Source organism: Streptomyces sp. NPDC048650 (assembly GCF_043199095.1).
Lineage (GTDB): Bacteria > Actinomycetota > Actinomycetes > Streptomycetales > Streptomycetaceae > Streptomyces.
This window is the reverse complement of the sequence record NZ_JBICVM010000016.1, coordinates 55,706-112,102: the sequence shown is the minus strand read 5'-3', so window position 1 is coordinate 112,102 and position 56,397 is coordinate 55,706. Positions and strand designations below refer to the sequence as shown.

The window sequence follows — 56,397 nt, the reverse complement described above, 5'->3', positions numbered from 1 at the left end:
CCGGGGCGTTGGCGCATCTGCGCTTCCAGGACGTAGGAGAACAGGTACGTCGCCATGTCCTCCGCGAACCGGCTCTGCCAGCCGGACGTCATCCCCATCCGGCTGCGCCCGCACAGCTCCGCGAAGGCATGCACCAGCGGTGGCGCGGACAACGGCAGCGCACCCGCATCCCCGTATCCAAACCGGACCATCGGATCGATGACCCCCCGGACCAGCGCGGGATCCTCGCCCACGGGCCCGTCGAACCAGTCATCGAACGGGAAGAACCAGAACATCCAGTCCGACACCAACTGCGCGCCCGGTCCTTGGGCGTCGGGATGCGCGTACCCCGCGAGCCGGTCGAACCGTGGTCCGTCCAGCCGGCGCACCTCCTCCTCACCGCAGACGATCCCGGCGTCCTGCGCCCACCGCAGACTGCGGCGCCGCATCTGCTCGACATGGGGGTTGAGGCGGGCCGGCCAGGGGATGGTGAAGGTCGGGTGTGCGGCGTCGGCGTCGGTCACGGACGTCTGGGACGCGGGCACGCTCGGGACCACGAGAGAGCCGGGGCTACACGCCGCTTTGGTCCCCAGGCCACTGGGCCCCGGCAGGACGGCACGACCGGTTGGGGACTCCACAGGGTGCTCCTTCACGCTCCGTACTGCACTCTTCCGCAACCGGCTGTTCCGGCCGGTGGGTGCTCCTCAGCGCGAACGACCGCCCGGGAGGGAAGGTCACTGCCGGTCTGATGACCGGTGGCGGGCTGTCCGGCCAAGGCGGTGGTGCCCTGACGCGGGGAGTCGACGGTGGGCGGCGCCGGTCCGCGGTGCCGTCGCGCGGTAGGACGACCGGCATGGTCAGTTGTGGCACGGAGGTGTCGGGTATCGGACTCTCCTGTTGGTTGGCCTCAACCGGCTGTCTCCGGTGGACGGTCGGTGTGTAGGAGGGCTTCGATGGATCGATCGACCGATCGATCAGCTGGCCGCCGACTGCGCGGTCCCGCCCGTACGCCCCTGCGACGGCAGCGACACGGACATCGTCTGGCGGGGACAGCCACCACGTGTCGGGGCTGAACCGGACCGGTTCGGGGCGATCCTGCGCGAGGCGCTCACGCAGCGGAGGAGTCTCGGCGGCTTCCATCCGGCGTCGGTCGGCTGTCGTGGTGACCGAGTGGCCGGCTGTCGGGACCGCCGCGAACGACCGCCCCGACCGATGAGGGTTGCTCGGACAGGTACTGCTCCCGATGATCGAAGGCATGAGTACCGAAACCGTGGTCGAGAAGGCCTGGCGCCTGTTGCTGGAGCGCCACCCTGACGCACGTCGCGGCGCTCCTGAGGTGATCGAAGCAGCGTCTGCCGAGCCACGCCTGCGCCGGCTGTTCCCCTTCCTCAGTCACGGCTGCCTCACCGTTCACCGCAACACCGACTTCCCGTGGAGCAATGACCTGCCGTTCATTGCTTGCACTACGCCCTACAAGGTGTACGCCACGGGCTATGCCGAACTCCTTGGCGAGACGGGAACTCCGCAGGAAGCCGCAGCGCTCGTCGTCGCCCATCTGCCGAACGACTGTGGTCCTGCGATCGAAGGGCCGTGGCCAGAGCCGAGCAGCGACCTGGAGTAGGCCGCTCAACAGACATCCCCTGGCGGCACGTGAGCCGATCGTTACGCGCCGAGTGATGAGCCGGGCCCGGTTCGTGGCCGGAGGCCGGAGGCCGAGGAAGAGGAAGGGGCTGAGGAAGAGCCGGAGCCGGAGTCCCGTCCATCCTTCCTGCGTGGCGCGTGCCAGGTCTGCGGCGTCATGAGGGGGAGCGGCGGGGCGCTCCTGGGCTACCCGCAGAGTTCGCGGACCACAGCCATGTCGCTGAAGGGGAGCAGTCGGTCACCGATGATCTGGTACGCCTCGCTGCCCTTTCCGGCGACCAGCACGATGTCGTCCGGTTCCGCGGCGGACAGCGCGTAGCCGATCGCCGTACGGCGATCGGCCTCCCGGTGGAAGGGGGTCCCGGTGGCCACGAGGCCGGGGGTGATCTGGTCCAGGATGGTTTCCGGGGACTCGTTGCGCGGGTTGTCCGAGGTGAGGACGCACAGGTCGGAGTGCTCCCCGGCGATCCTTCCCATGGCGGCACGTTTGGTGATGTCCCGGTCGCCGCCGCAGCCGAAGACGGTGATCACCCGGCCGGTCGCGAAACTGCGGATCGTGGCAAGGACCTTCTCCAGTGAATCCGGGGAGTGCGCGTAGTCCACGATGACGCAGGCGCCCTGCGGAGTGCGGTAGCGCTCGAACCGGCCGGGGGTGGGCGGCATCCGGTCCAGGGCGCTGACGAGTGCCTGGAGGTCGTGGCCGAGCAGGTGGCATGCCGCCAGGGTGGCCAGCGCGTTCGCGACCGAGAAGCGGCCCGGTACAGGGATCGCCACGGGGTACTTGCGCCCGTCGTGGTGGAGCGTGAATCGGCTGCCCGCGGCATCCACGACGAGGTCGGTGGCCCGGTAGTCGGCCGGCGTGTCCACGGCGTACGTGGTCACCGCGCCGGGCATCAAGGCCAGGATCTGCGCACTGACGGGATCGTCGGCGTTGACCACCGCGCGGTCGCACAGCCCCTCGAAGAGGGTCAGTTTGGCGTTCTTGTAGTTCTCCATGCTTCCGTGGTCGTCGAGGTGGTCCTGGGTCAGGTTGGTGAAGACGCCGACGTTGATGAACACGTGGTCCAGTCGGCGCTGGAGCAGCCCCATGGAAGTGGCCTCCAGCACCACGCTGCCGGTATCCCGGTCGCGCATGTGGCCCAGCAGGTATTGGAGGTCCGGCGCTTCCGGAGTCGTCAGGACCGACCGCGGCATCGGAATCCGCCGGCTGCCGATCCGGCTGCCCGAAGTGCCGATGACGCCTACCTTCGCGCCTTCGGCGATCCGCAGGGCCGACTCGACCATGTACGAGACGGAGGTCTTGCCGTTCGTACCCGTGATCGCCACCACGTCCATCGCCCGGCCGGGATGCCCGTAATAACGGGAGGCGGCGACCGCGGCGGTTGCCCGGACATCGGCCACCCCCACCACACACACGCGCCCGGACAGGGGCCCGGGCGGCGCGTCGCCGTCTTCGGCCAGCACGGCCACAGCTCCCCGCTCCAGTGCCTCCCCGATGCCCCCGGGACCGCCCTCCTCGTGGCCCGGGACCGCGATGTACAGCGAGCCGGCCGTCACCTGGCGGACGTCAAAGGTCATCCCCGCGCTGATCGGAGTTCCCAGGTCACCCTGGCGAACGTGGTGGTCGTGCCCGTCGAGCAGTGCACTCAGCTTCACAACTATCCCCTCGAAGGCGGCCGGCGGCGCACTGCGCGTGCCCGGCCTGAAGGCAGGGGTGACGGCGAACCGGAGACCGCGTTGATGACCATGACCCGGCGGAGCCGGGGTTGTGCTGACCGGCCGGTGCTGACCGCTTCGGCGCTGTGCGTGCACATGCGGCGCGGGAGCCGGAGCACCGGCGGTGTAACGCGGGAATACGAGCGGGCCCCGCAGGGGGAGATCTGCGTGCGAGTCGGAGGGCCGGATCGGCCGAGGACCGCTACCTGTCACTGCGCAACCGGCTGCGGCATACGACCGGGGCCGGCTCGGAACCGTGTCACGGCCGGCCGGGGTCCGGGGGCACAACCTTCTGGCCCGGCCACGGAGGGTTGAATACAGGTGATCGGACGGAGCAGGGACCTGCCCGACACCACTGCAGTGTATGTCCCATCGCACGACGCGGGATCCGTGGTGTGGTCCTCGTCGCCAGGATGTCCGGCCCTCGTCCAGGGCCTGCATGCTGAGCCGACCTTGAGGTCTTGAGGTGTGCGGCAGTGATCGCCGCATCGCCGCATCGCCGCCTGGCCGCATCGCCGTTTTGTCCCACGCGGTGACGGTCTGGTGGTCGGCCCTCCCGGGACGCTCTTCCTGGGCGCAGAGCCCACGGCACGGGCGCGGTGCCGGCCAGCCATGAGGCCGGCGGGAAGCCTGTACCGGCTGCACCGGGGATTCCCGCAGCCGGCGCAGCCCTCGGCCTTCTCGTAGCGTGAGTGCCGCACCCGCCCCGCCATCGCCACTTCGTGCGGCGTCAGCCCTCACACCTGTCGCGGCACTTCAGCTGACACACATTCAAGAACGGTTGGTCGCCCCGTCGCTGGCCCAGGGCTACGCGGTGGTGGCGATGCGGTCGAGGAGTTCGGTGAGCAGGCCGAGCTCGCCCGGGGTCAGTGCGGTGGTCTGCGGGAGGAGGGCGCGCAGGGCGACTGCCGCACCGGCGGGGCCCGGCGTTGCCGGGGTGGGTGCGTCGGTGCTGATCGCGGCGATGACCGCCTCCCTCGCCAGACGGGACACGCTGGGGTCCCGGCGGTCCTGGGGGGTGGAGATGAGGGCGAGGGTGGTGCCGCTGCCGGCGGCGTGGACCAGTTGCGCGGCGCGCGTCTCGTCGATCCGCAGGCGGCCGGCTTCGGCGATCCGGTGGATGGAGGCGCCGAGGACGTCCCGCGCGGCCAGGGCGGCCGGAGGTTCGGCGCCGGGGCGGGGATCGGCGTACATGAGGGCATAGAGGGCCGGATGGGCGAGGCCGAATTCCATGTTCAGGTCCCAGCCGGCGCGCAGGTCGTCCACCGGGTCACCGGTGGGCACGAGATCGGCTTTCCCGCTGAGGTGGGTCGCGAAGCCGTGGGCGGCGACCGCGTCCAGCAGGCCCTGCTTGTCACCGAAGAGCCGGTAGATGGTCGGGGCCTGGACGCCCGCCGCGGCGCTCACCGCGCGGGTCGACACCGACTCGCGGCCGCCTTCTGCGAGAAGCCGGGCTGCGGCGGCGATGATCCGTACACGGTTGCTCTCCGCGGTGGCGGAGCGATCGCTCTCCATGGTTTCCAACGATAACAGTGCAGTGTTATCGATTCGCCGTATCGGCGATAGCATGATTTCGTTAATGGTGGAAACGGTGACGCGGGGATGCCTCCGGCAGCCCGTAGCCCGTGACTCGGTAACCCGTAACCCGTAACCCGTAACCCGTAACCCGGCAGACCGGGCCACCTCGTCCTACCTGTCCCTTGGAGGATTCCGTGATCGCCATCACCGCTCCCACCGGCCAGATCGGCCACCAGGTCCTGAACATGCTCCTCGACAGCGGTCAGCCGGTCCGGGTGATCGCTCGCGATCCCTCCCGGCTCGCCGAGCAGACCCGTGACCGCCTCGAGGTCGTGCAGGGGTCGCACAGCGACCCCGCAGTCCTCGCCGAGGCATTCGACGGTGCCGACAGTCTCCTGTGGCTGGTCCCCCCGAACCCCGGCGCCGCCGACATCCTGGACAGCTACCTCGACTTCACCCGCCCGGCCGCCGACGCCATCACCGCCCAGGGCATCAAGCACGTCGTGGGCGTCACCAGCCTGGGCCGCGCCTACGGCAAGCACGCGGGACTGCTGTCGCCCGCCTTCGCCATGGACGACATGATCGAGAGCACCGGGGTGAACTACCGGGCCCTGGCCATGCCGTTCTTCATGGAGAACCTCCTCAATCAGGTCGAGGCGATCAAGACGCAGGGAATGTTCTTCATGGCGAACACCGCGGAGCGCCCGCTGGCCACCGTCGCCACCCGCGACATCGCCGCAGCCGCAGCCAACCTGCTGCTCGACCCTTCCTGGACCGGACAGGGCACCGTCCCGGTGATCGGCGACACGCTGTCGCCCAACGCCATGGCGCAGGACCTCTCCGAGGTCCTGGAGCGCCCGGTTGCCTTCCAGCAGGTCGACGAGCAGGCGTACAAGGCGACGATGATGCAGTACGGGATGAGTGACGCCTGGGCACAGGGCCTTGTCGACATGGCCACCGCCCAGAACGACGGCATCTACGACGCCGAGCAGCAGGCCCTGACCACGCCCGCCCCCACCGACTTCCGCCAGTGGTGCCAGGAGGTGCTCAAGCCCGCCGTCCTGGCCTGACAGGCCCCACCACGAGAGGGATCGGTCCGCCGGATGCTGAGACAGCCCCTGGGCACGGGCGACTTGCACGTCACCCGGCGAGAGGTCCGATACCCCGGTCACCGTGAAGCCCGTCCTACGAGGCCCGTGCTACGAGGCCCGTCCTGCGAGGCCCGTCCTGCGAGGCCCGTCCTGCGAGGCCCGTCCTGCGAGGCCCGGGCGGGGCGACAGCCACCTGCCCGCCGAGGGAGCACGGCGGCTTGGCGTCGCTGCTGAGCAGTTGCCGCCCGGCTTGACGCAGATCTCCCGCTAGCAGAACGAGCGCGAGCAATCAGCCACTGACCAGGCAGAAGGGATGCCCGGCCGGATCGGTGAGGACCCGCCACCCGGGAGTCGGCTGGTGATCCGGTTTGCTCGCGCCCAGCTCCAGTAGCCGGGCCTCGGCCTCGTCCAGGTCATCGACCGCGAAGTCGAGGTGAAACTGCTGGGGAACGGTCTGGTCGGGCCAGCGCGGCGCTCGGTAGTAGTCGACCCAGAGGTCTTGCAGAGGTCTTGCAGAGATAGGGCTGTCGCCGACGCCGGCACCGCTATGGCCGGAGCCCGTCACACCGCCCTTAGCGGAAGTCTCCTGAGAGCCAAGCCAGGAGGCGCGACCTGGCGTCACAGCCCCGGAGCGTGTCGGCCGCCAGGTAGTTGCTGTACCGCACGGGTGCCGTCAGCACTTCGCACCGGGAGGGCAGGACGGGCTGCCCCAGGTACCAGCCGCCCGCGAAGACGGCAGCCAGGACGGTGGCAGTCAGCAGGCGGCGCGGGGTGAGCCATGCAGGTCTCGGTATATGCATGACGAGCGAGCCTACTGCCCTGCTGACGAGGGCGGCTCGCGGGGTGTTTGCACCCACCCTGCCGAAGGCCACAACACCCCTTCTCCCAAGGTGGATTGAGAGTGCTCAAGCTCCGGCGGGACAGGAAAAAACTACGCTGAGGACCCCTGATGGAGGCAGCATGTGCCACCGATCCTGGGGCTTGCGGATGTTCAGGAGCGCCGCTCCCATGTCGAGGTAGCGTTCGACTGCTGCTCGACGGAGATGGAGAGCGACTTGCCGTTGCATGCGAAGTGCATCGTCCCCGGGCCGCAGTCTTCGTCGTCCGGGTTGTCCTTCTCGAAACGGTAGTGGGAGATGGTGACTTTGCCGCCGGTAAGGGCCGCGGCCTCGTTCACGATCCATGCGCAGTCCTCGGCGGCGCAGTCGACGTCATCGCTGTGGAGGGACACCGTCACGCCAATGGATTCGAGGGCGTCGGCTATGTGATGTCGCGGTTTCCGTTCTTCGTGCGCGAGGTCGCCGAAGTGCTCCACGACGCCTTGAGCTTTCTCCTGGGTGATCATTCCGAGCTGGATGAGCACGTCAGCTGCCCGTACGTAGTCGATCGATTGAGAGGTGGGCACGGTTGTAGCCGGCCAGCCGGAGATCTTCCCCGGGGCGGGCTCAACCGAAGTAGCCATGGTGCGTCGTGGGTCTCACCCGGGCCGCCTCCCTCCATGCTGCGGACCGGGGCCGTGTCGCTGCGGACCGGGGCCGCGTCGGTTCGTCGGCGCCCCGCTCGTCGGCCATCTCCTCCCGGCCGTACAGGCGTTACTGCACCTACAGCTTGCGGCGGCGTCCGGCGGTGTATCCGGCTGCGCCGGCCAGCAGAGCGGTTCCCGCGGCCGAGGCCGCCAGGGCGGGGGTGCTCGGGCCGTCGTCGTCACCGGAGCGGGAGGTGTCGGCAGCTTGCGTCTGGCGCTTGTGCTTGGGGTGGGCGCAGGCGGTCTCGTCGCCGGGGTAGACCTTCACTGTTGTGCGTCCTTCGCCGTCGAGGTCCTGGGCGGTGATGTGGGGGCCGGTGAGTTCGACGGCGTAGGTGCCGGGCTTGATGTCGCAGCGCAGGGTGGCTGTCCCGCTGAAGCCCGCCTTCAGTTCCTTCAGCTTGACCGGCTTGATGAAGGCATTGGAGCCGACGGTCGGGGTGCCGTAGGCGTTGCCTTCCACGCCGGCTTCGATGGTGACCTTGCTGCCGGGGTGGACAGCGGAGGCGTCTTTCGGGCCGCTGTGGGGGCCAACGGCGATCACGCTGTGTGCCGTGGCGCAGCTCAAGTGGTGTCGGGAGGAGCCGACGGTGATGCTCGTGTGGCCGGCGCCTTTGGCTGTCTCGCCGATCAGGCGCACGTCGTAGGTGCCGGGTTTGATGTCGCATCGGGTGACCGTGGTGGTGCTGTCGCCCGGTTTGACGTTGACGAAGTCGCTGAACGCCTTCGAGCTGATTGTGATGTCACCGTGGCTGTCGGCGAACCGCTTCAGGGAGGCGTCCGCGGAGATCTCGACGCCGTCGCCCCGCCCCAGTCCGCCGCTGATGGCCGAAACGGCGAACCCGGGGCCACCGCCGTCGGCGGCGGCGAGGGGAGCGGCGGTGAGGGTGAGGACGGCGGCGGCCAGGCCGGTTGCTGCTGCGCGCAGAGAGGTCATGTGCGGCTCACCTTTCGTGGGTCAGTTGAGCTTGGGTCACGAGCCTGCGTTGCGTCCGAGGCGCGAGCCCAGCGGTCCGTGCCCGGCGGGGGAGCAGCAGGGAACGGCAGAGGGGCACGGGACTTCCAGACATCGCGGGGCACTTGCGTACGGGCACGATGATCTTTCCTGCTGCGCATTGCGGTCATCCGACGGTTTCGTCACGACGGCCCATAGATGGGAGCACGGTGGATCGACTCGCCGTCCGTCGAGGCAGACGCCGTCGTCGGCAACCGACAGTCATGGCTTCGACGGCGGCAAGTCGGTCCGGGCGCAAGGGACTTGTCGTGGTCGAAGCATTCGGCCTGCTGCGGGGAGTAATGGCCGCAGCCGCAGCCGCAGCCGCAGCCGCAGCCGCAGCCGCAGCCGCAGCCGCAGCCGCAGCCACTGCCACGGCCACCGTCCCGGCCGCCGACACCGGTGCAGACGCGGATGGGCAGCCGTGAGCCCGAACCCGAGAATTGACGTCAGGTGGGGAACGGGAGTGTTTGACTTGCCCGTATGTCATCGATTCTTGGTGTGCCCCGGCCCGATCAGGCTTCCTACATGTTGCGGGCCGCCGCCGGGGATGCCGGCCGTGCGTACAAGCAGGAGTTGCTCGACCTGTTGGACATCCAGGCGGGTCAGACCGCGCTGGACGTGGGGTGCGGCCCGGGTACCGATCTGCCGGCGCTGGCGGAACGTGTCGGGGACAGTGGCACGGTGATCGGCGTCGACCGTGATCCGGCCATGCTTGCACGGGCTCGGGAACGCACGAACGGCCTGGATCAGGTGGAGCTACGGGAAGGGGACGTGCATGCCCTCCCCGTCGAGCCGGGCACGGTGGATCGGGCCAAGATCGACCGGGTCCTCATGCATGTTGCCGAACCCGCGGATGCCCTTGCGCAGCTCCATCACGCGACCCGGCCAGGCGCGCGGGTCGGCCTTGCCGAACCCGATTGGGACACTCTGAGCGTCGACGCCGAGGATCTTGAGACGAGCCGGGCCTTCACCCGCTATACCACTGCGGAAGTGGTCCGCCATGCGACCATCGGGCGCAGTCTTGCGCGTTTGGCCGAGCAGGCAGGCTTCCGCGTCGAGACCGTGCTTGCCACGACACCGGTCTTCCGTGACTTCCAGGAGGCGGACCACAGTCTGGGCCTCGGCCGCAACATGCAGAAGGCCATCAACGAGGGCCACATCGACCAGGACCGCGGCCATCGCTGGTTCGACAGCCTGTCCCAGGGGCCGTTCTACGCATCGTTCACTCTCGTCAGCGTGATCTGCTCCCGTTGACTCAGCCATCCCTGGCGGGCTCTTCCGCTCGAGTCCGCTCGAGTCCGCTCGCGGAGGTGGCCGGTGTCGTCGCTGCTTGGTGCTTGGTTCCCGGAGCTCGGGACCGGCAGACCTGTCACACGGGAGCCGTGGCAGGATCCGGTGGCATGAGGATGGAAGCAGCGGATCGGCCCGTCGCCCTGGTCAGCGGGTCCACGTCGGGCATCGGGGAGGCCGTCGCACGGAGGCTGGCGGCGGACGGGATGCGCGTCGTCGTGCACTCGAGGCGCAGTGCGGAGGCCGGGGAGGCGCTGGCGGCGGAGCTCGGCGGGGCGTACGTGCGGGCGGATCTGGCGGTGGAGGAGGAGGCCCGAGGTCTGGTCGAGGCGGCGCTCGACCGGTACGGGCGGCTGGACGTGCTGGTGAACAACGCGGGCATCAGCTGGCCGATCCCGCACGACGATCTGGCCGCGGCGACACCGGAGGACTGGCGGCAGCTGCTGGAGGTCAACCTGATCGCGCCATGGGTGCTGTGCACGACGGCGCTTCCGGCGCTGCGCCAATCCCCCGTGGGCGGCAGCATCGTGAACATCACCAGCCACGCCGGGGTGCGCCCCAAGGGCTCGTCGGTGCCGTACGCGGCGAGCAAGGCCGCCCTGAATCACGTGACCCGGCTGCTGGCGGCCGCGCTCGGGCCCGAGGTTCGGGTCAACGCGGTGGCGCCGGGGCTGGTGGACACACCGATGACGAAGGACTGGGCTCAGGCGCACGAGCTGTGGCGGGACCGTGCACCCATGCACCGCCCTGCCCAGCCCGTCGACGTGGCCGACCTGGTGGCGTCGTTGATCGCCAGCACTTATCTCACCGGCGAGGTCATCGTGCTCGACGGTGGGCTGAATCTGACCTGAGTAGCCCCCGCCTACCACGGGCTTGTCCGGTCGATCAGGGGTCCTACGGGTGGTCGCGGTGCGGTCGGCGGATGAAGGCGCAGTGCGGAGTGCCCCTGCACATAGCTGCTGACGGCAGGTTCGGGATCATGCTCTGAGATCCAATAGAGCGGGCGGGGTCTACGGCCAGCGACAACCGCGGCCAGCCGTGCAGCGGCTGTGGCCCCGGTTGCCGTATCTGGGTGACGTCGCTCGGCCCGAACCCCGAACCCCGAACCCCGAACCCCGAACCGGACACGGGCATCTGTCGGAGTCCGCTACGCGTCACATACCTAACGACCAGTCAGGCCCGGTCGGTTCCAAGGGCGTTGCGCAGGAACGACGTTGCCTGGTCGATGGCTCCGCGGGCGGCTTTGGAGTGACTCAGCGAGTTGAGCATCATGAAGTCGTGGACCGTGCCGTCGTAGCGCACCGTGGTCACCGGAACGTCGGCTGCTCGGAGCTTGGCGGCATACGCCTCACCCTCGTCGCGCAGCACATCGGCCTCGTCGACGATCAGCAGGGCGGGCGGCAGGCCGGAGAGCTGCTCGACGGTGGCGTGGTTGGGAGACGCGGTGATCTCCGCGCGTTGGTTCGGGTCGGTCGTGTAGGCGTCCCAGAACCATTCCATCAACTTGCGGCTCAGGTAGTAGCCGGTGGCGAATTGGTCGTAGGAGCCGGTGTTCATGGCCGCATCCGTGACCGGGTAGTACATCGACTGCTGGACGAACGTGACGTCACCGCGCTCCTTGGCCATGAGGGCGAGTGCGGCGGTCATGTTCCCGCCGACCGATTCCCCGGCCACTGCCATGCGCTGTGCATCCAGCCCCTTGAACGCCCCCTCGCGGACGATCCACTGCGCGGCGGCGTAGCCCTGCTCGATGGCCACCGGATAGTGCGCCTCGGGCGACGGCGTGTACTCCACGAAGGCCACTGCCGCACGGGCGCCGACCGCCAACTCGCGCACCAGGCGGTCGTGGGTATCGGCATTCCCCAGCACCCAGCCACCGCCGTGCATGTACAACACCACGGGCAGCGTTCCGGTGGCGCCCTGCGGCTTGACGAGGCGTACCCGTACATCGCCCACTGCTGCCGGAACCGAAACCCACTCCTCGTCGACCGGCAGCTTGTCGACCGGCGCGGCCTGGAGGTCGTCGAGCACCTTGCGCGCTGCGGTCGGGTCCAGCTCGTACAGGAACGGATGGTGCGAGGTCGCGTCGGCGAGCTCCTGTGCCTCGGGCTCGAGGATGATTGAGGCGGTTTGACCAGCCATGGGAATGCTCCCTGGGAAATCCGAGAAGCGCATCAGTGGGCGCGGGGCGCTGGAGAGAGCGCGGGGCGCTGGAGGGCGCCGCGCTGCCCGGGCCGCGGGGCGGTCGGCAGAGCCCCCGCCCTTGTTCACGCCCTTGATGCGGACATTTGTCTATTGGCCATTGTAATTGCCCGACCTCCGCAGATGCATTCCCAGGAGCCGTCTCATCCGCTCGCCGGGTGCTCGGCTCGGTGACGACACGGCCTCCTCGGCGACGGGCTCACCGATAGGTCCCGACTGTCAGTGGCGGGTCACGTGCCGGGGTGGGGAGCTCGTAGGTGCCGGCGCCGGGCCAGCTCCTCGTCGTCGACCAGAGTGAGCATGGGCTGACCCGGCGCGCACATCATGGTGACGAGGAAGCGGCTCCGGGAGTCCGTCCGGTTGTTTCCGTCCTGGTAGTGGATGACATCGCCGCCAGGCTCCCAGAACGTCTCCCCGGCTTTGATCACCCGCTCCGGCTCGCCTTCCAGCTCGAAGAGCATCTCCCCCTCGAGCACGTAGCCGAAGGCAGGTCCCGAGTGCCGGTGCGGAGGGGTGCCGGGATCGCCGGGAGGGAACTCGACGAGAACCGTCATCGCCTCCGCCCCTTCCGGAACGAACGGCGGTTTCGCCGACTGCAGCACGGTGAGTGCCGTCTTCCATGCCTCCGAGCGCGGTTGACTCTCGGCGCTGCCTGCCGGCTGTTCGTCGTTCGACATGGCGAGGTCTCCAGTGGTGGGCCGGCCGGGTCAGGCGAGCCAGTCGGTGTAGCGGGTGGGGGCGATGCGTGCGTCGCCCTTGGTGGTGAGCACATCGCCCTCGACGGCGGCGAACATGCCGGCGGTGTCGTCGGTGACGACCGTGCGGCCGTCGGGTCGGGCGTTCAGGGTGATCCGGCCGAGTTCGTCGAGGGGATGAACGTCGGGCCCGCCGACGTCGAGGGTTCCGTTCAGAGGGGTACCGGCGGCGACTTCGGCGACGGTGTCGGAGACGTCCCGGGCGGCGATCGGCTGGAGTGGGGTGGTGGGCAGGCGGACGGTGTCGCCCTCGGTGGTCCAGGACATGAAGGCATCGATGAACTCCATGAACTGGGTGGCGTGGACGATCGAATAGGGGATCGGCCCGGCCTTGAGGATGTCTTCCTGCAGGACCTTGGCGCGGTAGTAGGCGAGGTCGGGCACTTGGTCCGCGCCGACGATCGAGAGGATGACGAAGTGCCCCACCCCGCCCTTGTGGCCGGCGGCCAGGAGGTTGTCCATCGAGGTCCGGAAGAAGGCGGGAGAGGCGTCGTCGAAGGTCGGGGAATTCGTCAGATTGACGATGCCGTCCGCGCCGGCCACCGCCTCCTCCACGCCCTGGCCGGTGATCACGTCGACACCTGTGGTCGGCGAGTGGGGCACGGCCTCGTGCCCGGCGGCGTTCAGCTTCTTCACGACCTGCGACCCGATCAGACCGGTACCGCCGATGACTGCGAACTTCATGGGCCACCTTTCGTCGCGCACCGATAGGTCATGCGTCCAGATTGCGGCGATGCCGTGCACGGCGCACGCTGGGCCGTGCACTGCCGGCTTGCTGGTGGCGCTGCTTGCTTACGGCCTCGTCGTTGACGGCACGTGACGCAAGGGCCATCCCTGGGAGTGCTGGTGGTCGCTGCGACGGTGGTTGCTGCGACGCCCTTTCGGTGGGGTCTGCCCGCGCCGGGCGGCGCTGTGAGCGTTGGCGGCGCCTTGCCGCGCCGCGGTCGCAGCGCGGCAAGGCCGCGCCGGCGGGGCCACTTCTCCCGCCTTTCGCCCTTCGCCCTTCGCCCTTCGCCCTTCGCCTTTGGCCCTTCGCCCTCCGCCTTCTACCTTTCGCCTTTGTCCGGGCCGTCTTCGAAGACGAAGAGTGGCTTGGCGTCGTGTGCGGGTGTTTCGGCAAGCGCGATGGCTTCGGTGAAGCGTTCGAGCGGGAACGGTCGGCCCTGGGGGATGTTCAGCACGTCATCAGCGACGAGACTGCGGACCTGGGACAGCGCGTGCAGCGCATCCTCAGACGAGGCAGTGCCGAACCAGCGGTTCAGCCAGAAGCCACGGACCACTTTGGTCTCGTAGATCACCGAGCGAGCCTGCAGCGGGATCGTCAGCGCTGCCGGATCGGTCTGCCGATGGGTGGAGAGCGCGCCGTAGACCACGACCTCTCCCCCCGGAGCCAATGCCTGGGACACCTGGGCACCTACGGGTCCCGCGACACAGTCGATGGCCTTGCGCACGCCGGCCGGCCCCGCTGTCTCAGCCACACGCTGCAACAGGTCCTCGTCCTCGGTGCAGATGACCTCGTCACCACCCAACGCTTTGATCTCCTCAACGGCACCACGTCGCCGCACGACATTGATCGTGCGCATACCCAGATGCCTGGACAGCTGGATGACGAGCCGGCCGACAGTGGAGCCCGCCGCCGTCTGCAACAGCCATTCACCCGGCTGTAGTTCGAGTTCACGCGTCACGAGGAGCAGCGCGGTCAAGGGGTTGACGGCGAGTTGACAGGCGCTGGAGTCGCTCAGACGGTCGGGGACCGGCAGGAGCCTTCGGGTATCGGCAACAAGGTATTCCTGCCAGGTTCCGGCCACATGGGGCCCGGGTACCGCCGGTACGGCAGCGACCACCACACGCTCGCCGACCTTGAGTCCCTCGGTGTGCGGACCCAGGGCCTCAATACGGCCCACGCATTCCATGTGCCCCCCGACAGCGGGAAACTCGGGGGAGAAGCCGTAGCGGCCACGCAGCACGTGCAGATCACTGGCATGGATCGGAGTCGCCTTCACACGGATCAACGCCTGACCGGCTTCCGGCGTGGGAACAGGCCGGGATTCCAGCCGCAGGACATCGGTGGGCTCGCCGCCCTTTCCGGCGACGAGCGCGCGCATGGAATGAGGCATGAGTGACCCTTCGTCCCTCAGCAGTGACCTTTCGTCCCTCAACGCCCGACACACTCGGCGGTGGTGTGGACAAAGACGACGCTCAATGCTGGTGCCGGCAACCTCGTCGGCATCCAGGCTCCGGACCTCTGGTTCAGATGGTGAACCCGCCATTTCACGCTACGCCCGGCCCCGGAAAGATTCCTGGCGGCGGACGATGACGCATGCCCCGGCCGGCCACCGCGCAGTCGCCGCGTTGCCCAGCGACCGCAGACCCGTCGGCTGCGGCGACCGACGCGCCGGTAGGCGGATCCATGACCGTCGCACGGCCGGCATGATCACGTTCGATCCGCGCGGCGCAGAGCATCCGGGTCACGTCCGTCCGGACGCCGGGGAGGCCGGGCTCGGCTACCTGTTCCTGCCGGAGGCGTGGGGATGCGGGTACGCCGCCGAGGCGTGCGCAGCGGCACTCGACTGGTTCGCCGACACACTCCCCAGCGAGCCGGTGGTGCTCTGTACCCAGACCGCCAACGACCGCGCGATGCGCCTCGCGGCGAAGCTGGGGTTCACCGAGGTGGAGCGCTTCGAGGAGTACGGCGCCGAGCAGTGGTTCGGCGTGTGGTCCTCGGTCACACCGCCCGGTTGAGCTGGACGCGCGTGCTGGTCCAGGCGGAAACCGGATGATCGTGAGCCGGTGAAGGAATCCAGAGCAGGTGCGACGGGCGTCGCCTCCCACGATCAAGCTTGAGGAGCCGGCGCAGTGCGGATCCACATCAGCGCGGACATGGAGGGTGTCACCGGGCTGGTGGATGCCGACGATGTCCAGCCCGACGGTCGGGACTACGAACGTGGACGGCTGCTGATGGCCGAGGACGTCAACGCTGCCATCCGCGGCACTGTCGCGGCCGGTGCCACCGACATCACCGTCAACGACGCGCACGGCCCGATGCGCAACCTCCTGCCCGAGTCGCTGCATCCGGCGGCGCGCCTCATCCGCGGCAAACCGAAACAGATGCTCATGCTCGAAGGACTCAGTTCCGAGCACGACACCGCGGTCTTCGTCGGCTACCACTCGCGGGCCGGCGAGCTCGGCGTCCTGAGCCACAGCTTTATGGGTCACGAGATCGAAGACATGTGGCTGGACGACCGGCCTGTGGGCGAGATCGGCCTGGCCCACGCCACCGCAGCCGCCATCGGGGTTCCGGTGGCGGTCCTCACCGGTGACGACCGTGCCTGCACAGAGATGGCGGAATGGGACTCCTCGGTGACGACCGTGGCCGTGAAGTATGCACGGGACCGATTCTCGGCCGATCTGCGGCCGCCGGAAGAAGCGCATGCAGCCATCGAGAAAGCGGTCGCTGCGCGTCTCTCCGCGCCACCGATGGCTCCAGCCGCCGCGGTGGCCCCCGCCACCCTCACGGTCCGCTGGCAGTCGGCTTCCGTTGCCTCGACTCTCCTGGGGATCCCGGGCGTCACCTTGGCAGATGCCCGGACCGTACAGGCACAAGGCACCCCTTCGCCCTGCGGTGGCCGCGGCGCCGGCATCCGCTGCCTCAGTGCCGACGTGCGGGCGAAGCCGGCCAACGTGCTGGAGGCCGTCGCCGCCCGCCGTCGCCGCCCGCCGGCGCGGCACGCGGCGGCGCCCGTCGGCCCGCGGGCCGAAGCAGGTCGGGGGTGCGGAGTTCGGGAGTGGGCTGTCGGCTCGGCGAAGCCGGCGTTCGGCAACGGGAGTTGCACGTCGTCGACGTATTCGAGGGACGCCGTCGGCCTGGACCCCGCGCTGGAGTTCCACCCGAGTATCCCGGTCCTTTCTGCTCCATGCGTAGCCGGACCCGCGCGCAGGGATTGAGCGGCTACGGGCAACACACCGCCACGACCCCGGATCCCCGATGCCCACACGTCAGCGCACCTCCGACGCTTCCTTGCTGCAACGCCTCGAAACCGCCGACGCACGCATCCGGCGGCTCACCGAGGAGCACCAGCAACTTCGATGGGAACTCGCCCCCGCTCGGCGCTGTCGACGGTCACGCAGTTCTGCTCTGGAGCTGATCTTGTGATCGGGCGAGTGGTGTCAGTGGCATCGGCTGACGGCTCGTCCGCTTCGGCTCACGCCTTTGCCGCGGGTCTGTCACCGTTGTCTCATCCAGGGGTACCTCCGGTCCCCCTATGGTGCTGCAATGGCTGAACTGGACTGCTGAGTACGGGGGTTGCACGGTGTTGTATGTGCGCGATCTGGTGCGCGAAGTGGTGGCGGAGCACGCGGCGCACGAGTTGCCGCTCGTCGACAGCCTGCGGGCGTTGGACGACGACCGGGTCGTGCGCACCCTCGCCGGGGGTGGGCAAAAGCGGGAGCCGCTCGGATTCGGCTATGCCGAAGTGTCCGCGCTGGTCACTCCGGTCATCTGGCTCGTCCTCGACCAGGCGGCCCGCCGCACGGTCGACCAAGCCACGGAGGGTGTGCTGGCGCGCGGCCGGGCCGGCGTGCGCAGGCTGCTGCGCCGGCCACCGGGCACTGCGAACCGCACGCTGATCGAGCTGGATCCCGGCGAATTGGCGCTGGTCAGAGCACACATCGTGGAACAGGCCACCGAGCGAGGCGCCGACCGCCGGGAGGCCGAGGCGCTGGCCGACAGCGTCGTGGCGCGGATCGCGACGGCGGCTGCGGCCGACGAGGACCACCCCGAACCCCCTGGCACCGCCTCGTGAAGGCCCTCGCCGCGCTCCGGAGCGCGACCGGGACCGGCCCCCGCTTCGCGCTGCTGATGGTCCTCGTTGTGGCGTCGAGCATCCCCACGCTCGACACCCTGCTCCAGGACGTCCCGGTGCTCGTCGGCCTGCGCGACGGACGGGAGGGCCTGAACGGCCCGAGCGGGTGCATGTACGCCGCCGGATTCGACCCCGGCAGCAGCGATGTGGAGAACCTCCTGACGGCCATGAGCCGGCCGGGCACCCTGCAGAAGTGCATCAACGACGACACGCTCGTCCCGTACCGCGGCGCCCTCGCCACCCTGGTGCTGCTGGCCCTCGCGGCCGGGCTGTACTGGTGGCTGCCGGTGGCTCGCGAGCGGTGGCGCCGGATGGTGCCGCTCGAAACCGTCGACGCCGACGGCACGCTGCGGGCCGAACTCGCCGCGCTGTGCGCCCGCACCGGCGTCCGCGCGCGGTTGCGCTTTTGCGTCGACCCGGCGCGGATGACGTCCAGCGCCAGCGTCTACGGCCGCTCCGGGAGCTACACCGTTTCCCTGCACTCCGGTCTGCTCCCCCGGCTCGGCACCGACCCCGAGGGCTTCCGCGCCGTCGTCCTGCACGAACTCGCGCATGTGCGCCACCGCGACGTGGACTACGCCTACGCCAGTACGGCCCTTTGGCGGGCCTACGTCCTGCTCGCCCTGATCCCGACCTTCGCCGTGACCGGCTGGATCCTCATCCTGGCGCTGTCCGGCCTCAAGTCCCCGTGGTGGCCCGCCGCTGCGCCCATGCTGCTGGCCCCCGTGCTGGTCGGACTCCTGCTGGCCGGGCTGGTGCACCTCGCCCGGGCCGACCTGCTGCGGCGGCGCGAACTGTTCGCCGATCGCCGGGCAGTCGCCTGGGGTGCGGACGCCGCCAGTTGGCAGCGCCCCGACCCCGCCGCCCCCGTGGCACCGTGGCTGCGCCGGCTGACCGCGCTGCTCGGGACCCACCCGCGGTGGGAAGAGCGTCGGCGAGCGCTCGCCGACGCCGACCGCCTGGCCCGGGTCAGCCCCCTGGCGATGTTCGTCACCGGGATCTCGGCGGCGCTCCTCTACCAGTGCCTGGCGACGCTTCCGGTCCTGTCCGACGGCCCGGGCTCCTTATGGATCACGACCGGCGCGGTGACCCCGGTGCTCTGCTTCGCCCTGGGACTGCCGCTCGTTCGGGCCTCGGGCACGGCCGACGGAGACGGGCGGTCCGCCGCGGTGGCGGGCCTCTGGCTCGGCTTCGGCCTGCTGCTGGGCGAGTTCGTGTCCAGCGGCCAGTACCGGCTCGACTGGATGCTGCCGCGGCCCCAGTACCTGCTCGCCCTCCCGCTCATCGCGGCCGTGCCCGCGGTGTGGTGGTCCCAGTCCCTGCGCCTGGCACTCGCCCTGCCCCGGCAGGGGCAGCGCTGGGCAGCCGCGGTGGGCTGCGCGCTGGTGACCGCGACGGTGCTGTGGGCCGGGCTGCGGTGGTGGCAGACGGGGGGCAAGGCGCTCGCGCTGGGCGCCTTCGACAACCAGGTCGCGGAACTGACCGCGTACTACGCCCGGACCATCCCGGGCGACTGGCACGGCTACGGCCCCGACCTCTCGGCCTTCACCACCGGCCTCGCCCTCCTCACTCCGCTGAGCGGCAAGATCCTGGTCGGGGCCGCCACGCTTCTGATGTGGCTGGTACCGCTGACCCTCGCCCTGCTCCAGCGCACGGGCCCGACGGGCACAGGGCTGCGGCTGCGTCGGACGCTCGGCGCCGGCCTCGTCGGAGCCCTGGTGTGCGGGGCCGGTCTGGTCCTGGCCCAGCTCATGATGAACCAGTCGCGGCCGGCGACGGCGGAGGGGCGGGCCGGCCCCTCCGCCGTCGTCCATGTGTGGTGGGTGACCGTGACGGTCCTGGCGGCCTGCCTGCTGACGGCTGCCGTGGTAGCCGCCCGCGTGCGCCGGCACTGGCTGCTGCGGGGGCTGCTCGCCGCGCAGGTGGTCCAACTGCTCGCCTACGCCGAGGTGTTCCTGCTCTTCTCCGCCGACGGCTGCCTGGGGCCGCTGAACACCGCCTTCGACGTGTGCCGGTGGCGCCCCACCAACGGCCTGACCATCGACGGCCAGGTCACCTCCCTCACGCTCGTCAACGCCGTCCTCGGATCGGCCTGCGCGGCGTTGGTGGGGGCGGCTCTGGCGTGGGCGGTGCGCCGGTTCCGCGGCCGGCCGACCGCGGACAACGCCGCAGAACCGGCCTCGAACGCGGCCGTCCGCCCGCCGTCGATGCTCCTGAAGACGGGCACGCTTCTCACGCTTGCCGCACCGGCGGTGGCGCTGGCCGCCGTGACCTTCACCCAGGCATCCGCCCCCGACGACTCCCGCCTGTGGCAGGACGCGGCCGATGCGGCCGGCAAGCAACGCGGGCCCACCCCGCCGGCGCAGGCACCGCAGACCCGTTCCTGGCAGGCGGCGTCCTGGCTGAACAACGGCGGGACCCGGCATGCACAGCGGATCAACGCCGCCTCGCTGACCCTGAACTCCGAACTCCTCGAGGCCGCCTCGGGGAAGCGCAACGCGGACGGGAAGGTCACGCTCGACGAGAAGGCATTCCACCGCCTCTGCGGCGCCCTGGGCCGGCGGGTCGAGGAGGCCCGGGACTACTTCCCCGTCCCGGGCCGGGACCTCCAGAAGAACTGGTCCCGCGCGCTGAACCAGGTGTACCACGGGGCCCAGGACTGCCAGGACGCGACCGTCCCGCGCAAGGGCACCCCGCACCGGACCGACGCGGAGCGCGAGCGCCTCTTCACCAAATCCCTCAACGAGGTCGTCAGCGGAATGCGAACCTTCGGCACCACGGTCCAGGACATCAGAACTGCCGCCACTTCGCAGACCAAGTAGCTCCCACGGCACGCCCGATGAGGGGGCGAGGAGTGCAGGGGTGCGCACGAGAGTGTCCGGCCCGCCGGCACACGACGATGCGCACCGAAGGGCCCGGACGATCTTCCGGGCCCTGGCAGCGTGTCGGAGACGGTCTCCCAGGGTGGTCATCGGCGGGGAGTTCCGCCGAACGTTGAGTTCTGGGACGGCAAGCAGAGCGACGGGTCGCGAACCCCAGATGCTCCCCAGCGGCCTGAGCGGCGCCCGCGACAGCACAAGCGCCGGGGCGCCGGCTCCAGGGCGGCTGGGGGCCGCGTCGTCACCCGAGGGTGACCGAGCCTCCCTTGACGTTCACCTTGGCGGACGGCAGGCCCTTGGTGGCCGGGCCCTCCTTCACGCTGCCGTCCGCGATGTCGAACTTGCTGCCATGGCACATGCAGTTGATGGTGCCGCCGGAAACCTCGCCGACGACGCAGCCCGCGTGGGTGCAGATCGCGGAGAACGCCTTGAACTCGCCGTCCTCCGGCTGCGTCACCACCACCTTCTCGGCCTTGAAGATCTTGCCGCCGCCCTGCGGGATCTCGGACGTCTTCGAAAGGGCCGCTCCGGAGCCGGCAGCCGCAGCGCCACCGGACCCGCTCGTCCCGGGGTCGGCCGCCACCTTGTCCCCGCCGGCATCGGAGCCACCGCCGCACGCCGCCAGGGCGGCGGTCAGCCCCACCGCCCCCGCCGCCGCGACGACGGTCCGCCGCGCGGCTCCCGCCGTCCGCTCCGCTGCCGCCCGCTCCGCCGATTCCTGTCGAGCCATGGTGTGCCTCCGGTTCCTGGTGCGTTCGGTCGGGCCTGCCGCGTTCCCTCCGGAGGGAACGCGGTCGGTGGGGAGTACGGCGCGGCGGGCGGCGCTGTTCAGTTCCTCAGGGCGTCGCGCAGGAAATCGCGTTGGAAGCGGAGCATGTTCTCGTTGACGGTGTCGTCGGTGGGACTGTGGGTGGCGCCGGGCAGCGGCAGCACGGTGTGCGGTCTGCCCGCTGCCAGCAGCTCCGCCGAGAAGCGCAGGGTGTGCGCGGCCGCCACGTTGTCGTCGGCGAGCCCGTGGATGAGCAGCAACGGGCGGCGCAGTCGGTGGCCGTGGCCGACCAGGGAGGAGCGCGCGTAGTGCTCCGGGTACTCGTCGGGGTGCCCCAGGAACCGCTCCTTCCAGTGGGTGTCGTACAGCCGCATATCGGTGGGCGGGGCGCCGGCCACCGCCGCGTGGAAGACATCGGGCCGGTGCACCACGGCGGCGGCCGCCAGGAAGCCGCCGAACGACCAGCCGCGGATCCCCACCCGTGTCAGGTCCAGGTCGGGGAACCGGTCCCCGGCGGCCCGCAGCGCATCCACCTGGTCCTCCAGGGCGGGCGTGAGCTGGTCGCCGTGCACGGCCTTCTCCCAGGCGGGCCCCCGTCCCGGCGTCCCGCGCCCGTCGACCACCAGGACCGCGAAGCCCTGCTCCGCGAACCACTGCGACACGTACGGGGGCCAGTCCAGGCCCCGCCCCACGATCTGCAGGCCCGGCCCGCCGTACGGGTCCAGCAGCACCGGTAGTCTCCCGCCGCCTTCCCGGTGCCATGACGGAAGGTGCAGTGCCCCGCGCAACTCCCTTGCGCCGAGCGTGAGAAGGAGCGGGCGCGGCGTCAGCACCGGTTCCTCGGCGAGCGAGGCGATGGCTCCGTGGGGCGCGTCGTCCCCGGGACCGGTGCGCACCACCCGCACGTCGGCGCCCCGCTCCGTCGTCCCCGCCAGGACGGCCGTGCCGCCCCGCGCGGCACCGGTGAACCGCCCGGGCTCCCGGCTCAGCCGCCGGATCCCGCGGTCCGGCTCGTGGCACCACACATGGGTCTCGGTCGGGTCCTCGCTCGCGGTGAACAGCACCCGCTCGCCCTCGACGCCGAGGACCTCCCGCAACTGCAGCCCGTCGGGCGTGACCCGGTGGTCGCCGACGGTCAGGTAGCGGGTGGCGGGGGTGTCCTCGGGCAGCACCAGGGCCCCCGAGGCCGTGCGGGCCGGGGTGCCGGGCACCAGCTCCACCCAGGCGGGATCGGTCCGTTCGTGGAGCACTTCGGTGGCACCTGTCGCCGGGTCGACCGTGAGGGTGCGCACTGTGCGCTGGTCACGGCTCTGTACGACGAGGACGGGCCCGTGGGCGTCCCAGCGCGCGTCGACGAGATATTCGTACGCCGCCCGGTCCCACGTCACCGCCACCCGCTCCCCGTCCAGGGCGAGCACGTGCACGGTGACCTCGGCGTTGGCGGTGCCCGCCGCCGGATAGCGGATCGCGCGCGGCGGCTTCGTGGGGTCGGCCGGGTCACTGAGGTAGCGCCGCTGCATGGGGGAGGTGTCGACTCGGGCCACCAGGAGGCGGCGGCTGTCCGGCGCCCACCAGTAGCCGCGCGACCGGCCGATCGACTCGGCGGCCGTGTATTCGGCGAGCCCGTAGGAGATCTCCGGCCCCTCACTCTGCGCGAGGGGCCGGTCGGCGCCGTCCAGCTCGATGACGTGGCAGGACCGGCCGGTGACATACGCGATGTGCCGTCCGTCGGGGGAGGGCCGGGGGTCGACCACCGGGCCGGCCGCCGGTACCGGGAAGGGCGCGCCGCCGTCCGTACGCACCGCCCACAGCGCCCCCGACAGCGCGAAGGCCACCAGGTGGGCGGCGTCGTCCGCGGCGTACGCGACCACGCCCACCGAGCGCTCGCGGGCCCGCTCGCGCCGTAGCCGCTCCGCCTCGGGCACCTTCTCGGCACCGGCGCCCACCAAGCGTGCCGGATCCGCCAGCAACCGCTCCGTGCCGTCCTCGTACTGCCACAGCCGGCCCACCGGGTCGACGCCCGAGCCCGTGCGGACGAAGAGCACCCGCCGTCCGTCGGGGGAGACGGTGAACTGCCGCGGCACACCGAGTGAGAAGCGGCGGGTGCGCGCGAACTGCCGGGGAAAACCGTCCGCTTCCCGGTTTCCGGTCTCCGACGTGGCGTCCGACGTAGCGTCCGACGTGGCGTCCGACGTGGCATCCAAAGTGCTGTCCTCCATGGCGCTGGTGTGCAGGGCTGTCCGGTGGGGCGGCCCTGGGGGAAGTGATCCTCCATTGGGTGTATAGGCACAAAAGAGCGCGGAGCGGAAGGGCGGAGGCACAACGGAACATCTGCGACTCCGAGGACCGCGAGCATGCGCTGAGTGCTGTCGCGGACACCGCTACGACACCACGCGCCCAACGTCGACACCGTCGTGAAGCCCTTGCACAGTCCATGGAGTGGGTGGATGGTGCCGCTGCTCGTTCTGGCTCTTGGATATTCTCCGGCTCCGGCTCCGGCTCTGGCTCCGGCACATGGCACCGGCTCCGGCACCGGCACATGGCCTTGAACCTCTCCGTCACTGATCGGTGGTTCCGGTGGCGAGCACGGCGCGAGCACGGCGTCGGCGAGGGCCAGGACGTCGGGCCGTCGACGGCCTCGTGGGGGCGACTCCACCAAGACCCTGACGCATGATCAGGAGCGGCGCGGCCCGGCGATTTTCGGCTGGCTCGACGACGACCGTGGCCACTGACGTTCGCGGTACTCGCCGCCTCCGCAGCCTGGCTGCCTCCTGCGTCTGGTGATCGGCAACGGGGCTGCCTTCGTGGCCTCCGTTGCCGTCCTGGCCTTCCTGGCGCCGGTCACACACGGTCCGCTCGTCGGCGCTTTCTCGCCCCGGAGGCGGAACAGCCGCACGCTGCCCACGCGCCCCCCAGCAAGGGCTTCTATTCAGCCATAATGAATACTATAGCCATTACTCTTCGTGTTTCTTTGGGAAATCCGACGGGCAGTTACTTCCACGACGCCATTCGGAAGTTGCGCCGCGCAGAATTTTTGGGGATGTGCGGCCCGGGGGAGCTCGGCTCCAAGAAAGGAACCTGCATGACCACGGGAATCAGGGGTTGCGACAATCAGTCGAACGCCTACGTTTCTTTTGTTAATGAAGAACATGCCGGAGACAGTGAGTCCGTGAGTCCGAGGTCGCACAGTTCCGCCTATGCGTGGATCTCGCAGCACAAGGACAAGCCGCTGAGCGTGCAGACCGGACGGGGTCGGTGCATCCTCTGGGACGACGACTGGAAGGTGAAGGGGGAGTGGGACGACGGCAAGGGCGAGTTCGTCCTCGCCAACGTCCAGCGCAGCCCGCAGGATTACCAGATGACGGTCAGCAGCACGGGTGACATCACACTGTCCGAGGTCTGATCCGCGGACCGAGCCGGACCGAACCGAACCGGACCGGAATGGACTGGACCGGACCGGACCGAACCGAAAGAGGGGGATCGTCGTGCCCATGCAGGACTGGCGTATCGCAAATGCCATGGAGAATTTGACGGGGAACTGGGTGTACTACGTGTCCACCGCCGTCGCGGCATTTACGAACGTCCATTTCAGTCGCCACGTCGACAATCCGAGCGATGACCATATGGCGACGAATGACGGCGCCTATTACTATTACGGCGTGACCGGCACGTTCAATCAGGCCGCCCAACACGCCGATCAATCCGTCCGTCAGACGCTCGTCGCCGCCTGGAACGACTATTTCAGGGTGTAGGGCGACCGTCTGACGCGTCGGCCGGTCCGTGGCTCCGCTTCGCACGCAGGGGCCCGGACCGGCTGCCACGTATCAGCGGGCCAGGGCCGCGGCAGCGGGGGTGGGAGGCCGCCGACGTCGAGCGGTCCGGTCCGATATGCGCGCAGAAACGACGTCGAGCGAACCAGGGAAACGCTGCCAGCCCTTGAGGCGTGGCGCCTACATGGGACAGCCCAGGCGCTCTCACCGAAAACGAGATACTCCCAGACCGGGCCACCGATCCCCCTGACAAGCCCGCCCACACACGATCTCAATCAACCGGGAACACCCCAGCGCACACCACACATCGCACACCACACATCGCACCCCACACACCGCACCCCAACTACACCCCACGAAGCGACAGCAGACTTTCGGCCAGGTCAGCAACGCGTTCATCCGCGTGGTGAACCAGGACGACGGCCAGGAGCTCGCCCGCTACGACCTCAGTGAAGTCGCGTCCACGGAGACGGCGTTGACCTTCGGCGAGGTCTACCGGCACGGCGGCGAGTGGAAGATTCGCGTTGGCCGGGGTTATGTGTCAGGGCTGCGAGGCAGCGCTTTAGACTTCGGGGTCAATGTTTCGTAAAGCCAGGTGCGGCGCGGGGGAGCCGTGCTCGGTCTGGTCGCGGCGGTGTTCTACGGGGGGTGGACCGGCTTCGGGATCGTGGCGATCCTGTCCATCCTCGAGATCTCGGTGTCCTTCGACAACGCCGTGGTCAACGCCGGGATCCTGAAGAAGATGAATGCCTTCTGGCAGAAGATCTTCCTCACCATCGGCGTCCTGATCGCGGTCTTCGGCATGCGCCTGGTCTTCCCGGTCGTGATCGTCGCCATCAGCGCCAAGATCGGTCCGATCGAAGCGGTACGGCTCGCGCTCGACGACAAGGACAAGTACCAGCAGCTGGTGACCGACGCCCACCCGTCGATCGCCGCCTTCGGTGGCATGTTCCTGTTGATGATCTTCCTCGACTTCATCTTCGAGGACCGCGAGATCAAGTGGCTCGGCTGGCTGGAGCGTCCGCTGGCCAAGCTCGGCAAGGTCGACATGCTCTCCGTCTGCATCGCGCTCATTGTGCTGCTCGTCTCCGCGATGACCTTCGCCACCAACGCCCACCAGCACGGCGGCATGCATGCGGACAAGGCGGAGACCGCCCTGATCGCCGGCGTCGCGGGCTTGATCACCTACCTGATCGTCGGCGGCCTCTCCGGCTACTTCGAGAACAAGCTCGAGGAAGAGGAGGAGCGTGAGCACGAGGCCGAGGAAGAGGCCAAGAGAAGCGGCAAGAAGGTCCCGGCGGTCGTGATGGCCGGCAAGGCCGCGTTCTTCATGTTCCTCTACCTGGAGGTCCTGGACGCGTCCTTCTCCTTCGACGGCGTCATCGGCGCCTTCGCGATCACCAACGACATCGTCCTGATGGCGCTCGGTCTCGGCATCGGCGCGATGTACGTCCGCTCGCTCACGGTCTACCTGGTCCGCCAGGGCACCCTCGACGACTACGTCTATCTGGAGCACGGCGCGCACTACGCGATCGGCGCCCTCGCCGCGATCCTGCTCGTCACCATCCAGTACGAGATCCACGAGGTCATCACGGGCCTCGTCGGCGTCGTCCTGATCGCCTGGTCCTTCTTCTCCTCGGTCCAGCGCAACCGCAGGTCAGGGGCAGCCGAGGGAAAGGACACGGGGCCCAACGAGAAGGTTGAGGTCTCCTCCGGCGTCTGAGCCGGGCCGCCGGCGCGGGCCGCAGGGCCGCCCGGTGGCTCCGGTTCGGGCAATGCGCCGGTCGGCTGTAGCGCAGTGCTGCGGCTGACCGGCACCCCGAGGACGCCGGCCATCCGGGCGCCGGCCCTGCCCGCGAGCGCGAGACCGACCGACGCCGGCGTCGAACCCAGACGCTCGGTCGACCGTTGTATTTCCGGGTCAGCCCCGGCATCTGCTCGACGAACGTGCCCGCAGATGGCACCGCCATATCCACAACCGACGGGAACAACAGCTGCTCCTTCAGCCGGAGCGTCATCTCCTCCACGGCCGTGAACTGCCCGCCCCACCACGGCGGCGGCTGAGCATTTTCAGGCAACTCTCCAGAGGCCCGAACCAGTGCCAGCCGTCACTCACCGCGTGTGCTTAACGGAAATTGAGCCATAGAGGCTCTCTCACCTCCGAAGCCGCTGAGCCGATGTCCACGGTCAGCGAAGTGAGTCGACCATACGGCTCTGAACTGCGGCGACCGGATCGGATGCGACAGCGGCTGCCGGCCCGCGCGCGTCCCGCCCGTGCCGATCGGCCACTGTCCCGCCTCATGTGAATCGGCCCTGGCCTCAGGTGATCTGGTCCGATTCGCTCGTCGTCTCAGGTGATCTGCTCCGTTGGCGCTACTCATGTCACGCGAGACCTCCACCCGCACGGCGATGAAATCCGGGATCTCCGTGAACGGACGGCACGCCCCAATAGGGTGGACCGATGACGTCGATCAAGAAGTTCCAAGTCACCTTCGACTGCGCAGAACCTGAGCGCCTCGCTCGTTTCTGGTGCGAGGTGTTGGGATATGTCGTGCCGCCGCCACCGGAGGGGTTTGCCACGTGGGACGAATTCAAGCGCTCGCAGCCGCCTGAGCAGCGGGATGCGTGGTTCGCTTGCATAGATCCCTCAGGTGTGGGCCCGCGACTGTACTTCCAGCGCGTTCCCGAGGGGAAGGTGGTCAAGAACCGGGTGCATCTTGATGTGCGGGTCGGCACCGGACTCGTGGGTGAAGAGCGTCTCGCCGCACTTGAGGCCGAATGCGCGCGACTGGTGCCGCTCGGCGCGGTACATGTGCAAACGCTGTACGACGGCAATGATGCGTGCATCCCGATGCTGGACATCGAGGGCAACGACTTCTGTATCGACTGAGGGGCCGCGGACCTGTCCTCGTTCTCGCACACACGTCTGTCGCTCCGGCCCCTGCCAGGGGCAGCCGGGCAGGGTCGGGGCCTGAGGAGCATCCGTGCAGGATCGTGCGACTGTGCACAGATCGCCGCTGGTGGCCACCTGACGGATTGTCGGTGCCGGGACGGCGGTGCCCTGTCGGGGAGGTGGTCGGCAAGGCCCTCGGGCTCACTGAGCAGGATGCCCGGTCGCGCCTGACCCGCTACACCCTCCGGCACTGACGACGGAGTCCGCGGTGGCGGTGCGGGCGTGGCTGAGGCACGGGTGCCGCAGCCAGCCCGCGATCCGCTGCCGGTCCCGCGCTCACCTTTTGATGGTTTCCACGTGGACGCCAAGGCTCGTCAGGGACGCCTGGATGAGCAGGGCGGTCTCGGCACTGTGAGCGAGCCGGGTCCAACTGACGACGCGCACTGTGTCACCTGCCTGCGCCGTGTCCACCAACTCCCGCCATCCAGAGCCCGGCGCATCCCCACAGGTCCGAAGGTCGGAGAAGACATGGGTGCAGCCTGATGCGAGAAGCTCGTCGGCCTGCTCGTCCATCTGCGTGGAGTCGGTTCGTGCGTAGCCGTAGACGGTCATGCCGTGGAGCCTACGGACCCCTTGGGCCCCGTCTCGCTACATTGCATGCCGGCGCAGCGGCACCCGGCACCGGACTCCATGGTGGTGCCGGACGCTGTAGGCGCGTGCTTCTTCCTGATGATCCGTTCGTTTCCTGATGTTCTCGGGCCAGTCGCAGACCTCAAGGTCGGAGTGGAACGCGGCGGAGGCCGTGGCAGGGCCGGCGAAGCCCGCCAGGGCAATGGTCGGAGCGGTCTGAGTGAGGGCGTGACGACGTAACGACGTAACGGCGTGACGGCGGAGCATCAGGGCCCTCTTGCAGCGGTCATACCAGTGCCCGAACCAGTGACCCAGGGGAGTGGTCCGGGCGCTGCGCGCGAGCAGTCTCACGGGACCCACCAGTCACCTGCACAACACATCCACAGAGGCCAACCCCGTTACGTGGCTATGACGTAGCCCGCTTGACGGTCGCTGTCATCGCACAAGTAAGTTCACCGTGAACCGAGTTTCTACTACGCACCGGCGTGCCTGCGCCGGGAGGAGCGACGCCCCATGGGTTCCCACGCCCGCCCCAACCGAATACACCGCACCGGAGTCCGGATCGCGATGGTCGCACTTGTCGGTGCCGCCCTGCCGATCACCGCCGGCGGCCTCGCCGAGGCGGCGACCCCCGGCGCCACGCACTCCGCAGACGACAGCGGCCAGCAGGGTGGCGAGGCCACCACAACGGCTGCCCAGAACCCGGGCGCGCAACAGCAGTTCCAGTCTGCGCAGGCGGCGCAGCACGCTGTCAAGGACCAGGCCGGTCCCCAGATCAACGCCGACCACGCCTTCCTGCTGGATGCTCGCGACGGCAGCCAGGAGCGGGAGCTGTGGGGCGGGGCCAAGGCGGACGAGAGCGTGCCGATGGCCAGCACCACCAAGATCATGACCGCTCTGGTGGTGCTCAAGCATCCGGAGTGGCTGAACCGGCAGATCGCGGTGAAGCAGGAGTACCGGGACTACGTCCAGAAGGTCGGCGGCAGCACCGCCGACCTCCAGACCGGCGACACGCTGACCGTGCAGCAGCTGCTGCACGCCATGCTGATCCCGTCCGGCGACGACGCCGCGATGGCCCTGGCCGACAACTTCGGCTCCGGGGACACCGAGGACGCGCGGATCGCTGACTTCGTGGACCAGATGAACGCCGAGGCGCAACAACTGGGCCTGACCGGCACGCACTTCGACACCTTCGACGGCATCTCGCACGGCAACAACCACAGCACCGCCCGCGACCTGGCCAAGCTCGGCCAGCGCGCAATGCTGCAGCCGGTGTTCGCCGACGTCGTAAAGAACAAGCAGTTCAAGGCCGAGGCCCCGGCGGCCAACGGACACACCCGGTACTACACCTGGGACAACACCAACAAGCTGCTGAGCACCTACGACGGTGCTCTGGGCATCAAGACGGGCAGCGGCCCGGAGGACGGCTACTGCGTCGTCTTCGCCGCCAAGCGGGACAACCGCACCCTGGTCGGCGCGATCCTCAAGGACGACCAGGGCCGCTTCGACGACGCCACCAAGATGCTCGACTGGGGCTTCGCCCACTGAGCGGGCATCGCCTCCGGCGCTGACCCGCACCATGCGTACCACGCGTACCGCGCGCGGCACCGCCGGCCCATGACCCAGCCCCAGGGCACGCCCACTACGCAGGCCCCGCTGCCGGGGAGACGGGCGTGGATGGTTCGCCCACCCTGGGGCCGGTTCCGGCGCCCGGCGTGATGGCCGCCGGCCGCCAAACAAGACACGACCCCTTGCGGTCTCACCGTGTCGCGAAGAGGAGGCCGGAACCGAGGAGGACTGCCGCTGCGCTCCTGTCCAGGCCGACTAGAAGACGATGGCGATCGGGTTGGACAGCGTCATCGACAACCCGAGCGCCCCATCCGTCCAGAACCATCCGTCCAGAACCACCTGTCCAGAACCATCCGTCCAGAACCGCGGAGGTGTCGTTGGTGAGGTCGCATCGAGGGTGTGTCCAGCGGCCCGCCACTTCCGCACGCCCAGCCACACGAGATAGGCCGCACCGGCGTACGTGATCACCGCTGAGAGCGATCGTTCGGATCCCGCACGCACTCAGCACGCACTCAGCACGCGCTCCGGCACGCGCTCCCGTCGGCTCGACGTTGGCCACGCGCACGGTGCCCGCTCGCGGGACAGCGGACGACGGTGGCCTGCGGTGGCCGTGGGGGACGGACAGCCAAGATCTGTGGATCGGCGCGCCACGCACTCCTTCTCGCCCGCCGTGTCGCGCGATGAGTTTCGCCTGGGTCTGCAGTCTGTATCCAGACACGCGACCAACCGCACTCGAGGAGGGCATCATGTCCGCTGCCTACACGTTCGACGTCTTTTCCAGCCTCGACGGCTTCGGCGGCGCCAGCGGCCACTGGACCGGCTACTGGGGCAAGCAAGGACCCGAGCTCCTCGACCACCGCCTCGCCCTGTACGGCGAGGAGCAGCGGATGGTCTTCGGGGCCACCACCTATCGGGCGTTCGCGCAGATGCTGGCCTCGAGCACCGAGGAGTCCGAGGTGCGTGACCCATGGGTCACACGGATGAGGAACCTGCCGGCAACGGTGGTGTCGACCACACTGGAAGGACCCCTCGACTGGCCGGATGCGAACGTCGTGAGCGGCGACGCCGTCGATGTCGTCGCCCGGCTCAAGGAGGAGTCCGAGGTACCGCTGCGCTCACACGGCAGCCTGTCGATGAACCGGGCGCTGATGGCCGCCGGTCTGGTCGACCGTGTCCAGGTCACGCTCTTCCCCGTGATCACCGGTCAGACCGGGCTGGACCCGATTTTCCAGGGCGCGGCCGACTTCGACCTCGAGCTGATCGAGCGCCGGACCCTCGACGGCCACATCCAGGAGCTCATCTACCGGCCCACCCTGCATGTCTGATCACGATCCCGACCCGCGCTCCCACCGTTGATGGTGATGCCGAAGACACGTGGGGTCCAGGAGGCGATCACGGCCTCCCACGTTCGGCCGGAGCCGACAATCGGTCAACCGGCCCCGGTCCGCGGTCGGATATCGGCATGCCGCAGTCAGGCGGTGGCGCGCCCGGCCCGACGGCGACGTCGGTTCCGCCGGCGCCTCGTTCGGTTCGCGCTGCCTACTCCACCGCATACAGCAGGTTGTACTCAGCACCATCCGCTCTGAAGCGCAGACTGCGCTCACCAGGCGTATCAGTGATCCACTGCTCCCCGAGCTCGCCGTCCCCGACTGTTCCGCCGACCTCCCCGAGAGAGACGGCAATCGTTCCCGTGAAGTCGCAGTCGTACTTGACGGTGTACATCCGGTCTCCCAGCACCGTCCCATTCCACACAGTGCCACGATGCTGGACAACAAGGCGCTGCTCGTCGAAGCCGCTCCAGCCCTCAGTCGTGACGCACTTGAGCTTCTCCAGATAGAGCTTGGCCATACCGTCCCCTGTGAAGGATCCTTCTCGACACTTCACATCCTGCCGAGCCTCAATAAACGATCACTAAACGAATGGACGCGGTATACGCGCCAAGGTGGTGTGGGGGAGGTGGTGGATGTCGGTGAGTGGGCCGATGTCCTGCCGGGCGGTTGGGGTGTGCGTGCTGGGGTCTTTGGGGGCGATCCAGTGGGTGCTTACGGGGACGGTGTGAGCGAGGAGGTCGCGGACGGTGTTGCGGTCACGATGCCGCGCGATCCGGTACCGCGGCATCGCTTCTGTGCTGCGCGGCAGGTCTGGGCCGCTTCGTTATGATCATCGAACGGGGCGGGCGTTAGTCGCGCGTAAGCGAAACAACAACGGTTCGGCAGGGGCGCGCCCGAGGATAGAGGCATCTGGTGAGGAGGCAGCGGGCCTTCGACCTGGCCCTGAACGAAACGAGGAACCACCGTGAACCGCACCTACACCGCCCGTATCCGACGCGTTGCGCTCACCGCGGCCGCCGGTGCGGCGCTCGCGGCGACCGTCACCGCCTGCGGCCCGGCCGGCGATGGAGGGTCGGGCTCCGACAGCGACGCCAAGGCCACCGCGAAGTCGTCGAGCGCCGCGTCCCAGAGCGACTCCGGCAGTGGCAAGTCGGCCGGTTCGCCCTCGAACGGTGGCACGTCGACGAAGGGCAGTTCGTCCTCGTCGGGCGCGGAGTCGACCCAGGCCGGCGACAAGAAGGGCTACGGGCAGGCTTGTGGGGCCGACGACCTGAAGTTCTCGGCGCGTTCCGAGACCCAGGCGGGTGGCTACATCCTGTTGTCCGCCCGAGCCAAGCCCGGCATCACCTGCACGATTCCCAGCGCCCTGCCCTCGATCTCCTTCGGTTCCAAGGGCATTGAGGCGCACCCCGCCGAGCAGTCGGTCGGCCCGGCGATCACCCTCACCGGCTCCAAGACCGTCTACGCCGGGATCAACCCCAAGACCAGCAACGACAACAACGGCATCGAATTCACCTTCCTCATCGCGGCCATCGGCGCCTCCGACCCGAACCCGGCGAGCGTCTCCACCGGTCCCGTCACCGTCGACAAGCCCATCGTCACCAACTGGCACACCGCCCCCGCCGACGCTGTCCCCGGCGACGGCACGGACGGCTGAGACCGCCAACGGCGAACAGGCGCCTGACACCGTGCGGGCGCGTGCCGGTCGCCCGGCGGCGGGGCAGGGCGGTGTGCCGATGCTCCTCACCTGTGGGCTGTCGGTCATCTCGGCCGGCCGGTTGCTCCTGCGCACACCACCGCCGCCACCGTCGCCGTCGTCGCCACGACCGTCGCCTGTCCTGCCCGCCGGTCGGACCGCCGGCACCGGTCCACGGCGCGACCCCGCGTGATCTTTGTGGCGGGACCTGCTGACACCGGGGGAGGGCTGTTATGGCATAGCCGCCGGGCGACATTCGTCCGGATGCAAGCCCGATGCCCCAGCAATTGCGCCACGATGAGGAGTTTCGCTGATGCCTCGTCAGCTGAAAATCGCCCTGTTAGCAGCCATACTCCCCCTGCTCCTCGGCCTGGCCTGGGCCGTACAGGATCAGGCGGGCAATCCGCGGCCGGGAGCAGGAGCAGGAGCAGGAGCAGGAGCGGGGGTGAGGGCGGGGCAGGGGCAGACGTCGGCGGTCAAGGCCGCGGGGACGTTCCGGAATCCGCTGAACACGGGGCCGGACCCCTTCGTGACGTATGCGAAAGGGACCTACCACCTCACCACCACCCAGGGCGACAGCATCAAGATGTGGAGTTCGCCGTCGCTCGGCACGCTGCTCGACGCGGACCCGGTGACCGTGTGGCGGGACACGGACCCCGCACGCAACCAGCACATCTGGGCTGCCGAGTTCCACCGTTTCGGGGACCGCTGGTACATGTACTACACGGCCGACGACGGTGTGGACGACCATCACCGGCTGTACGTACTGGAATCGGACGCCGCCGGCGACCCCGCGGGGCCGTACCACTTCAAGGCGAAGCTGACTCCGCCCCACCACGCGAACGATTTCGCCATCGACCCCAGCGTCTTCCAGCACAACGGCAAGCTCTACCTGGCGTATTCGGGGCTCAACCCCTACCAGCACAACGGTCTGAACATCGTCCCGATGGCGAACCCGTACACCGTCTCCGGAGACGCGGTGGCCCTCAAGGCCGACGGGGGCTGCCCGGAGGTCCGCGAGGCCCCCGAGTTCCTCCACCGCAACGGCCGTACCTGGCTGACGTACTCGACCTGCGACACCGGCACGCCCGACTACCAGCTGCGGATGCTGTCCCTGCCGGACAACGCCGACCCCCTGACGCCCGGCAACTGGCAGCAGCATCCCGGCCCGGTCTTCGGCCGCGACGATGCCAAGGGGGTCTACGGCCCCGGCCACCACGCCTTCTTCCGATCACCCGACGGCACCCAGGACTGGATCGTCTACCACGCCAAGACGACCGAGGGTCACACTTACAGCAACCGCACGACCCGGGCCCAGCGGATCGGCTGGCACACGGACGGCAGCCCGGACCTGGGCCGGCCGGTCGCCCTGGGCGCGACGCAGGACCTCCCTGCCGGTGACCCGGGCAACGGCAATTACTGGATCAACGACAACGGCCGATCCAGTGGAGCCGGCCAGCTCTCCTACCAGGGTGCCTGGAAGTCGGGGACGGGGTGCGCGACCCAGTGCTTCTGGAGCGACGACCACTGGAGCGACCGGGCGGGCGACACTGCGGCCTTCACCTTCACCGGCACCCGTATCGCGCTGTTGTCCGTACAGGACACCGGCAACGGCATCGCGGCCATCAGCGTTGACGGAGGCCCCGAACAGCGCGTCGACTTCTACGGGTCGCCCCGGACGGGCGAGACGCTCCAGTACCTCAGCCCGCGAATGCCCTCCGGCAGGCACACTCTGCGCGTTCGGGTCACCGGGAAACACAGCGCACCGTCCACCGCATCCTTCGTGAGCGTGGACCGGGCCGAGGTCTACACCGACTGAGACCGCCCCGACGGCCTGACTGCTGCGGGCTGTCCGGTGGTTGGGCGCCAGATGCCGCTGCGGGCCGGCGCCGAGTCGACCGATAGCCCGCAGCAGCGGCGCCGACGGGGGAGGGGACGACCACGGGCAACGGTGGCCTCCTCGTCGCGAGACCGCATCAGCGGTCAGAATCAGAAGGGGGACGGGCGAGCCCCGAGTCACCCCCGCACCAGGGCAGCAGGGCCACGATCTCGGCTGCCGGACGGCCGCGCCCGGACCGACGACGCGTCACAGGGAGACGCCCCGCGTCCGGCACGCCGAGGGCAAGGAGCGCCGGCCGTCGCGATACCGGAACAAGTCCTAGAGTCCTGGCCGTGACAACTCTCTTGATCGATGCAGGCCCAGTTGCGCCGACTGCTCAGGTGACCCGGACCGGTGGAGTGCCTCTGGCGCCGGCCGGCACTCCGTGGCCTTGCTGTACTTCGTGCGATGGACCGATGCAGTTCCTCGCCCAGGTGGTCCTGGATGACCTCGGGAAGGGGATGGAGGACCGGGGAGTCCTCGTCTTGTTCGCGTGCCAGAACGACCTGGGTATGTGCGCGGATTGGGAGCCGGACTCCGGCGGGAATCAGGCATTGCTCTTCCCGACGGATGGCCTTGAGCCACTGCCCCTACCCGAAGGCGGTGCCGATGAGGCACTGCTTCTGCTCGGTTCCGTTCGGGCGGTCGGCTTGGTGCATGTGGACGAGCCCGACTACGACCAGGCCGGCGGGGAGTGGGCAGCGGGAAACGACCGCCCCGCATCATCCGTGCTCGGCCAGCTCGGGGGCAGCCCCGCCTGGATTCAGGGCGATGAGACCCCGTCCTGCGCCTCGTGCACCACTCCTATGCCGCTGATCGTCCAGCTTGAGGAAGGGCCGGACCACAGCACCGCCATGAACTTCGGCGGCTGCGGCGGCGCCTATGCGTTCGCCTGCGAACCGTGTGGCCGCGCGAAGTTCCTGTGGCAGTGCTGACCGAGTCCGCCCCCGACTACGCGGGCACATGGAGGGTGCCCTCGCCGCCGCGGCGCGGGCCGCGCACACGGTCCTGTCGACCTCCCCCGACAGCACTGTGCCCGCCCAGTGATTCCTGCCCTACCGCATCCGAGGAAGGTGACCGCATGCACCGGATCGACGCCCTGCTGCGCGAGTACGACCGCGCTCGCGCCTACACCGACGACCTGTGGAAGGACCTCACCCCCGACGAGGTGACCTGGCGCCCGCACGAGAACTCCAGTGCCATCGGCTGGCACCTGGGTCACCAGGCCCACGTCGCCCACTTCATGGTCCGCAATCTGACCGCGGCCGAGCCCAGCCCGGACCCGGAGCTCGATGCGCTGATGGACTCGGCGAACCCGGAGAAGTTCCGCGGGGCCCTGCCCACCATCGACCGGCTCTCCGCGTTCCGTGACACTGTCGCCGAGCGCGTCCACGCCCGCCTGCGCACCATCGCATCCGGGCAGGTCACGGCCCCGGAGCAACTCACCATCGTCGCCACCCACTTGCTCACCACGCTCATCAACCACGAGTACCAGCACGACCAGTGGATCGGCGAAGTCCGCGCGGACAACCTCGGCCATGCACTCCCGCCGGACCCGGACAGCGGCCACGTCCGACGCCTCGACGGCTACCTCGTCGTCAACGACCTGTGACCACGCGCCCGCTGCACCGCCCCGCTCACCCCGTAGGGCCTCGTTGCGGACTTCGTGTCTGCTTCACGCGCATGCCGCGTTAGCACGTGCTGGTGCTGGTGCTGGTGCTGGTGCTGGTGCTGGTGCTGGTGCTGGTGCTGCGCCGAGGTATCGGCGCAGCACCAGCATGCGACCGGCACGGGTGCGTGCTCACACGCCACCGATCCGTGCCAGGCCGCGTCATCTCGCGCGAACGGCACCTCGCGTCACCTGCGTGCCCGGGATATCGCCGAGGTGGGACCACAACGGGCCATGGGGTGATCTTGAGCCGCTGAGCAGCAGCAGGAATAGCGCATTCGCCCCGGCCGACGCGGGCGGGTCGCCGCGAGTTCGGTGAGCATAGGTGGCAGGTGGCAGGTGGCAGGTGGCAGGTGGCGGGTGGCGGGTGGCAGGTGGCAGGTGGCAGAGGCCGGGGAGGCCGACGTGGAGGTGGCGATGAGAGTCGTGTTCGTGCACGGGGCGTGCGTGCGGAACGGGTCGTGGTGGTGGCACCGCACCGCCGAGCTGCTGCAGGAGCGGGGGGTGCCGAGCGTGGCCCCGGCGCTACCGAGCTGCGGCGAGGCGGGCCTGCCCGGCGGTGTCGGCGGTCCGGGGTTGCCCGAGGATGTCACCGTGGTGCGGCAGGTGCTGCAGGCCGGCGACGAGCCGACCGTCGTGGTCGCCCACAGCTACGGCGGTGTTGTCACCGCGGAAGCCGCTGCGGGAATCGGGTCGGTGCGCCATCTGCTGCTGGTCTCCAGCTACCTGCCTGAGGTCGGGCAGAGCCTGTCGGAGTTCGGGGACGGCAGCCCCGCCCCGTTCCTCGACGTCGACCCTGACGCCGGCACGTTCGGGGTCCGCCCCGAGCTGCTCGTGGATACCTTCCTGCAGGACTGCGACCCCGAGGTCCAGGCGCAGGCGGCGGACCACCTCGCCCGGCAGAGCGTGCAGGTGACCGGGCAGCCGGTTGGGGCGGCCGCATGGCAGCAGTTGCCCTCGACGTACCTCGTCTGCGCTCAGGACCGGGGCACACCGCCCCGGCTCCAGCGTGAGTTCGCCCGCCGGGCCGGCAGCGTCGTCGAGCTCGACGCAGGCCACCACCCGTTCCTGTCCCAGCCTGCAGCGGTCCGGGACCTGCTGCTGAGCCTGTGACGGCAGCGGCCGACGAGTCGGGCCGGGCGTTCTGGGGCCATCTCGACGCACAACTCCCCGGAAGTACAGGGTCGGTATGCCCTTCGCCGGGTGCCGATGCGGAGTCTGTTCTGCCCGTTCCTGCTCTCCGCTCTGTTCGGGCGACTGCCTGCCTCCTCTTCGCTACGGGGTCAGCCCATGCGTGGACAGCGCACGCGCACCTACGTCAGGAGTGAACGTTGGTGTCGTGGCCGAAGTGCGGGAGCGAAGTGGGTCCTGGCGCGAGCGGAGCACAGCCGACGATCGGCGGTCCAGGTCCCCACTCGGCGCCAACTTCCCCATCCGCTGCGATGGTGGGGCTCTCTTGTGGCGGTAGCAGCACGACCTGCAGAGAGGGTGACGGGCGATGGCGTCTGTGACGAGCAATGGGATCGGTTGGCGCGCTGCCGGCGGGCGCGCAGGGCGGCCGCTACTGGCAGTGCACCGGCCCGTACACCGAGCGAGGAGTACACGGTGAGTCCGGCCGTGGTCTTGAAGAAGATCGGTGTCCGGCCCGGATGGCGGGGTGCCGGAACCGCACGGCGTATGCACGGCGTATGCACGGCGCAGGCACGACGCACTCCTCGCCGACCGTGAAGAGCTGTACGTGACTCTCATGGTCAGGTCAACGAAGCGGCGGGAGACGGGGAGGTCCACGCGCTCCACCGGATGTGGGGGTACCAGTACATCGGGCACAACCAGCCTTCCCCGGCTACGCCCCGCCTCACGGTAACGATCCGCCTCACGGTAATGATCCGTCGTACCCGCTGAGAGGCGGTTCTGATCTGCGGGTATTCAGCGGCGAGGGCCGGCCTCGGTGTCGTGCGCGGGAGATTTTTCGCAGCGCAGCGCAGCGAGGGAGGTGGTGTCGGTCCGTGACGCGCAGGTCCTTGCGTCCGGCCGCCACCCGCCTCGGCCCGCCACCCGCCTCGGCCCGGCGGCCGCATCCTCGGTGAACTGCGGCTGCCCACCGTCGTACCCGGCGCTGGCAGCCTCCTGAGCGCCCGCACCCTCGACCCGCGCCGCGCGGCGGCCCGACCCAAGGGGAGAGCCGGCCACATGCGCTCTTGGGGCCGCCGTGCAAGTCTGGAAGCGTCCCCCGTTCGAGACGCGCCAGGAGGCACGATCGTGGGCAAGAAACAGAGCCGGCAGAACCGCGGCGCCCGCACCGGCGGACACGAACGCAGCGCCGACGTGGAGTCGAAGGCCCAGGCGAAGCCAGCGGCCCCGCACGAGTCGGAGCAGCCGATGTCGAAGCACGTCGCACACAGGCAGCAGCGGAGGTTCGGCCACAACTGAGATGCGCGGTACTCACGTACCGGGCTCGGCCGAGCAGGCCGGGAGGCACCCGGTTCCGTGGTGCGGGACGCGCTCACCACATCGGCCTGTGGGCGGCACCACGGACCGGTCCCACTCACGCCCCTGTGGGAGGCACCACGGGGGAGGGTGGCTCCTGCCCCGGGTGCTGCTGGCGGCCGACGTAGGGTGACTGATCCATGTCGAGTGCCGGCCTCCAGACGTCCGTCAGCAAATGGAGGAGCTGTACATCCCGCCAAGCCGGCGGATCTCCTCCAGCGGGTACGGGGTCTGCCTGCTCCGGCGCTGGAGCTTGCGGTTGAAGTCCGATATCACGGCGGCGAGTGGCGCGTGCCGGGCGATGATCGCTGCCGCCTCCTCTGGGATTCCTGTGGGGCGCTTGCCCTCTGCGTAGGCGCGTACCAGGGCGTAGCGGCCGTCCCGGTCCGCCCTCTGGTACCCGTACAGAGCGGTGACCAGCCAGTTCACCAGATACGTGGCGGTGTAACAGCGGTCGTAGGGCTGATGCCGGTCGAAGAAGTCGGCCTCGTCCTGTGACAGGTCGAAGCGGGAGGAGATCGCGAGGCCGTAGTCCGCGAAGTAGAGGCGCCGGCCGTCGGTAAGGATGTTCTCGAAGTGCGCGTCGAAGTGCAGGAGCCCCCGCGCGTTCATGAACAAGGTTCCAGCTTCCAGGTTCTTCTCCACCATGGCGCAGGCCCGGTCCGCGGCCTCGGCACCTGCTTCGATCTGAGTGCCCAGCCACTGGTGCAGGTTCTGCGGGATGTACTCCAGGAACAGCGCGACGCTCGCCGAGGACTGCTGGAGAGCCTCGATCCGTCGGCGCACCTGCGATCCGCCGCCCCAGTAGGCAACAGCCCGTTCGACGTCGGCCAGTTCCGCGGGCAGGGGTGTCGAGTCGGGCAGCACCCTCCAGTGGTACATCAGGGGGAAGCCCTCGTATTCCGCCGCGAGCACCCAGTTCGTCGTCATGGTGTGCACGGCGAGTTCTCTCCAGGCCCCGAAGCCCGGCCCGCCGACGGTACCGATGCCGTACTGGCAGAAGACGGGCAGCTCGAACAGATTCGCCGTGGACCGGACGTGCTCAGGTTGCCTCTCCAAGTCGGTGAGGGGCACCCGCTTCACGAAGACCGGGGTTCCGGCGACCTCCATCAGGGCCGACTTCCCGCCGATACCGGATCCGATCGGCACGGCCGTGTCCACGAGCTCGCGCAGCGCGTGATCGCTGCACAAGGCCAGGGATGTGGAGACAGCACTATGGGCGGTCAGACGCGCACCGCGCGACATGGCAGGGCACTCCACTGCGGCCTCCACCTGGGTGCCGACCTCGATTCTGCAATGGCTACGCAGTCCCACCGAGCGCAACGACGCGTGGCTCTGCGGTTCGGCCTCCGGAACGGGCAGAGGGCGTCCAAGATCCGTGTGTGACGACAGACCTGAACACCCTCCTGACCGCACTTTACGTGAAGATCGACGACGAACTGGGGGAACCCGGTGCCTCGGTAGACCCCGCTGCCAAGTGACTCCGAACTCGTCTGTCTTCCTGTGGCTCAGGCCCTGCTCGGGTACCACTCGGAGGCCCGGTGGCTGCGCTACGCGAACAAGCACCTGACCGAGATGTTCCCGTACCTGCCCCAACGGCCCGGATACACGAGCGGTTGAAGGCTGTCGCTGCCGCTGCCGCTGCCGCTGCCGCTGCCGCTGCCGCTGCCGCTGCCGCAGCCGCTGCTCAAGCGCATGATCCGAGAGCTCGTCATGGACAGTGGCTTCTGGACCGACACGGTATGGTTCGCCGATTCCACCCCGGCGCCGTGCGGCATGTCGCGCCCGACCGTCCAGCGTTCGAACATGGCGGGCTGGGCCAGCTACGGCTACTGCGCGTCCCACTCCCGTTTTCTTCTGGGGCCTGCGCCTCTACCTGGTATGCACTCCGACCGGGATGCCGATCATGTGGGCCTTGGCCACCCCGCAAGTGCCGCTGCCCCACACGGCCCCCCACACCGCCCCCGCACATGCTCAGTCCCCGTCCCCGTCCCCGTCCTCGCCCCCCTCGCGTCCGGCGATCCGTCCGAAGCGGCGGGGCGCCCTGTGGCGGTGGGCCACCGCCGCCTGTCTGATCGCCGTCGTGTCGCTGTTGGCCCCGACGCCCGTGCGTGCCCTGCTCGCCCTGACGAACCTCGACGAACCTCTAAATCAAACCGCTGACGACGCTCCGGAAGGGGCCCTCTTCCTCTCCACTTGCCCGACCAGGTATCTTGCATCGCATGGAACCAGGTGATTCGACCAAGCAGGCACGGGCAGCCGCCCAACTGCGCAAGGGCGTCCTGGAGTACTGCGTACTCGCCCTGATGCGGGACCGCCCCCGCTACGGCGTGGAACTCCTCCACGCCCTGGAGGACTCCGGCGCCCTGGCCACCAGCCAGGGCACGGTCTACCCGCTGCTCTCCCGGCTCCGCCGCGACGACCTGGTCACCACCACCTGGCAGGAGTCCGCCTCTGGACCACCCCGTCGCTACTACGCGCTCACCGACAGCGGCCGCGCCGCGCTCGACGAGTTCACCCGCGTCTGGCCCGGCTTCCGCAACGCCGTCGACGCCTTCCTGACCACCCCGCCCCCCTCCACCGGAGACCTCACATGAAGACCTCTACCGACCCCGTACGCGACTACCTCTCCGCCGTCGAACGCGAGAGCTCCGCACTCCCCGCCGACCGTCGCCAGGAACTCCTCGCCGACCTCGCCGAACACATCGAGGTGACGCGCACCGAGCGCCCCGACGCCGCGATCGGCGAGATACTCGCGGAGCTGGGGGACCCGCGCACGATCGCGGCGACGGCACTGGCCGAGGCGGGGAACGGGACCACCGGCACCCCGGCCCGGGGCGACGTGGACGCACCTGCCCGGCGCGGCAAGGTGCACCCCCTGATCCCGCTCCTGATGCTCACCCTCTCGCTGCCGTTCACGATGATCTTCTCCATCGGCCCCGAGGCGGCGTTCGACCCCGGAGCGGTGTTCGGCTTCCTGTTCCGCGTCACCGGTGCGGTACTTCTCTGCACCTCAGTGCACTGGACCGCCGTCCAGAAGACCACCGGCGTGCTGCTCACCGTCATCGTGCCGACCATCGTCATCGTCACCTGGAACCTGATCAGCGGCTGGGCGGCGGGCGAAGTCCCGGCCCTCCTGGGCAACCTGGGAAGCCTCGCCCTGATGGTCGGCACGGCAGTATGGCTCTGGCGGGCCCGCCGTGCCTGAGCGCGGCCGCCGACTTCCCGGTCCACCAGGACGTTTCGTCGCAGACCTGAACCGAATCATCAGGCACCGCCCCTGACCCGGAAGCAGCGAAACGGCCGTTGCGTCGGCCGTTGGGTCGGACGATCTACTCCGCAGACAGCCGCCCACGACCAGCGTGAGCACCCCGAGCGCTGGTCACACCAGCCCTTTGAGCTGCGACTTCAAGTTGGTCATCGCGGGTGACACCCGCACCTTGCCGCAATGCGGTCCGGAGAGGACGCCGGCTGTCGTTGTGTGCAGGAGGGGCCCCTCAGCGGGACGTGCGCAGGGACGCGTCCAAGGCGGTCATCAGTTGCGCAACGCGGTTCTTGCCAGCCGGCGCGAGGGGATACCGATGGAGAACATCGATCAAGACCGGTGTGGCGCGCTGCCGAGCCTGCTCGATCATCCTGTTCGCGACTTCGGGATCGTCGCCTGCGTTGATTTCCGCTATGCGCGCTGCACTTGCAGCGGCGCGCAGGATGTGGCCCACCTGGTGAGCTTTCGCGATCGGGTGGAGGTACGCGGCAGCTGCGGCATCGCCGGCAGCGCGCGCAGCCAGACGTGAGGCTTCGGTGGGAGCATCCTTCGCTGCTCGGTGTGCGTCCAAGGAGGCGACACGCTGCAGTTTGGTCCTTCTCGCACCCTTGATGAACTCCCGTGCGGCATCAAGGGCTGCGCGAGGACGAGGATCACTGGGGTGGGCGTCCTCGAACACAGGGAGGACTTCCTGTGCGGTCTCTGCTACGTAGCGTGCCACGACTCGCAACTCGTCCATGGTCAGCTCGAAGTCACCGGACACCGACGTCGTCATGAGATCAAGCATCTCACTGGCGACCCATTTGATCGCCAGTCGCGCCACCGGCCGTTCCCACCGCGGCCGTCCGCCAAAGCCCCCGAGCGTCTTGGCTGAAGGAGTCGGCAAACGAGGGCGAGCTCAAGCGGTCAGCGCAGCACCGCTGTTCAGAAGGTCAGCGTAGACCTCTGCCGGAGTGTGATAGCCGTGGGTTTACCGGACATGGATCGAGCGAACCATCCAGTACCACCTCGGGTTGTCATCGTGCCGATCGCGGGCGCGCGGCCGGATCGAGCCTCCGATGTCCACTGCTGAGTGGAGGCCCGATCCGCGCGGCACCCGCCGCCCTCTGTCCGAGCGTGAGCATCGCCTCGGTGACCTCGCCGATCGCCGCATCGGGGAGCGCAGTGGCGGCCTCCTTGAGGACGAGCAGCCGTGCCCCGGGGATCTCGCGCGCGAGCGCCTCGCCGTTGCCGACGGGGAAGAACCGGTCGTGGCGGCCGTGGACGACGAGCGTGGGCACCTCGATCTCGGGCAGGCGCTCGCGCCAGCGGGGTGTGCAGTCGAGCCTGGAGAACACCATGCCCATCTGGTTGGCCATCTGTACCGGGGGTGCGGTGCCGGGGGTGCGGTCCCAGATGCGCGCAGCGATTGTGCGCGCGGCGACGGGGTCGTCACCGAGAATCTCCGCGCCGGCGGCGGCGAACTCCGCAACCGCCTCGCGGTCGGTCCAGTCGGGCATCGGACGCGCGAACAGCCGGCTCATCGTCGCCCGGTCATGGTCGGGGAGGTCATCGTCGGGCGTGCCAGGGGCAACCGCGCGGGTGCCGACCAGGGTGAGCGCCGAGAACGCGCCCGGATGGTCGAGCACGGCCGTCTGGGCGACCATCCCGCCGACGCCGATCCCCGCGAGGTGCGCAGGCCCCCCGCCGAGCGCTTCGGCAAGGGCCGCCGCGTCGGCGGCGAGGCCGCGCAGGGTGTAGGCGGGCGCCTCCGGATCCGTCGTCGTCGAATCCCCACTATCGCGGAGGTCGTAGCGCACCACACGGCGCCCGCCGGCGGCGAGGCGCTCACACAGCGCGTCGGGCCAGGAGAGCATCGTCGTCCCGCCCGTGAGCAGGACGAGTGGCGCGTCGTCGTCACCGAACGACTCGATGCCCAAGGCGATCGCATTGGCGTTGACAGTGGTCATCGGATCACCGGAAGACGTCGTAGGTCAGGTGCGTCGCGGTCGATGTCGAGGTTACGTTCCGTTGCACCAGCGTGTGCGGTGCTCCGCCGGTGAACAGTGGTGTCCCGGCGCCCAGCACGATGGGCGCGAGGTGCAGCGTCAGCGCGTCGACCAGTCCGGCGTCGAGTGCCGAGCCGATCGTGGCGCCGCCGCCCATGAGGACGACGTCGAGGTCCTTGCCGCTGTGCGACGACGCCGCCTCGGCGCGCTCGCGCGCGGCGGTGAGGGCGTCGGGCAGTCCGGTGGTGACGAACGTCCAGTCGAGGTCGGTGAGCCGCACCGACTCCGGCGGTGAGCTCGTCACGACGACGAACGCGGGCCTGCCGACCTCGCCGGCGCCGTAGCCGGTCGTGTCGTCCCAGCCGTTCGGCCCGTCGACCAGGTCGAAGAGGTGGCGGCCGAGGACGACGGCACCCGAGCGGGCGGTCCCCTCGCGCAGGTACCGGCGGTCGTCGGGGTCGTCGGAGAACGCCCAGGTGTGCAGGGCCTCGCCGCCGGTGCCCAGACCGTTGTCCGGACCGGGGTCGGGCCCGGTCACGAAGCCGTCGAGAGAGATCGAGATGTCCGCGATGATACGAGTCATGTCAGGGCAGACCCGATCCGCCGCCCAAACTCATCGCTCATGCACGAAGCGTGTGAGAAATGCGCACTCGAATCGTGGCTTCCGGCGGCAGGGCCGCGACGAGCCCCGCACTCACGTCATGCCGACCTTCTTGGGTATCGAGCCATGGGGCGCAGCGAGGTCAGTTGTCGTCCGGGTCTTCCCCGGCGTGGAGGCGGGTGGCGAGGTGGCCGGCCCAGGCCAGGGGCCAGGCGCGCAGGTCCTCTACCCGTTCAGGGCTTGGGCCGTAGTCGGTGAAGACCTGGTCGTCCCACCACTCGGCGCCGGTGAGGCGGTTGAAGCCGCACGCAAGGGGGCGCGCACTGGAAGTCCCGGAGGCTGTACAGATGGCGCACCCTGGGGTGCGAGCCGCCCAGGCACGTATCCGGCGTGGCCCGCAGGCGCGAGCGCGATATCGAGCGGTGGGCCGATAAAGCCTCCTACCACTTCTTCCCGTCGAGCCCGGCTCGCCGGGCGCGGCCCACCTCATCGGCGCCGGCTTTTGCCCTGCGGGCTTCCAGCTGGTCCCATTGCCGGGGCTTGGTGAACATCGGGGCCCGGCCACCGGGAATGGCGACCACTCCGCCGAAGCGTTCGTCGCCCGCGAACCAGATGGCCTCGGACATGTCCGCCTCCCACGTGCGGTGGCTGAGGACCGGGCTCATGACCATCTCCGCGGACCAACCGCCGGAGCCCCGGAAGACCTTGACGACATGGGGGCTGCGGGGCCGTCGCTCGTTGGTATCGAGGCGTTTGACTCCGGGGCGCTGCTCCCAGGGGTAGACCCGGAGAACGCGTTCGGTGCGCCGCAGCCACAAGGCATTGCTGATGGCGATCTGCATCATCACGAAACCGGCGATTGCCACGACAATGGCGGCAATTTGAGCCGGGCGGGAGCCGATGGCGGCGAGTACGCCGACGGCGGCGGCGATCAGGATCGCCGGCACCAGGCGTGTCCACACCCGTATGCGCAGGGATCGGCAGATCTCCTGCATCCGCGGATCGTCCAGGGCATTCCCCGGAATCGTCGGTATCTGCGGGCCGTCGGCCGGCAAGCGATTCAGGCTCATCCGGATGCCTTCCGCGTGTGTTCCTCGGCTTCTCGTCGCCGGATGGCGGCCGGATCCTCGACGGGACTCGGCCCGTCTGGGGAATCGAACGTAACGGTGTGGGCCATGGCCAGCAAAATCTCCCGGTACTCGGCAACATGTGCCAGGGCGGCCGTGGTGAGCTGCATGAGGTATACCGACGATCCGGTGGGGCTGGGGAGCAGTACGGTGCCGCGTCCGACAGGCACTCAGCCGCCCGGGTGCTGGCAAGCGCTTCCAGGATGTGATGGTCCAGCTCTGGCTGGCTGCGCCCTTGGGCAGGCCGACCGACGTGCCGTCGCGGTACGGAAGGAAGCCGCCATTAGTGGATCTTGAAGAGAAATACTCGCTGGTCACAGAGTTCGCGACTGCGGTTGTCTCCATCTGCTTGGGCTCGAGTAAGACACCGTCCGGGTCTCCGTCCGCTGACCAAGGCGGAGAACATTGCATTCCGGGCCGCGGCGACTTGGTCGCCTCTACAGTTGCGTCATGGATTTCAACTGGGACGACTCGACTTGGGAACTCAACCTGGTGCAGCGTCCCTCCGACACGCACCTCTCGAAGTCGAGCACTCCGGGCGGAACGAGCCCGCTGGCGCGGGATGACGACAACACGCTCGTCACGCACGCCGTGCTGTTCTCCGGGAACAAGGCGGTCCTGGGGATCCTCGGCGTGGGCGTTGTGGTGGGGGTCGCTGCGGTGAAGGCCGCGCCGCACGTCAAGAGCGGGCTGATCAGCCTCAAGTCGAAGCTGAGCCGCCGGGCGGAGGAGACCGCCGACGTCGAGGTCCCCGTTCCCCTCACGGTCGTTGCGGAGGTCGAGCCGGAGCAGCCTGACGCCCCCCGACTGCGCGCTGTCTGACCGTCAGGCCAGGTGCTGGCGAGGGCCAGGTGCCGGCGAGGGTCGGGGTAGGTCCGCATCACGGACTGGGTGATGCGCGTACGCGCATCATTCCCGCGCATCGAGATGCTGCTGCGCGGCGTCCGCAGCGTCCAAGAAAGCCGTCGATGCCGTCGCCGTCCATGCCCGAGCACGTCTGCTGCCCGGCCCTGGAGGCAGGGACGACCAGCCCCTGCTCGGTCAAAGGTCGCGGCTGTCCTCCGGGGTCGGCAGCCGGTCCGACCGGGGTGCGTAGCGGACTGCTGGGATGGCTGGGGGATGGTGTGCTCGGCCGGCTGATTCCGGAGGACGACTTGCGCGCGGCCGGGCTGCAGTTGTCCCGGTCGGCAGTTCCCGCGAGGCGAATCGAGGCTGACCCGGAGGCGGGGTCCGACAGTCGGGATGTCTGAGGGCTGGAGGGGCAGTTGGTCGAGGAATGTCAACTCTGTGAGTGAGTGGGCGAAGGCAGAGGTCGGCCGGCTTCGTCGGTTACTCGGTCTCCAGGAGCAGCAGTTGACGGTACTTCGGCGTGCCCTGCATGTTCTGACCGCCGATCCCCTATCCGGAAGTGATCAGCGAGGTGCGGGGCAGGGGCAGGGTGCGGGTGGCGTCGTCCGCCCGCGGGATGAGGCTGGGGCCGACGAGACTCACCGGTGAGATCCCTGGCTGGTCCCGTCTCGGTGGGCGGCATCGCCGATGTCCCCTCCGCGTCCAGCACCGTCCGTTCTCCGACGGTTGTGGCCCAGACACTCCTCGGCCGTGGCCGAGCGCCGCCGTGGTGGCGGAGCAGGAAGATTTGAGAATGCACGGCGGCGGCGCACCGTACCATTTCAGGCTTATCGAGCTGCGGTCAGCTCTTAAGGCCGCGAGAGGAAAGCGAACCAGGTTTTTCAGAGCCAGAATCGTGGGATTCCGCGTGACTCACCCGATCAGCTGCGCTCGGGGAGAGATCGACTGCAGGGGCGTGCATGGTGCTGGCATGGACACTGCACAGGTGAATCACCCGAAGAAGACCGTTTCGCGAATATTCGCGGTCAGTGCTGCCCTGGGCCTCGCTCTTGCGGCAGGGGCGGCGACGGCCGCATCCGCCGTGGCTGCGACGCCCGGCCGTCACCTCGCCACAAACGCCGCAACTACCCAGTCGAGCCCAACCGGTGGCCACGGCGACGGCTTGGGACTCGACGGCGGGTGGGGTCACGGTCACGACCACGATGATGACGACTGCAGCGGTCTCATCGTCCTCCTCTGCCACTGACGGACATCCCGCACGGGCTCGGGCCAGGTGGGAGGAGGGCGATGCGCCTGCGCAGTTCCTTCTCCGCCTCGCCCAGGGGATGAAGTTGACGCCTGAATATTGAGTCGCACCGAGTCCTGCGCAGCCCACGGCAAGGGATTTTCCGTCCGTATGCGGGGGAAATCAACGAGTGCGTCAACTCCCGTTATCTGACGGGTCGCAAGGTGATTCCCATTCCCCGCTCGCAGTAGCTGCCGGCTAGCGCTTTTCCGTCAGGGCTGGATGCCGCGGAGCCCATGCCACCGAGGTGTTCGGTAAAGGAAGCGAAACCGGCGATATGCGCATTGTCCGGACATCACAGTGACCTTCCAGCAGCCGCTTGGTGGGTGCACTCGAACCCGAGAAGCTGTACGCCCTCGTGTCGCTTCAGCGGCTGTTCGGTCGGGGGCTACCTGGGGATCGCAGGGAGGAGCCCTGTATTCGCCCCGGCCGGCACCCGCACCCCGGACAGGCCGTCAAGGCGCGCAAGACTGGCCGGCCGCACATGAACCTGGTTCCACTCATCAGGCCCCGTTGGAATCGATCATCCAGGGAACCGGGAGGCGCTCTACCGGCGGACCGCCGAGATCAGTCCGCCGGGCCGCTCCTCGCGCTGAGGAGGGGTGCTGATCGGGCGGCCGTAGGCGGCAGCGCGCTCGCGCAGGGTGTGGCTGTCGGCCTCCCAGCCGTGCCCGACCAGCCAGCCCACCGGGTCGTCGGGCATCTCCGAGACCCACATGGACGCCGCCGATCCCGGCGCGGCGTCCCCGCCGAAGCGCTCGATCACGCCGCGCGAGCCCAATGTCAGCCCCATCCGACTGCCCGCCGCCGACTGCGCGCTGATCCGGGCCAACAGGAGCTCCACCGCGTCCTCGGGCAGATAGATCAGTAGTCCTTCGGCGATCCACGCGGTCGGCACGGCCGGGTCGTGCCCTGCGGCGGCCAGTGCGCCTGGCCAGTCCTCACGCAGATCCACCGTGACGGTGATCCGCTCGCAGCGTGCGACGGCCCGCTCCTGGCGCAACACCGCCGCCTTGAAGTCCAGTGGCGCGGCGGTGTCGACCTCGAACAGCCGGGTGCCCTCGGGCCAGTCCATCCGGAAGGCCCGGCTGTCCATGCCGGCGCCGAGCAGCACGACCTGCCGGACCCCGGACGCGGAGGCCTGCTGCAACAGGTCGTCGAGGAACTTCGTCCTGATGACGATGGAGAACGACACGGCCAGCCGGCGGCGTCGCGCGGCCTCGTCATCGGGCGGCGGCGAGGAGGGCCACAGGCCGCCGGCGGTGGCGAAGGCCTGTGCCAGTGGGTCGTGGAACAGCGCGTTCTCCCGCTCGGTCTCCAGTGCCCGCACCCTGGCCACCCCCACCGCCGTGGCCCACACTCCCGACGGCTGCACCCGCTCCTGCTCATCAGTCACCTCGCCAACCTAGATGCTCGATTCCAAGGGGCCTGATGAGGGAGCCGGCTTCATGCGTGGCCGGCCAGTCATGCGCGCACCGACCGCCTACGACCACTGAGACCACCATTGGGCGAAGATCAACAGTCACCCTGTGTACGCGACCACACGAAGTGGACCAGAGCCCGAGAAGGTTCTGACGCAACTTCTGCGGGTTGGCAACGGAGCGTCACAAGGCGCGCCGGCTCACCTTCAACTGGCGGCCCTTGCGGGTGGCGTACTCGTCGACGCCGACCACCCGTGGACCGGACACCTCCGGCTCGGGAGCCAGGCCGATCGCGGCGGATTCAGCGGCTGGTGCGGTCCGGATTCAATGGCAAGCTCAGCCGGCAGCCGGTGGCGGAAGCGCGGGGTGTGCTCGTGCCGCTGGCGCGGCACAGGCCGCTACCCATGGCTGGCAGCTAAACGCCAACGGATCCGTCGCCAATACCACATACCTTCAACGGAAGTCATCTCTCCGTTTCTTCGGTGTGGCTGGTTATGATCGACACCCCCCACATCGCGTCAAAGCCGAACCGGGCTTCCCCCAGTCCTGAACCTAGGGCTGCGTCTGGTCTCGGCTGTTGGACCGTCCCCAGTGTTTCCCCGCTCTCCGAGGACTGATGTCACCCATAGAACCCGAAGGCGCACGAGGGCAGTCGACGACTCGTCGGCGGCGTACCCTGCGCCTGCGTACGCTGCTCATTTGGCTGGCAATCGTCCCTATTCTGGCGATGAGTGCCCAAGTGGTCATGACCGCACAGCGGCTGGTGCACCAGTCGGAGAACCTGCACGCCGATGTGGCAGTTGGTGAGCGGATCGACGTACCGCTGACCAAGCTGATGGTCAAAGTGCAGGCTGAGCGGACGATGACCGCCACACGGTGGGCGGGCGGCTCCGTGGCCAAGAACGAACTACGCGAGCGGCGCACGGCCACGGACCGGGCCGCGGACGAGTTCCGCCGGTCGGCGGACGGAGCCCTGGCGGCGAACGGGCGCGAGGACGAACGTTACGTCGCGGAGCTGAAGCACAGCCTCGCGGATCTGGCCACCTTCCGTGAGCGGGCGGACTCCCGCAGAGGAGGCGTGGAGCGGACGACCGGCTACTACTCCGACCTCGTCGACCGCATCATCCGGGTGTACCAGAACCAGTTCAGCCATGCGGAAGACGCCGAGCTCATCCAGGAGAGCGGCGTGGTCGTCACGATGTTCACGGTGTCCGAGATGGTGGCGCGCGAGACCACCATCCACGCCATGGCTGGGCCGTCCAGGCGCCTGAGCTCCTCCGGGTTCGCCGAATTCGTCAACTCCGTCGGAACCCAGCGGTACCAGTACGACGAGTGGGTCGCGCCGTATCTGACGGCCGAGGACAGAGCGGACTACGACCAGGTCTTCGCCTCGGACGGCTGGAAGACGAAGGTCCGCATCGAGGACGCGGTCATCTCCGACCACCAGAACACGGCGTCCGGCATCAAGCTCCCCATGGTGGCCGACGCCTGGCGGGGCGCGTATGACAAGTTCGCGGGGCGCCTTGCCGCGCTCGACGCGAAACAGGCGCGGACAGTACTCGTGCACGCCGACGCCAAGGCCACGCAGCTGGAGACCGAGGTCATCTGGCTGATCGTCGGAAACGGCGCAGCCCTCCTTGCCGTCGCGGCCGTCATCGTGCTCACCACGCGCTCCGTGCTCCGCCGCCTGCGCGGTCTGCACCAACGCACGGTGGCCATTGCTGAGGACACGCTGCCGGATGTCGTGGCCCGGCTCCAGCGGGGGCAGACCGTCGACGACGATGCGCTGCCTGCGATGAGCGGGGACCAGGACGAGGTCGGACGTATCAGCGACGCGTTCGCCCGGGTCGTCTCCGTATCCGTCGATGGGCATGCGCAGCTCGCGGCCGAGCGTCAGGGCTTCGGTATGTTCGCCGCGGGCATCGCCTCGCGCACCGGAAACCTGGTCAGCCGGCAGTTGACCCTCACCGACGAACTGCAGGACGCCTTCGGTCACAACGAGGAGCTTCTCGCCGGGTTGATGCGATCCGACCAGTTGACGGTAGGTATGCGGCGGCAGGTCGAGAACCTGCTCATCCTGGCAGGTGGGGAGATCCCCGATCCGCACACCGAGCCCATGCGCATCGCCGACCTGCTGCGCGAAGCCGCCGCGGAAGTCGAGGACTTCCGGCGGATCGAGCGCCAGGCCCTGGACGAGATCAGCGTGGCACCGCGGGTGATCAGCGAGATCAGCCACCTCTTGGCAGAACTCCTCGACAATGCCACCCGGTTCTCCCCGCCGCAGTCGAAGGTGGTCGTCCGTGCCGAACTGGTGACGGACGGGCTGTTGGTCGACATCGAGGACCGCGGGCCGCGGGTGACCGCCGCGACCTACGAGGAGATGAACGGGCGTCTGCACTCGGCCCCGCCGTACTCCGTCCTGGCGGAGAACGCACACCGGCTCGGACTCTTCGTGGTCGGCCACATCGCCGAACAGCTCGGGGCCACAGTGACGCTGCGCCGCTCGGTATACGGGGGGACGTCGGCCGTGGTGATCCTTTCCGAGGAGCTCCTTGTGCCGACCGAACCGGTCCGGGCAGGAAAGGAAGCGCCGCGTGCGGCGGCGACGCCCGCCCGTGCGGCAGCGACGCCCGCCCCGGCACCGGTCACGCTCAACGAACGCAAGCCCGAGGTGGTCTTGCACGCGAAGACCGGGCCGGCCGGCCGTAGGACGCCGGAGCGCTCACGCGAGCGGGCGGTGGAGAGTAAGCCGCCGCTTCCCTCCGTGACACGGGACGGTGACGCGAAGCCGGCCCTCCCCGAGCGGGTCCCGCAGGCTCATATCGCCGAGCGGCTCCGCGCGCCACACGCACCGGAGACTGCCGTCGATCAGGACGCGGCGACACCCGAAGAGGTGGCCGACGCCTGGGCAGACTACGAACACGGAACTCAGACAGTGGAAGAAGAACTCCGACAGGATCAGCCATGACGACGCCAACGAACGACATGATCTACAGCGTCCTGGACAACAACCTGAGCAGGATCGCCGGCATCAAGGGAGCCGTACTCCTGTCCAACGACGGGATCAAACTCAGCTCGTACGAGCTGGAACGGGACCAGGCGGAGCGCATAGCCGCCGCGTCCTCCGGTATCGCGTCCACGATGAAGGCGATATCCAGGGAGGTCGACGGCGGCCGGGTCATCCGCCAGCTGGTCGAGATGGACGACAGCTATCTCTGCATCGTCGGGTGCGGGGAGGGCAGCACGCTGATCGTGGTGACCTCCCGCAAGGCACGGCTGGGGGAGCTGGGCGGTGAAGCCGTGCGCACCGCCCAGGCGCTCGGTGAGTGGCTGAGCACGCCTGAGCGCGGCCAGGCGCAGCGCTCGTAATGGCGGACGAGCCCGGGCCGCGAGAGGGAGGCCGCCGCCGAACGCGGCTGTACGCGCTGACGGATGGCCGTACGGCGGCTGCACACGCCGCCCTCACCATGGACACCACGATCACGGCCGTGGCCGTCGCGGACGGCCACGGCGGTCTGCCCAGTGAGTGGCAGGCCATTCTCGCGATGTGCTCGCCCCCGGGCGGCCTGGCGGTCGCCGAGATCGCGGCGCGCATGCACATCCGCCTCACTCCCATGACGCTTCTTCTCGGCGAACTCGCGGATCGGGGGCTGATCGAGCACCGGTCGCCCCTTGAAGGGGCCGAGACCACCAATGTCCACCTGCTCATGAGAATCAGGGACAACCTTGCCCGGATATGACACCTCTGCCCAGGAAGCGGCCCCCGTCAAGATCCTCATCGCTGGCGGATTCGGGGTCGGCAAGACGACCCTGGTCGAGACGGTCTCCGAGATCGAGCCGTTGCGCACCGAGGAGCGGCTGACGAGCGCGGGCGTCGGCGTCGATGACCTCGACGGCATCGAGTCCAAGGCGGTCACCACCGTCGCGATGGACTTCGGCCGCATCACCCTCACCGACGCACAGGTCGTGCTCTACCTGTTCGGCACACCTGGCCAGGAGCGCTTCTGGTTCATGTGGGACGACCTGCTGAACGGGGCACTCGGGGCGATCGTCCTTGTGGACACACGACGCCTCGACCGAAGTTTCCCGGCCATCGACTTCTTCGAGAACCGAGGGCTTCCGTTCGTGGTCGCCGCGAACTGCTTCCACGGCGAACAGCCCTACACCGCCGAGGAGATCAGGGCGGCGCTGCATCTGCGTGACCCCAACACACCCATCCGTATGCTCGATGCCCGCTCCCGCGACGAAGCTCGCGGTGCCCTGCTCGCGCTTCTCGACATGCTCATCATCAAAGCCGGGGTCGCGGCAACCGGCTGACACCCGCGACGCCCCGCGACGCCGCTCAGTCGCCCTGGGCCGTAAACGGGCCGTCGCTGGATACCGCGGGCCGGGTCGTTCAGGTTCTCCAGCTGTGCGGGCAGCCGTGTGCGTATCGCGTCGCCGATGTGCGCCCGTCCCTCGTCGTCGCATCCGACGGGGGCCTCGGGGATGATGCAGAACTCGTTGCCTTCGGGGGCGGCCGTCACCAGGAACCCGCCGTCGGCGTATTCCTCCAGTCGGCGGCCGCCGAGTGCCTCGACTCGTTGCCACTCTGCGGCCGGGTCGGGGAGGTGACGTCGAAGTGCATGGGTTCTTGCCGGACTGTGGTTCGGTGATCTGCTGGAAACCCCAGACCCGGGCCATTCTCGGGCCGCTGCCACATATATGGCCCCGCGCGGTCCACTCCGGTCGCATCGCGCCCCGCGAAATGGCTGGACAGTGGTACACGCGTCTGGAGACCATCCCCTACCCGCGTACAGGCAGAGGGCGGCACCGGATCCCAGGTTCAGTTGTCGCTGCGCATGAAATTGTGGACTGCTTCCGGGCCCGCGTCACCACACCCGTTGCCGGGTGCGCTGATGGGCAACCTCAAGCCATTGCCCCCAACAGTTCCGCAGTCCCTGTCAACGTGCCCCGCGGCGGTGACTCCGGAGGAGTCAATGCAGGTGTTATTGGAGATCTTGGTCTGGGGTGCGGGCTTCGTCAGGGCGTGTATTCGGGCTGCGCCCGGAGGACATCGACCATGCGAGAGGCGTACTTCATGGTCGACGCCAAGTTCGGGCGATCGGCGGCAGGTTGTACTTCGCCCTGCCCAAGGGGGCGAAGACCCGTACCGTCGACATGCCGCGCTCGGTCGCCCAAGAGCTCAAGGGCTGTGTCAAGGCGTTCCCGTCAGTAGAGGTCGAGCTCCCGTGGGGGAAGCCGGGGGCGGACAGACCCCGAAGGAAGTTCTCCCTTCTTCTCACTACGGGCTTCGGTATCGCCGTGGCCGTGAACACGTGGAACACCTACACATGGAAGCCCGCGCCGGCCAAGGCCGGCATTGGTGACTGTGGCGCGGTGGCTCGGGCACTCCTCGCCGGCAGTGACGCTCGGTTACTGTGCTCACTTCATGCCGGACGCCGGAAGCAAGGGGCGTACCGCCATTGACGGACCGCTCGACGGGAAGGGGGATGCGTCGTGTCGGTAGAAACTCCCCAGATTCTCCCCAGATTCTCCCCAGGGCTGGTCGTGGCGGATTCCCCGACTGTGCCGGTCCGGAGCTAATTATGGATTGTTAGGCCACTGGGTCGGATAGCCTGGGAAAATGCTGACAGAAGTCATTGCGACTCGCTATGTGACACCCCTGCGGGAGGGTGGCTCGCTCCCGGGAATCGTCGAGGCCGACGATCTCGGTACGTACATCATGAAGTTCACCGGCGCGGGCCAGGGCCGTAAGACCCTGGTGGCCGAGATCATCTGCGGACTGCTGGGGCGTCGGCTCGGTCTGCGGGTGCCGGATCTGGTGCAGATGCAGCTCGACCCCGTGATCGGGATGGGTGAGCCCGATCAGGAGGTGCAGGAGCTCCTCAAGGCCAGCGGTGGGCTGAATCTCGGAATGGACTACCTCCCCGGGTCGCTCGGCTTCGACCCGCTCGCCTTCGAGGTGAGCGCCCGCGAGGCGGGCCGCGTGGTGTGGTTCGACGCGCTGATCAACAACGTCGACCGGTCCTGGCGCAACCCCAACATGCTGGTCTGGCACGGCGAACTGTGGCTGATCGACCACGGCGCCACGATGATCTGGCACCACAACTGGCCCAGCGCCGAGAAGGCCGCGGTCAAGCCGTTCAACGCCTCCGACCATGTGCTGGCCGGTTTCTCCCCGGACATCGCCGCGGCCGCCACCGAGTTCGCGCCCCGTGTCACCGAGGAGCTGCTCACCGGGATCGTCGCCGAGGTCCCGGACGAATGGCTGGCCGACGAGCCCGGCTTCGGCGCGCCGGACGAGGTGCGCGGGGCCTACATACGGACGCTGCTGGCCCGCGCCGAGATGATCAGCGACCACATCACCATCGGGGACCCCACCGAGGATGCTCCCTCCAGGGCACCGGAATGGCTGGCGGGCAAGCTGCCGCGGAGGGCTGTGAAGTGAGCGGTCTGCACAATGGGCGCGATGTTTTCGAGTACGCCCTGCTCAAGGTCGTGCCGCGGGTCGAGCGGGGTGAGATGATCAACGCCGGCGTGATCGTGTACTGCCGCGCCCGGCACTTCGTCGAGGCCCGCACCCATCTGGACGAGGCACGGCTGCGCGCTCTGGACCCCTCGTGCGACGTCGAGGGCGTACGGGCCGCGCTCACCGCCGTCGAGGGGATCTGCCACGGCGGGGCGCAGGCCGGCCAGGCGGCCGGGGACGA

General features: G+C 69.0%; 48 protein-coding genes and 6 pseudogenes (2 of these 54 only partly in view). 31 read left to right on the top strand and 23 right to left on the bottom strand.

The window, feature by feature from the left end:
- Positions 1-524, bottom strand: the 5' portion of a protein-coding gene (locus tag ACGFML_RS32645; RefSeq protein WP_393549250.1) for a hypothetical protein. Its footprint begins 475 nt before the window's first position; the window shows 524 of its 999 coding nt (coding positions 1-524); its start codon is at positions 522-524; its stop codon lies beyond the left edge, outside the window.
- A 710-nt stretch (positions 525-1,234) separates the two neighbouring features.
- On the opposite strand from ACGFML_RS32645, the gene ACGFML_RS32640 reads away from it, so the two are divergent.
- Positions 1,235-1,600, top strand: coding sequence for a DUF6193 family natural product biosynthesis protein (locus ACGFML_RS32640; protein WP_393549249.1), 366 nt, complete (start codon positions 1,235-1,237; stop codon positions 1,598-1,600).
- A gap of 206 nt (positions 1,601-1,806) precedes the next feature.
- Here the strand turns inward: ACGFML_RS32640 and ACGFML_RS32635 are convergent, their stop codons facing one another.
- Together ACGFML_RS32635 and ACGFML_RS32630 are read right to left on the bottom strand one after the other, a co-directional pair.
- Complete coding sequence (locus tag ACGFML_RS32635; protein WP_393549248.1) at positions 1,807-3,276, bottom strand: UDP-N-acetylmuramoyl-L-alanyl-D-glutamate--2,6-diaminopimelate ligase; 1,470 nt, start codon at positions 3,274-3,276, stop codon at positions 1,807-1,809.
- An 867-nt stretch (positions 3,277-4,143) separates the two neighbouring features.
- A complete protein-coding gene (locus ACGFML_RS32630) occupies positions 4,144-4,851 on the bottom strand; it encodes a TetR/AcrR family transcriptional regulator (protein ID WP_393549247.1) in 708 nt (235 codons plus the stop codon).
- 197 nt (positions 4,852-5,048) lie between these two features.
- Here ACGFML_RS32630 and ACGFML_RS32625 point away from each other — a divergent pair, with 197 nt between their 5' ends.
- A complete protein-coding gene (locus tag ACGFML_RS32625; protein WP_393549246.1) occupies positions 5,049-5,924 on the top strand; it encodes an NmrA family NAD(P)-binding protein in 876 nt (291 codons plus the stop codon).
- Between the two features lie 310 nt (positions 5,925-6,234).
- Here the strand turns inward: ACGFML_RS32625 and ACGFML_RS32620 are convergent.
- The 4 genes and pseudogenes from ACGFML_RS32620 to ACGFML_RS32605 form a co-directional block, all read right to left on the bottom strand.
- Positions 6,235-6,435: pseudogene (locus ACGFML_RS32620) on the bottom strand (VOC family protein); the annotation flags it as partial.
- Positions 6,436-6,517: 82 nt separating this feature from the next.
- The gene (locus ACGFML_RS32615; RefSeq protein WP_393549245.1) at positions 6,518-6,745 is read right to left on the bottom strand and encodes a hypothetical protein; all 228 of its coding nucleotides are present in this window, start codon (positions 6,743-6,745) and stop codon (positions 6,518-6,520) included.
- A 191-nt stretch (positions 6,746-6,936) separates the two neighbouring features.
- Complete coding sequence (locus ACGFML_RS32610; protein ID WP_393549244.1) at positions 6,937-7,290, bottom strand: hypothetical protein; 354 nt, start codon at positions 7,288-7,290, stop codon at positions 6,937-6,939.
- Between the two features lie 256 nt (positions 7,291-7,546).
- Entirely contained in the window at positions 7,547-8,407 is an 861-nt protein-coding gene (locus ACGFML_RS32605) for a hypothetical protein (RefSeq protein WP_393549243.1), read from the bottom strand.
- Between the two features lie 540 nt (positions 8,408-8,947).
- Between ACGFML_RS32605 and ACGFML_RS32600 the strand changes: the two genes are divergently transcribed.
- Together ACGFML_RS32600 and ACGFML_RS32595 are read left to right on the top strand one after the other, a co-directional pair.
- Positions 8,948-9,721, top strand: a complete 774-nt coding sequence (locus tag ACGFML_RS32600) for a methyltransferase domain-containing protein (RefSeq protein ID WP_393549242.1) — start codon at positions 8,948-8,950, stop codon at positions 9,719-9,721.
- A 146-nt stretch (positions 9,722-9,867) separates the two neighbouring features.
- Positions 9,868-10,608: an SDR family NAD(P)-dependent oxidoreductase gene (locus ACGFML_RS32595; protein WP_393549241.1), complete on the top strand. Its 741-nt coding sequence runs from the start codon at positions 9,868-9,870 to the stop codon at positions 10,606-10,608.
- A gap of 322 nt (positions 10,609-10,930) precedes the next feature.
- On the opposite strand, the gene ACGFML_RS32590 is transcribed toward ACGFML_RS32595, so the two are convergent.
- The 4 genes from ACGFML_RS32590 to ACGFML_RS32575 all read right to left on the bottom strand — a co-directional run bounded on the left by ACGFML_RS32590 (position 10,931) and on the right by ACGFML_RS32575 (position 14,819).
- Positions 10,931-11,899: an alpha/beta hydrolase gene (locus ACGFML_RS32590; RefSeq protein ID WP_393549240.1), complete on the bottom strand. Its 969-nt coding sequence runs from the start codon at positions 11,897-11,899 to the stop codon at positions 10,931-10,933.
- A 290-nt stretch (positions 11,900-12,189) separates the two neighbouring features.
- Positions 12,190-12,636 carry a cupin domain-containing protein gene (locus ACGFML_RS32585; protein WP_393549239.1) on the bottom strand — a complete coding sequence of 149 codons (447 nt, stop codon included), beginning with the start codon at positions 12,634-12,636 and terminating at the stop codon, positions 12,190-12,192.
- 30 nt (positions 12,637-12,666) lie between these two features.
- On the bottom strand, positions 12,667-13,398 hold the full coding sequence (locus tag ACGFML_RS32580) for an SDR family oxidoreductase (protein ID WP_393549238.1): 732 nt from the start codon (positions 13,396-13,398) through the stop codon (positions 12,667-12,669).
- 362 nt (positions 13,399-13,760) lie between these two features.
- A complete protein-coding gene (locus ACGFML_RS32575; protein ID WP_393549237.1) occupies positions 13,761-14,819 on the bottom strand; it encodes a zinc-dependent alcohol dehydrogenase family protein in 1,059 nt (352 codons plus the stop codon).
- Between the two features lie 337 nt (positions 14,820-15,156).
- Between ACGFML_RS32575 and ACGFML_RS32570 the strand changes: the two are divergent.
- The 4 genes and pseudogenes from ACGFML_RS32570 to ACGFML_RS32555 all read left to right on the top strand — a co-directional run.
- Positions 15,157-15,456: pseudogene (locus ACGFML_RS32570) on the top strand (GNAT family N-acetyltransferase); the annotation flags it as partial.
- 114 nt (positions 15,457-15,570) lie between these two features.
- Positions 15,571-16,323, top strand: a pseudogene (locus ACGFML_RS32565) (M55 family metallopeptidase); the annotation flags it as partial.
- 710 nt (positions 16,324-17,033) lie between these two features.
- Positions 17,034-17,516, top strand: coding sequence for a hypothetical protein (locus tag ACGFML_RS32560; RefSeq protein ID WP_393549236.1), 483 nt, complete (start codon positions 17,034-17,036; stop codon positions 17,514-17,516).
- Entirely contained in the window at positions 17,513-20,398 is a 2,886-nt protein-coding gene (locus ACGFML_RS32555) for a M48 family metalloprotease (RefSeq protein ID WP_393549235.1), read from the top strand. The genes ACGFML_RS32560 and ACGFML_RS32555 overlap by 4 nt, the downstream gene beginning before the upstream one ends.
- 298 nt (positions 20,399-20,696) lie before the next feature.
- On the opposite strand, the gene ACGFML_RS32550 is transcribed toward ACGFML_RS32555, so the two are convergent.
- Both ACGFML_RS32550 and ACGFML_RS32545 read right to left on the bottom strand, forming a co-directional pair.
- Positions 20,697-21,185 (bottom strand): Rieske (2Fe-2S) protein, encoded by a 489-nt coding sequence (locus ACGFML_RS32550; protein WP_393549234.1) that lies wholly within the window; start codon positions 21,183-21,185, stop codon positions 20,697-20,699.
- Between the two features lie 98 nt (positions 21,186-21,283).
- Positions 21,284-23,443, bottom strand: a complete 2,160-nt coding sequence (locus tag ACGFML_RS32545) for a prolyl oligopeptidase family serine peptidase (RefSeq protein WP_393549233.1) — start codon at positions 23,441-23,443, stop codon at positions 21,284-21,286.
- Between the two features lie 950 nt (positions 23,444-24,393).
- On the opposite strand from ACGFML_RS32545, the gene ACGFML_RS32540 reads away from it, so the two are divergent.
- The 5 genes and pseudogenes from ACGFML_RS32540 (at position 24,394) to ACGFML_RS32520 (ending at position 27,884) form a co-directional block, all read left to right on the top strand.
- Positions 24,394-24,627, top strand: a complete 234-nt coding sequence (locus ACGFML_RS32540; protein WP_393549232.1) for a hypothetical protein — start codon at positions 24,394-24,396, stop codon at positions 24,625-24,627.
- A gap of 82 nt (positions 24,628-24,709) precedes the next feature.
- Entirely contained in the window at positions 24,710-24,976 is a 267-nt protein-coding gene (locus ACGFML_RS32535) for a hypothetical protein (RefSeq protein WP_393549231.1), read from the top strand.
- A 379-nt stretch (positions 24,977-25,355) separates the two neighbouring features.
- Positions 25,356-25,583: pseudogene (locus ACGFML_RS32530) on the top strand (TerD family protein); the annotation flags it as partial.
- A gap of 24 nt (positions 25,584-25,607) precedes the next feature.
- Positions 25,608-26,717, top strand: a complete 1,110-nt coding sequence (locus ACGFML_RS32525) for a DUF475 domain-containing protein (RefSeq protein ID WP_393549230.1) — start codon at positions 25,608-25,610, stop codon at positions 26,715-26,717.
- 738 nt (positions 26,718-27,455) lie between these two features.
- Positions 27,456-27,884 (top strand): VOC family protein, encoded by a 429-nt coding sequence (locus ACGFML_RS32520; RefSeq protein ID WP_393549229.1) that lies wholly within the window; start codon positions 27,456-27,458, stop codon positions 27,882-27,884.
- Between the two features lie 339 nt (positions 27,885-28,223).
- Here ACGFML_RS32520 and ACGFML_RS32515 read toward each other — a convergent pair whose 3' ends face one another.
- The gene (locus ACGFML_RS32515; RefSeq protein WP_393549228.1) at positions 28,224-28,499 is read right to left on the bottom strand and encodes a recombinase family protein; all 276 of its coding nucleotides are present in this window, start codon (positions 28,497-28,499) and stop codon (positions 28,224-28,226) included.
- A 531-nt stretch (positions 28,500-29,030) separates the two neighbouring features.
- Between ACGFML_RS32515 and ACGFML_RS32510 the strand changes: the two genes are divergently transcribed.
- Positions 29,031-30,065: a D-alanyl-D-alanine carboxypeptidase family protein gene (locus ACGFML_RS32510; RefSeq protein ID WP_393549227.1), complete on the top strand. Its 1,035-nt coding sequence runs from the start codon at positions 29,031-29,033 to the stop codon at positions 30,063-30,065.
- A 276-nt stretch (positions 30,066-30,341) separates the two neighbouring features.
- On the opposite strand, the gene ACGFML_RS32505 is transcribed toward ACGFML_RS32510, so the two are convergent.
- Complete coding sequence (locus tag ACGFML_RS32505) at positions 30,342-30,554, bottom strand: LysE family transporter (protein WP_393549226.1); 213 nt, start codon at positions 30,552-30,554, stop codon at positions 30,342-30,344.
- 278 nt (positions 30,555-30,832) lie between these two features.
- On the opposite strand from ACGFML_RS32505, the gene ACGFML_RS32500 reads away from it, so the two are divergent.
- Positions 30,833-31,411: a dihydrofolate reductase family protein gene (locus tag ACGFML_RS32500; protein ID WP_393549225.1), complete on the top strand. Its 579-nt coding sequence runs from the start codon at positions 30,833-30,835 to the stop codon at positions 31,409-31,411.
- Between the two features lie 214 nt (positions 31,412-31,625).
- Here the strand turns inward: ACGFML_RS32500 and ACGFML_RS32495 are convergent, their stop codons facing one another.
- On the bottom strand, positions 31,626-31,934 hold the full coding sequence (locus tag ACGFML_RS32495; RefSeq protein ID WP_393549224.1) for a hypothetical protein: 309 nt from the start codon (positions 31,932-31,934) through the stop codon (positions 31,626-31,628).
- Positions 31,935-32,381: 447 nt separating this feature from the next.
- Between ACGFML_RS32495 and ACGFML_RS32490 the strand changes: the two genes are divergently transcribed.
- The 7 genes and pseudogenes from ACGFML_RS32490 (at position 32,382) to ACGFML_RS32460 (ending at position 39,091) form a co-directional block, all read left to right on the top strand.
- Entirely contained in the window at positions 32,382-33,074 is a 693-nt protein-coding gene (locus tag ACGFML_RS32490; protein WP_393549223.1) for a hypothetical protein, read from the top strand.
- Between the two features lie 352 nt (positions 33,075-33,426).
- A complete protein-coding gene (locus ACGFML_RS32485; protein WP_393549222.1) occupies positions 33,427-34,932 on the top strand; it encodes a glycoside hydrolase family 43 protein in 1,506 nt (501 codons plus the stop codon).
- A 353-nt stretch (positions 34,933-35,285) separates the two neighbouring features.
- Positions 35,286-35,927: a DUF1963 domain-containing protein gene (locus ACGFML_RS32480; protein WP_393549221.1), complete on the top strand. Its 642-nt coding sequence runs from the start codon at positions 35,286-35,288 to the stop codon at positions 35,925-35,927.
- A gap of 146 nt (positions 35,928-36,073) precedes the next feature.
- A complete protein-coding gene (locus tag ACGFML_RS32475) occupies positions 36,074-36,604 on the top strand; it encodes a DinB family protein (protein WP_393549220.1) in 531 nt (176 codons plus the stop codon).
- Between the two features lie 474 nt (positions 36,605-37,078).
- Complete coding sequence (locus tag ACGFML_RS32470; RefSeq protein WP_393549219.1) at positions 37,079-37,774, top strand: alpha/beta hydrolase; 696 nt, start codon at positions 37,079-37,081, stop codon at positions 37,772-37,774.
- 440 nt (positions 37,775-38,214) lie between these two features.
- Positions 38,215-38,563: pseudogene (locus ACGFML_RS32465) on the top strand (hypothetical protein); the annotation flags it as partial.
- A gap of 357 nt (positions 38,564-38,920) precedes the next feature.
- Positions 38,921-39,091: a hypothetical protein gene (locus ACGFML_RS32460; protein WP_393549218.1), complete on the top strand. Its 171-nt coding sequence runs from the start codon at positions 38,921-38,923 to the stop codon at positions 39,089-39,091.
- A 225-nt stretch (positions 39,092-39,316) separates the two neighbouring features.
- Here the strand turns inward: ACGFML_RS32460 and ACGFML_RS32455 are convergent, their stop codons facing one another.
- Positions 39,317-40,393, bottom strand: coding sequence for a protein kinase family protein (locus ACGFML_RS32455; RefSeq protein WP_393549217.1), 1,077 nt, complete (start codon positions 40,391-40,393; stop codon positions 39,317-39,319).
- Between the two features lie 977 nt (positions 40,394-41,370).
- On the opposite strand from ACGFML_RS32455, the gene ACGFML_RS32450 reads away from it, so the two are divergent.
- Entirely contained in the window at positions 41,371-41,745 is a 375-nt protein-coding gene (locus ACGFML_RS32450) for a PadR family transcriptional regulator (RefSeq protein ID WP_393549216.1), read from the top strand.
- Positions 41,742-42,356: an HAAS signaling domain-containing protein gene (locus ACGFML_RS32445; protein ID WP_393549215.1), complete on the top strand. Its 615-nt coding sequence runs from the start codon at positions 41,742-41,744 to the stop codon at positions 42,354-42,356. The genes ACGFML_RS32450 and ACGFML_RS32445 overlap by 4 nt, the downstream gene beginning before the upstream one ends.
- A gap of 289 nt (positions 42,357-42,645) precedes the next feature.
- On the opposite strand, the gene ACGFML_RS32440 is transcribed toward ACGFML_RS32445, so the two are convergent.
- The 4 genes from ACGFML_RS32440 to ACGFML_RS32425 form a co-directional block, all read right to left on the bottom strand.
- Positions 42,646-43,236 carry a putative immunity protein gene (locus ACGFML_RS32440; protein WP_393549214.1) on the bottom strand — a complete coding sequence of 197 codons (591 nt, stop codon included), beginning with the start codon at positions 43,234-43,236 and terminating at the stop codon, positions 42,646-42,648.
- 193 nt (positions 43,237-43,429) lie between these two features.
- A complete protein-coding gene (locus tag ACGFML_RS32435) occupies positions 43,430-44,362 on the bottom strand; it encodes an alpha/beta fold hydrolase (RefSeq protein WP_393549213.1) in 933 nt (310 codons plus the stop codon).
- A gap of 4 nt (positions 44,363-44,366) precedes the next feature.
- On the bottom strand, positions 44,367-44,984 hold the full coding sequence (locus ACGFML_RS32430) for a dihydrofolate reductase family protein (protein WP_393549212.1): 618 nt from the start codon (positions 44,982-44,984) through the stop codon (positions 44,367-44,369).
- A 458-nt stretch (positions 44,985-45,442) separates the two neighbouring features.
- Positions 45,443-46,072, bottom strand: a complete 630-nt coding sequence (locus tag ACGFML_RS32425; protein WP_393549211.1) for a hypothetical protein — start codon at positions 46,070-46,072, stop codon at positions 45,443-45,445.
- Between the two features lie 507 nt (positions 46,073-46,579).
- On the opposite strand from ACGFML_RS32425, the gene ACGFML_RS32420 reads away from it, so the two are divergent.
- Positions 46,580-46,951: a hypothetical protein gene (locus ACGFML_RS32420; RefSeq protein WP_393549210.1), complete on the top strand. Its 372-nt coding sequence runs from the start codon at positions 46,580-46,582 to the stop codon at positions 46,949-46,951.
- A 1,859-nt stretch (positions 46,952-48,810) separates the two neighbouring features.
- On the opposite strand, the gene ACGFML_RS32415 is transcribed toward ACGFML_RS32420, so the two are convergent.
- Positions 48,811-49,623, bottom strand: coding sequence for a class I SAM-dependent methyltransferase (locus ACGFML_RS32415; RefSeq protein WP_393549300.1), 813 nt, complete (start codon positions 49,621-49,623; stop codon positions 48,811-48,813).
- A gap of 788 nt (positions 49,624-50,411) precedes the next feature.
- On the opposite strand from ACGFML_RS32415, the gene ACGFML_RS32410 reads away from it, so the two are divergent.
- From ACGFML_RS32410 to ACGFML_RS32395, 4 genes are read left to right on the top strand one after another with little or no spacing between them, the layout of a single operon-like run.
- Positions 50,412-52,652 (top strand): nitrate- and nitrite sensing domain-containing protein, encoded by a 2,241-nt coding sequence (locus ACGFML_RS32410; protein ID WP_393549209.1) that lies wholly within the window; start codon positions 50,412-50,414, stop codon positions 52,650-52,652.
- Positions 52,649-53,053 (top strand): roadblock/LC7 domain-containing protein, encoded by a 405-nt coding sequence (locus tag ACGFML_RS32405; protein ID WP_030083887.1) that lies wholly within the window; start codon positions 52,649-52,651, stop codon positions 53,051-53,053. Before ACGFML_RS32410 ends, ACGFML_RS32405 begins: the two co-directional genes overlap by 4 nt.
- Positions 53,053-53,424 (top strand): DUF742 domain-containing protein, encoded by a 372-nt coding sequence (locus ACGFML_RS32400; RefSeq protein WP_053209654.1) that lies wholly within the window; start codon positions 53,053-53,055, stop codon positions 53,422-53,424. Before ACGFML_RS32405 ends, ACGFML_RS32400 begins: the two co-directional genes overlap by 1 nt.
- The gene (locus ACGFML_RS32395) at positions 53,411-54,001 is read left to right on the top strand and encodes an ATP/GTP-binding protein (protein WP_393549208.1); all 591 of its coding nucleotides are present in this window, start codon (positions 53,411-53,413) and stop codon (positions 53,999-54,001) included. The genes ACGFML_RS32400 and ACGFML_RS32395 overlap by 14 nt, the downstream gene beginning before the upstream one ends.
- 230 nt (positions 54,002-54,231) lie before the next feature.
- On the opposite strand, the pseudogene ACGFML_RS32390 reads toward ACGFML_RS32395, so the two are convergent.
- Positions 54,232-54,384 (bottom strand): annotated as a pseudogene (locus tag ACGFML_RS32390) (hypothetical protein); the annotation flags it as partial.
- Positions 54,385-55,310: 926 nt separating this feature from the next.
- Between ACGFML_RS32390 and ACGFML_RS32385 the strand changes: the two are divergent.
- Both ACGFML_RS32385 and ACGFML_RS32380 read left to right on the top strand, forming a co-directional pair.
- The gene (locus tag ACGFML_RS32385; protein WP_393549207.1) at positions 55,311-56,135 is read left to right on the top strand and encodes a HipA family kinase; all 825 of its coding nucleotides are present in this window, start codon (positions 55,311-55,313) and stop codon (positions 56,133-56,135) included.
- Positions 56,132-56,397: the 5' portion of a DUF3037 domain-containing protein gene (locus tag ACGFML_RS32380; protein WP_393549206.1), read on the top strand. The gene runs 130 nt beyond the window's last position; only the first 266 of its 396 coding nucleotides appear in the window; the start codon lies at positions 56,132-56,134; its stop codon lies beyond the right edge, outside the window. The genes ACGFML_RS32385 and ACGFML_RS32380 overlap by 4 nt, the downstream gene beginning before the upstream one ends.

Excerpts from the sequence above, each read along its gene's own strand:
- ACGFML_RS32640 (WP_393549249.1), top strand. The coding sequence starts at position 1,235 with ATGAGTACCGAAACCGTGGTCGAGAAGGCCTGGCGCCTGTTGCTGGAG.
- ACGFML_RS32630 (WP_393549247.1), bottom strand. The coding sequence starts at position 4,851 with ATGGAGAGCGATCGCTCCGCCACCGCGGAGAGCAACCGTGTACGGATC.
- ACGFML_RS32615 (WP_393549245.1), bottom strand. The coding sequence starts at position 6,745 with ATGCATATACCGAGACCTGCATGGCTCACCCCGCGCCGCCTGCTGACT.
- ACGFML_RS32610 (WP_393549244.1), bottom strand. The coding sequence starts at position 7,290 with ATGATCACCCAGGAGAAAGCTCAAGGCGTCGTGGAGCACTTCGGCGAC.
- ACGFML_RS32605 (WP_393549243.1), bottom strand. The coding sequence starts at position 8,407 with ATGACCTCTCTGCGCGCAGCAGCAACCGGCCTGGCCGCCGCCGTCCTC.
- ACGFML_RS32600 (WP_393549242.1), top strand. The coding sequence starts at position 8,948 with ATGTCATCGATTCTTGGTGTGCCCCGGCCCGATCAGGCTTCCTACATG.
- ACGFML_RS32595 (WP_393549241.1), top strand. The coding sequence starts at position 9,868 with ATGAGGATGGAAGCAGCGGATCGGCCCGTCGCCCTGGTCAGCGGGTCC.
- ACGFML_RS32590 (WP_393549240.1), bottom strand. The coding sequence starts at position 11,899 with ATGGCTGGTCAAACCGCCTCAATCATCCTCGAGCCCGAGGCACAGGAG.
- ACGFML_RS32585 (WP_393549239.1), bottom strand. The coding sequence starts at position 12,636 with ATGTCGAACGACGAACAGCCGGCAGGCAGCGCCGAGAGTCAACCGCGC.
- ACGFML_RS32580 (WP_393549238.1), bottom strand. The coding sequence starts at position 13,398 with ATGAAGTTCGCAGTCATCGGCGGTACCGGTCTGATCGGGTCGCAGGTC.
- ACGFML_RS32575 (WP_393549237.1), bottom strand. The coding sequence starts at position 14,819 with ATGCGCGCGCTCGTCGCCGGAAAGGGCGGCGAGCCCACCGATGTCCTG.
- ACGFML_RS32550 (WP_393549234.1), bottom strand. The coding sequence starts at position 21,185 with ATGGCTCGACAGGAATCGGCGGAGCGGGCGGCAGCGGAGCGGACGGCG.
- ACGFML_RS32545 (WP_393549233.1), bottom strand. The coding sequence starts at position 23,443 with ATGGAGGACAGCACTTTGGATGCCACGTCGGACGCCACGTCGGACGCT.
- ACGFML_RS32520 (WP_393549229.1), top strand. The coding sequence starts at position 27,456 with ATGACGTCGATCAAGAAGTTCCAAGTCACCTTCGACTGCGCAGAACCT.
- ACGFML_RS32515 (WP_393549228.1), bottom strand. The coding sequence starts at position 28,499 with ATGACCGTCTACGGCTACGCACGAACCGACTCCACGCAGATGGACGAG.
- ACGFML_RS32510 (WP_393549227.1), top strand. The coding sequence starts at position 29,031 with ATGGGTTCCCACGCCCGCCCCAACCGAATACACCGCACCGGAGTCCGG.
- ACGFML_RS32500 (WP_393549225.1), top strand. The coding sequence starts at position 30,833 with ATGTCCGCTGCCTACACGTTCGACGTCTTTTCCAGCCTCGACGGCTTC.
- ACGFML_RS32495 (WP_393549224.1), bottom strand. The coding sequence starts at position 31,934 with ATGGCCAAGCTCTATCTGGAGAAGCTCAAGTGCGTCACGACTGAGGGC.
- ACGFML_RS32485 (WP_393549222.1), top strand. The coding sequence starts at position 33,427 with ATGCCTCGTCAGCTGAAAATCGCCCTGTTAGCAGCCATACTCCCCCTG.
- ACGFML_RS32475 (WP_393549220.1), top strand. The coding sequence starts at position 36,074 with ATGCACCGGATCGACGCCCTGCTGCGCGAGTACGACCGCGCTCGCGCC.
- ACGFML_RS32470 (WP_393549219.1), top strand. The coding sequence starts at position 37,079 with ATGAGAGTCGTGTTCGTGCACGGGGCGTGCGTGCGGAACGGGTCGTGG.
- ACGFML_RS32455 (WP_393549217.1), bottom strand. The coding sequence starts at position 40,393 with ATGTCGCGCGGTGCGCGTCTGACCGCCCATAGTGCTGTCTCCACATCC.
- ACGFML_RS32450 (WP_393549216.1), top strand. The coding sequence starts at position 41,371 with ATGGAACCAGGTGATTCGACCAAGCAGGCACGGGCAGCCGCCCAACTG.
- ACGFML_RS32445 (WP_393549215.1), top strand. The coding sequence starts at position 41,742 with ATGAAGACCTCTACCGACCCCGTACGCGACTACCTCTCCGCCGTCGAA.
- ACGFML_RS32435 (WP_393549213.1), bottom strand. The coding sequence starts at position 44,362 with ATGACCACTGTCAACGCCAATGCGATCGCCTTGGGCATCGAGTCGTTC.
- ACGFML_RS32430 (WP_393549212.1), bottom strand. The coding sequence starts at position 44,984 with ATGACTCGTATCATCGCGGACATCTCGATCTCTCTCGACGGCTTCGTG.
- ACGFML_RS32425 (WP_393549211.1), bottom strand. The coding sequence starts at position 46,072 with ATGAGCCTGAATCGCTTGCCGGCCGACGGCCCGCAGATACCGACGATT.
- ACGFML_RS32420 (WP_393549210.1), top strand. The coding sequence starts at position 46,580 with ATGGATTTCAACTGGGACGACTCGACTTGGGAACTCAACCTGGTGCAG.
- ACGFML_RS32410 (WP_393549209.1), top strand. The coding sequence starts at position 50,412 with ATGAGTGCCCAAGTGGTCATGACCGCACAGCGGCTGGTGCACCAGTCG.
- ACGFML_RS32405 (WP_030083887.1), top strand. The coding sequence starts at position 52,649 with ATGACGACGCCAACGAACGACATGATCTACAGCGTCCTGGACAACAAC.
- ACGFML_RS32400 (WP_053209654.1), top strand. The coding sequence starts at position 53,053 with ATGGCGGACGAGCCCGGGCCGCGAGAGGGAGGCCGCCGCCGAACGCGG.
- ACGFML_RS32385 (WP_393549207.1), top strand. The coding sequence starts at position 55,311 with ATGCTGACAGAAGTCATTGCGACTCGCTATGTGACACCCCTGCGGGAG.